The sequence below is a fragment of the Kitasatospora sp. NPDC023176 genome (genome assembly GCF_055560495.1).
In genome coordinates this window covers 57,672-114,175 of sequence record NZ_JBVHIP010000022.1, presented here as the reverse complement: position 1 = coordinate 114,175, position 56,504 = coordinate 57,672, and the positions used below count along the sequence as shown (strand labels likewise).

The window sequence follows — 56,504 nt, the reverse complement described above, 5'->3', positions numbered from 1 at the left end:
CGGGCAGGGCGATGAGGGCGGGAGCACCGCCGGCGGTGAGGTCCACGGGCCGGCCCTGGTCGGTGAGGCGCAGGCGGGTGAGGCCGTCGCTCAGCCACCAGGGGTACTCCTGGGCGAGGTGCAGCGGGCCGGTGAAGCCGCCGAGTTGGTCGCCCGGGCGGGGCAGGGCGTAGGCGTGCCAGGCACCGAGGTCGGCGAAGACGGTGATCGGGTTGTTGTCGCCGGGGTAGGCCTGGGTGGGGGTGCCGTGCAGGTCGAGGACGTCGGCGTAGCGTTCGGCGTCGATGCTCTCGTCGGCGTGGGCGGCTGCTGTGGCGGCTGGTACGGCGTCGGCGGCTGGTACGGCGAGGGCGGTGCCGGTGGCCGTCAGGGCGGAGGCGGCCAGGAAGTGGCGGCGGGTCAGCGGGTTCATGCGCGCTCCTCGGTGGCGGGCAGGCGGATGACGGCGGCGCCGAGCGGGGCGAGGGTGAGGGTGTGGCCGGTGGTGGTGCCGGTGAGCAGGTCGGTGCCGGGGCGCTCCAGCGGGATCCGGCGGTCGGCGGGGCCGTGGTTGAGCAGGAAGAGGTACGCGGTGCCGTCGGCGGCGTGGCGGCGGGTGGCCTCGACGCCCTCGGGCAGGCCGGGCAGTTCGGCGCCCGCTCCGGCCTCGGCGAGCGCCAGGTCGAGGACCCGGCCGACGTCCGGGCCGAGGTGGCAGCCGAGGTACCAGGCGCTGCCGGCGCCGTGGCGGTGGCGGGTGACGGCGGGCCGGCCGGTGAGTTCGCCGGTGGTGTAGCGGGCGAGGGTCTCGGCGCCTTCGGGTTCGATCCACTCGCTCCAGTGCTCGGCGCGCAGGTCCACGCCGTCGAGGCGTACCCCGGTGGTGTCACCGTCCGGGATCGGCCAGTGCTCGTCCACCACCACGCCGAGCAGTTCGCGCAGCGGGCCGGGGTGGCCGCCGGGGTGGATGTGGTCGTGCCGGTCGGTGATGCCGCTGAACGGGCCGCAGACCAGGTGGCCGCCGTCCCGGACGTAGCCGGTGAGGCGGTCGGCGGTGGCGGTGTCGAGCAGGTAGAGGTTGGGGGTGAGCAGCGCGCGGTAGCCGTCGTAGGCCGCGCCGGGCGGGAGGAAGTCGACGGTGACACCGCGCCGGTGGAGGGCGGCGTACCAGGGGCGGAGCAGGTCGGGCCAGCGCATCCGGGCGGAGGGGTGGTCGTCCAGTTCCAGTGCCCACCAGCTGTCCCAGTCGAGCAGGATGGCGACCCGGCCGTGGATCCGGCTGCCGGCGAGTTCGCCGAGGCGGCGCAGTTCGGCGCCGAGGGCGACGGTCCGCTGCCAGCCGCGGGCGGCGGTGCCCCGGTGCGGCAGCATCGCGCTGTGGAACTTCTCGGCGCCGGCCACCGAGGCGCGCCACTGGAAGTGCAGGAGGCCGTCGGCGCCGCGGGCCAGGGCCTGGAGCGACCAGAGGCGGTACAGCCCGGGGCGCTTGGGGACGTTCACCGGGCGCCAGCTGACGGCGGAGGGGGCCTGTTCCATCAGCAGCCAGGGCCGGCCGGCCTTGAGGGAGCGCATCAGGTCGTAGTTCATGGCGGCGTTGACGTGGGCGTGCGGGTCGGCCGGGTCGGGGTAGGCGTCGTCGGAGACGAAGTCCTCGTGCCGGCTCCACTCCCAGTAGTCGAGGGCCTTGAGCATCGACATGAAGTTGGTGGTGACCGGCACTCCGGGTGAGAGTTCGTCGAGTACGGCCTTCTCGGCGCGGTGCAGGGCGAGCAGGGCGTCCGAGCAGAACCGCCGCCAGTCCAGCTGCTGGGTGGGGTTGACCGGGCCGGGTGCGGTGCGCGGCGGCTCGACCTGGTCGAAGGAGTTGTACCGCTGGGACCAGAAGGCCGTCCCCCAGGAGCGGTTCAACTCCTCGACGGTGCCGTGCCGTCGGCGCAGCCAGCGGCGGAAGTCGGCGGCGGACTCGGCGCAGAAGCACTCCTGGACGTGGTCGCCGTACTCGTTGTGGATGTGCCACAGGGCGAGCGCGGGGTGGTCGTGGTAGCGCTCGGCGAGCATCCGGGTGAGCCGGACGGCGGCGGCGCGGTAGACCGGGGAGGACGGGCAGTAGTGCTGGCGCGAGCCGAACTCCAGCCGGACGCCGTCGGCGGTGACGGGCAGCAGCTCGGGGTGGGAGCGGACCAGCCAGGCGGGCGGGGAGGCGGTGGCGGTGGCCAGGTCGACGGCGAGGCCGTGCCGGTGCACGAGGTCGAGCAGCCGGTCCAGCCAGCCGAAGTCCCAGCTGTGGGAGTCGGGTTGGAGCCGGGCCCAGGAGAACACGCCGACGGTGACCAGGTTGACCCCGGCCTCGGCCATCAGCTTGACGTCCTCGGCCCACACCTCCTCGGGCCACTGCTCGGGGTTCCAGTCCCCGCCGTACAGCAGGCCGGGCACACGGGTGAGTCGGTCCATTCGTGCGTCATCCCTTCAGTGCTCCGCCGAGCAGGCCGGCCACGAACTGCCGCTGGAAGAGCAGGAAGAGCACCATCAGCGGGAGAGTGGCCAGGAAGGAGCCCAGCATCAGGCCGGAGTAGTCGACATGGGTCAGCCCGGTCAGCGTGTTGAGCGCGACCGGCACGGTGTACCTGTCCTGGGTGTCGAGCATCAGCAGCGGCCAGATGAAGCTGTTCCACTGGCCCATGAAGGTGAAGATGACGAGCGCCCCCAACTGCGGCCGCACGCACGGCAGGACGATCCGGTAGAAGGTGCGCAGCTCGCCCGAGCCGTCGATCCGGGCGGACTCCAGCAGTTCGTCGGGGAAGTCCAGGAAGCTCTGGCGCATCAGCAGGATGCCGAAGGAGTTGGCGAGGAAGGGCAGGATGACGGCCTGGTAGCTGTCGATCCAGCCGAGGCTGGCCATCATCTGGAACAGCGGGACGAGCAGCACCTGGAGCGGGATCATCATGGTGGCCAGGACCAGGCCGAGCAGCAGGCCGCGGCCGCGGAAGCGGTACTTGGCCAGCCCGTAGCCGCACATCGCGGACAGCAGCGAGCTGAGCAGGGTGTGGACGACGGCGATGCCGAGGCTGTTGAGCATCACCCGGCCGAAGCCGATGCTCTGCTGGAGGTGCACCAGGTTGCGCAGCAGCTCGCCGCCGGGCAGGAACGGCGGTGGGGCGTGGAAGAGTTCGGAGCTGCTGTGGGTGGCGGCGATCAGCATCCAGGCGAAGGGCAGCAGGCTGGCGACGGCGCCGAGGGTGAGCAGGGTGAGGACGGCGGCGCGGCCTAGGAGTCGTCCCCTCATCGGCGGCGTTCCCTTCCGTAGAGCCGGAACTGCAGCAGCGAGACCGCCGCGATGATCAGCACCACCACCCAGGCGATGGCGGCCGCGTAGCCGAAGTCCAGCTGCTGGAAGCCGACCTTGTACAGGTAGACCACCGGGGTGAGGGTGGCGTCGCCGGGGCCGCCGCGGGTCAGCACGTAGTTCTCGTCGAAGAGTTGGAGGGTGCCGATGGTGGAGGTGATGACGCAGAACAGCACCACCGGCCGCAGCTGCGGCAGCACCACCCCGGTGTAGGTGCGCACGGTGCCGGCGCCGTCGAGGGCGGCGGCCTCGTACTGGTCGCGGCCGATCGCCTGGAGTCCGGCGAGCAGGATGACGGCGTTGTAGCCGGTCCACCGCCAGGTGACCGAGCCGATCAGTGAAATGCGCGCCCAGGTGGGCGAGTTGAGCCAGTCGACCGGGCCGAGGCCGAGCGCCTGGAGGAGTTGGTTGGCGAGGCCGCCGTCGGTGCGCAGCAGCACCTGGAAGACGACGGCGTAGGCGACCAGGGTGGTGATCGCGGGCAGGAAGAAGACCGCCCGCCAGCCGGAGCGCAAGCGCAGCCAGGACTGGTTGAGCAGGACGGCGAGCACCAGGGCGAGGCCGATCATCACCGGCACCTGGACGGCGAGGATGAGCCCGGTGTTGACCAGGGAGTGCAGGAAGGCCGGGTCGTCCAGCAGCCGGCGGTACTGGTCGAGGCCGACGAAGACGTCCACGCCGTCGCGGCGGGCGGTGAGGCTCTGGTAGAGGCTGGCGCCCAGGGGGTAGGCGAAGAAGAGGGCGAACAGGGCGGCGGTGGGGCCGGCGAACAGCCAGACGGCGGTGCGCGGGCGGCGGCGGCCGGGGGCCCGGGCGGTGCGGGTGGCGGGCTTGCGCAGGGCGGCCGGGGCACTGCTGGTCATGGCGCCCGCCTCCTAGGAGACCGTGGGGCGGCCGGTCGCGGTGGCGATCTGGCGGGCCGCGGAGCGCAGCACGGTGCCCGGGTCGGCGCCGTTGTGGAGCACCTGGTTGACGGCGGTGGTGACGATGTCGCCGGCCTTGGCGTCGTCGGAGGTGCGCTCGACGCCGGGGATGGTGCGGGCGAGGTCGGCGAAGAGCTTCATCGCGGGCTGGCCGCCGTAGTAGGGCGAGGGCTGCTGGAAGTACGGGTCGTCCAGGGCGGGGAGGTAGGCCGGGAAGAGGCCTTCGTGCCGCATCATCGAGGCCTGGTTGGCCTTGTCGGTGAGCAGGTAGGAGAGGAAGCCCCAGGCCGTCTCCGGGTTCCCGCTCTGGGTGGTGACGCACAGGGTGGAGCCGCCGCTGTTGGAGGTGCGGCTGCCGCCGGGGGTGAAGGCGGGCAGCGGGACGACGCCGAACCTGCCGGAGAGGTCGGCCATGTCGCCGGTGAGGGTGCCGTCCCACCAGGCGGCGGTGGGGGTGGTGGCGGCCTTGCCGTCGTGGGTGCCGGAGACCAGGCCGTCCCAGCCGTCCTCGAAGTCGACCAGGCCGCGGTCGACGAGTTGCTTCAGCAGGGCGAGCGCGCGTTCGGCGGCGGGGGTGGCGACGGCCACCTTGCCGTCGGTGAACCAGGACTGGCCCTGCTGCTGGAGCAGTTGGCCGAAGAAAGTGTCCTTCTTGGCGTCCAGGATGAGCAGCTTCTTGCCGGTGGCGTTCTTCAGAGTGGTGCCGGCGGCGAGGTAGTCGTCCCAGGTGTTCAGGCCGGCGGGGTCGATGCCGGCCTGCTGGAAGTGGTCCCGGCGGTAGAACAGGGCGCACGGCCCGCTGTCCCAGGGCAGTGCGAGGACGCGGCCCTTGGCGTCGGTGACGGTGCGCCAGGTGGCGTCGGCGAACTGGGATTTGAGGCTCGCGGCCCGGCTGGTGAGGTCGACCAGGGCGTTCGGGAAGTTGCCGATGTAGCTGGGGATCCGGCTGCCCTCGACGGTGAGGATGTCGGGCAGTCCGCTGCCGGCGCCGAGCCCGACGGTGATCTTGTCGTAGGCGTTGTCGTAACCGATGTCGACGACGTCGACGGTGGTACCCGGGTGGGCCTGTTCGAAGGTCTTGCCGAGCCGCTGCATGGCCTTGGCCGCGACGTCCCAGGACCAGATGGTGATCTTCCCGCCGAGGGTGGCGCTCGGGCTGCCGCCGAGCTGCTTGGCGCTCGGGCCGCCGGCCCCACCCGTGGCGCAGCCGGCGGAGCCGGCCAACAGCAGTGCGCCGCCGGCGAGGCCTGCGCCGAGGAACCGGCGGCGGTCCAGGGCCGGGCCGAATCCGCGCTGTCCACGGGCGAGTTGAGGATTTCTGTGCCGGGTTGGTGCGGACATCTTGCCTCCCGACTGGTGAATGCCGAATGCTGTATACAGAACTCAGCATGCACAGTGCCGTCAAGGCTTCCGACCGAAATCGCGGAAGGTGACACGATGCCCGCACGCGTTCCCCGAACCCACCCGTACATCCCCAACTCCGCCCCGGCCGTACGGGATTCGATGCTGGCGGCGATCGGCGCCAAGGACGTCGAGGAGTTCTACGCCGACATCCCCGCCGACCTCCGGCTCGACCGCCCGCTGCGACTGCCCGCCCCCTTCGACTCCGAGGCTCGGCTGGTCGCCCACCTGGAGGAGCTGCTCTCCCGCAACTCCGCGGTGCCGCCCGGCCGTTCCTTCCTCGGCGCGGGCTGCTACCGGCACCACGTACCCGCCGTGGTCGACGAGATCGTCAACCGCAGCGAGTTCCTCACCGCCTACGCCGGGGAGCCGTACGAGGACCACGGACGCTTCCAGGCGCTGTGGGAGTACCAGTCGCTGATGGCCGAACTGCTGGCCGTGGACGTGGTCAACGTGCCGACCTACGACGGCTTCCAGGCCGCCGCCACCGCGCTGCGGATGGCCGGCCGGGCCACCGGGCGGCGGCGGGTGCTGCTGGTCGGCGAGACCGACCCGGACCGGGTGTCCCGGATCCACGACTACGTGCGGGGCGTACACCCGGTGGAGCCGGTCGCCGCCGAGCCGCAGGCCGTCCGGGCCGCACTCGCGGGCGGCGACGTGGCCGCCGTGTACGCGCAACTGACCGACTACAGCGGCCGGGTCGACCCAGAGCTACCGACCTACCTCGAACTCGCGCACACGGCAGGCGCGTTGGCCGTGGTGCACGCCAACCCGCTCAGCCTCGGCGTGCTCGCCCCGCCCGCCACCTACGGCGCCGACCTCACCTGCGGCGACCTCCAGCCGCTCGGCATCCACCCGAGCTACGGCGGCGGCAACGCGGGCTTCATCGGCTCGGCGGACGACCCTCGCCTGGTCGCCGAGTACCCGAGCCGGCTGTTCGGCCTCACCCCGACGGAGGTGCCCGGCGAGTACGGCTTCGGCGACGTGGCGTACGAGCGCACCTCCTTCGCTGTACGCGAGGAGGGCAAGGAGTGGGTCGGCACCGCCGCCGCCCTGCACGGCATCGCCGCCGGGGCCTACCTCGCCCTGATGGGCCCGCACGGCATGCGCGAGATCGGGGAGACGATCCTCGCCAACACCGCCTACGCCCGGCAGCGCCTCGCCCGGGTGCCCGGGGTGGACCTGGCCGACCCGGAGGCGGTGCACTTCGCCGACTTCACCGTGCGCTACCCCGACGGGCCCACCGCCGCCGAGGTCTCCGCCGCCCTGCTCGCCCGAGGCCTGCACGGCGGCACCCCGGCCGGACCGCACGAGGGCCGCTACTGCGTCACCGAGCTGCACACCCAGGCCGACATCGACCACCTCGCCGACGCGCTGGAGGAGATCGTCACATGACGGACCGTCAGAACACCGCAGCTGCGCGGATCTCCGCCAAACCCGCCCTGCGCCGCTTCCACCAGGCCCGCTGGGACGAGAAACTGGTCTTCGAACTCGGCACCCCCGGCGAGCGCGGCGTGCTGCCGCCGCTGCCCGAGCCCGGCGTCACCGCCGCCGTCGGCGACCCGGCCGACCTGCTACCCGCCGCGCTGCGCCGCACCACCCCGGCCGCCCTGCCCGAACTCGGCCAGCAACAGGTGCTCCGGCACTACCTGCGGCTCTCCCAGGAGAACCTGGGCGCCGACCTCAACGTGGACGTCGGCCAGGGCACCTGCACCATGAAGTACAGCCCCAAGGTCAACGACACCTTCGTCCGCGACCCCCGGATCGCCGCCCTGCACCCCGCCCAGGACCCTTCCACCGTCCAAGGGGTGCTCGAACTCGTCCACCGGCTGGAGCAGTTGCTCAAGGAGATCTCCGGCATGGACCGGGTCAGCCTGCAGCCCGGCGCCGGCAGTGCCGCGATCTGGACCAACGTCTCGGTGATCCGCGCCCACCACGCCGCCCGCGGCGAACTCGCCCAGCGCGACGAGATCATCACCACCGCCTTCTCCCACCCCTCCAACGCCGCCTGCGCCAGGACCGCCGGGTTCACGGTGATCACCCTCCACCCGGACGCCGACGGCTACCCCGACATCGAGGCGCTGCGCGCGGCCGTCGGCCCCCGGACGGCCGCCCTGCTCATCACCAACCCGGAGGACACCGGCATCTACAATCCGCGGATCGCCGAGTTCGTCCGGATCGTGCACCAGGCCGGCGGCCTGTGCGCCTACGACCAGGCCAACGCCAACGGCATCCTGGGCATCACCCGCGCCCGCGAGGCCGGCTTCGACCTGTGCCACTTCAACCTGCACAAGACCTTCTCCACCCCGCACGCCTGCGGCGGCCCGGCGGCCGGCGCCTGCGGCGTCACCGCCGAACTGGCGCCCTACCTGCCCGGCCCCACCGTCGAGTTCGACGGCAAGCGGTACCGACTGGACGACGACCGGCCGGAGTCGATCGGCAAGATCCGCCCCTACCTCGGTGTCGTCCCCAACCTGGTGCGCGCCTACGCCTGGATCATGTCGCTCGGCGCCGAGGGCCTGCGCACCGCGGCCGAGACCGCCGTGCTCAACAACAACTACCTGATGCACCAGGTGCGGAAGATCCGCGGCGTCTCCGTCCCGTACGCCGAGGGGCGGCCGCGGGTCGAGCAGGTCCGCTACAGCTGGCAGCGGCTCAACGAGGACACCGGCCTGCACAGCGAGGACCTCGGCTACCGCGCCGCCGACTTCGGCACCCACTACTGGACCAGCCACCACCCGTACATCGTCCCCGAGCCGATGACCCTGGAGCCCACCGAGTCCTACTCCCGCGCCGACCTCGACGAGTACGCGGCGATCCTCGCCGAGGTCGCCCGCGAGGCGTACGAGGACCCGGAGACCGTCCGCACCGCGCCGCACAACTCCACCGTGCACCGGATCCGGCACGAGCCGCTGGACGACCCGGAGGTCTGGGCCGTCACCTGGCGTGCCTACCGCCGCAAGGTCCTCGGCGAGCAGCCGTGACCGGACCGCTGGTCGGGCTGGTGGTCAACCCGGTCGCCGGACTCGGCGGCCGGGTCGGCCTCAAGGGCAGCGACGGCGCCGACGTCCAGCGCCGGGCCCTCGCACTCGGGGCCCGCCCCGAGGCCCCGCACCGGGCCGAACTGACGCTGCGTCAACTCCGGGGCGTCGAACTGCTCACCGCCGCGGGCCCGATGGGCGCGGAGGCAGCCGCCGCGGCCGGCCGCTCCGCGCGGGTGGTGCACCGGCCCGCCACCGCTGTCACCACCGCGGCCGACACCCGGGCCGCGGTGCGCGCCCTGGTCGCGGCCGGCGCCGAACTGCTGCTGTTCTGCGGCGGCGACGGCACCGCCCGGGACGTCCTGGATGCCCTCGGCCCGGACCCCGGGGTGCCCGTGCTCGGCATCCCGGCCGGCGTCAAGATGCACTCCGCCGTCTTCGCCGTCCACCCCCGCGCCGCCGCCGAGGTGGCCACCGCCTGGGCGCGCGGCAGCGCTCGCCTGGAGACCGCCGAGGTGGTGGACCGGGACGAGGCGGCGCTACGGGCGGGCCTGGTCCACACCCGCCTGTACGGCCGGCTGACCGTCCCGGTGCTGCCCACCCGCGTCCAGCAGCGCAAGACCGGCAGCTCCGGTGCCGATCCGTCGGACGTGGGCGGGATCGCCGCCGAGGTCGCCGACCGGGTCGGGCCCGACGGGCTGCTGCTGCTCGGCCCCGGCAGCACCACCCACGCCGTCGCCACCGCACTCGGCGCCCCCGAGGTCAGCCTCACCGGCGTCGACCTGCTGCGGCTGCGGCCCGACGGACCACCCCTGGTCCTGCTCCGGGACGCCCGCGCCGACCAGCTGCGCGACCTGCCCGCCACCCCCTGGACAGCCCTCTCCCCCATCGGCGGCCAGGGCTTCCTGCTCGGACGCGGCAACCAGCAGCTCACCCCCGAACTGCTGCGCGCCACCGGCCGGGAGCGCCTGCTGGTCCTCGCCACCGAGGCCAAACTCGCCGCCCTCGCGGGCCGCCCGCTGCTGCTGGACACCGGCGACCCACACCTGGACGATGCCTTCTCCGGGCACGTCCGGGTGATCACCGGCCGGCACTCCAGCGCCGTCTACCGCCTCTCCGCCTGACCCCGGACCGCCTGACCGCTCGCCCCCGGACCGCCTCACATTCTCAGGGAGCCCCCATGATCGACCTCCACGGCAAGCGCGCCCTCGTCACCGGCGCCGCCTCCGGCATCGGCCGGGCCACCGCCGCCCTGCTCGCCGAACTCGGCGCGGCCGTCGTCCTCGCCGACCTGGACGCCGAGCGCGGCGAGCAGGCGGCCAAGGAGACCGGCGGCACCTTCGTCCGCTGCGACGTCTCCCGACGCGCCGACTGCGAACAGGCCGTGCGCACCGCCGTCGCCCACCACGGCGGCGTGGACGTGCTGTTCAACAACGCGGGCATCATCCGCCGCTCCACCGTCACCGAGATCAGCGACGAGGACTGGGACGTGGTGATGGCCGTCAACGTCCGCTCGATCATGCTGCTCAGCCGCCTGGTCGTCCCGCTGATGGCCGCGAACGGCGGCGGCAGCATCATCAACACCGGCTCCGGCTGGGGCATCAAGGGCGGCGGCCGGGCGATCTCCTACTGCGCCTCCAAGGGCGCCGTGGTCAACATGACCCGGGCGATGGCCATCGACCACGGCCCGGACAACATCCGGGTCAACTGCGTCTGCCCCGGCGACACCGACACCGGCATGCTCGCCGAGGAGGCCCGTCAACTCGGCGAGAGCGCCGACGCGTTCTACGCCGACGCCGCCGACCGCCCACTCGGCCGGATCGGCCAGCCCGGGGACATCGCCCGCACCGTCGCCTTCCTGGCCAGCGACGCCGCCGCCTTCGTCAGCGGCGCCGTCATCGCCGTGGACGGCGCCGGAACCGCCTGACCGGCCGCACCGTCCGGCCCGAAGAGAGGCCCGAGGAGAGGCCTGACAGAAGGCCTGACGAGGGGTCGGACGGCGGCCGGTACTCTACGGGACGAACGAGGAAGGGAAGCCCGATGGCGATCGAGCGGCGTCCGCTGCGCGAGCAGGTGAAGGACGAACTGCTGGAGCAACTCGGCCGCGGCCGGTTCACCCCCGGCGAGTCCATCAACGAGGTCCAGCTCGCCGAGGAACTCGGCGTCAGCCGAACCCCCCTGCGCGAGGCCCTGATCAGCCTGGAACGCGAGGGCATCATCACCAGCGAGCGCGGCAAGGGCTTCCGCTTCGCCCCCACCGGCAAACAGGAGTTCCTCGACCTCACGGCCATCGTGATCGCCCTGGAGTCGCTCGCCCTGCGCACCTGCGACCCCGCCCAGCTGTCCGCGATCGCCCCCCGGCTGCTCGCCGAGGCCCGCGCCTTCTCCGCCCCGCAGGCCCCGCACGGCACCATCGAGCGCTACGACGACGCCTGGCACGCCCTGCTGCTCTCCGGCTGCACCAACACCCGGCTGCGCGAGATGATCGACTCGCTGAAACTCACCCTGCACCGCTACGAGCGGGTGGTGGTCGGCGACCACGAGATCCTGGAACGCGCCGCCGAGGAGCACGAACGCATCGCCCAGTGCCTGCTGGACGGCGACATCGACCAGGCCGTCATCGCCCTGGAGGCCAACTGGACCAGCGGGATGGAACGCATCCTGGAACGCCTGCCCCCGGTCGGCACGCGCTAGTACGGCAACGGTGGGCGGTGTCCGAGCGGACGCCGCCCACCGTAGCGGTTCAGCCGTCGCGGTTCAGCCGCAGCGGTTCAGCCGTCGCGGCGAGGCACCACCGCGGTGGTCACCCGGTGGACCAGGGCCTCCAGCGGGCCGCGGCGGAAGAAACGCCGCCACAGCACCGAGCCGGCCAGTGCCGCCACCGCGAACAGCAGGTACGGGACCAGCGATTGCGGTGCGTGGCCGAAGCCGCCGGGGCCCGTACCGAGGAAGCGGCTGGTGATCACGTCCTGGACGAAGTACCAGGTCATCGCCATCGAGCCCATCGCGGCCAGTGGCCACAGCACCCGCTGCCAGACCCGCCGGTCCGTCAGCAGGAGCAGTCCGCCCAGCAATGCGAGGGACACCCCGATCATCCAGACGATCTGCAGCGCGCTGTACTCGGCGATGCCCGGGCCCGGCTTGGACATCGCCCACAGCTCCGCCCAGGGCACCTTCGGCATCGGCGGCGGCTCGGGCAGCGCCGGCGGCACGTCCGGGAGCGCACCGTCGGCGCCCACCGGGACGGGCGGCATCGGCGGGGGCGCCATCAGCTCGCCCTGGAACCGGTCGATCGCCGCACCCAGCCCCAGCGGACCGAGCGTCAGCCAGGAGGCCAGCCAGCCGCCGACGGCGATCCCGGCGCCGGTGACCGCCATGCGCACCCGCACCGCGCGCTCGCCCAGGTCCAGCCGGCCGATCGCCAGGCCCGCCAGCAGCAGGGGCAGCGCGTAGAACGTGTCCACGTTGAACAGGTACGACTGGAACACCGCCGGCCACTCGCCGGGGTGCACGAGCACCGCCAGGCCCTGCGGCAGCTCCGGCGCGCCGGGCCCGACCGGCGGCAGGAAGCCCCAGTCCCGGCCCTGGTTCGCCCGCAGGATCTGGAACACCGGCGCGGCCACCGCGCACACCCCCGCCGCGGCGAACAGCGGGCGCGCCCGCACGCGCGTCCACGGCAGCAGGAAGAGCAGCCACCCGGTGTAGGCGGTGATGATGTTGCCCTTCCCCGACACCTGCTCAAGTGCCAGGCCCAGCAGCAACAGCACCCCGGCCCGCACGGCGATGCGCCCCCGCGCCCGCCGCATCGCCGCCCCGGCGAACGACCGGGCACCGCCGGTCATCAGCGCGACCGACACACCCGCCAGCAGGAAGAACACGCTGCGGGCGCGGGTGTCCAGGAATCCGTTCAGCCACTCCAGCACCCCGGGCCAGGCCTGCCCGGGCGGTGTCGGCTCCAGCCAGCCGGTCGGCACGAAGTGCATCCACACCATCCCGAACACCGCCAGGGCCCGCAGCACGTCGACCGCCACCAGGCGACCACGCGAGGCCCGCTTCCCCTCCACAGCACGACGCCGGACGGCCCTCGTGGTCCGTTCCGCCAACGGCTCGGTGATCACGGCAACTCCTTCGAACGACATCAAGGCGTCGCCACGCTAGGAAGCCGGTATCAGCGCGCTTCCACCGCAACATGACCGTTTCGTCACAGGCCCACCGAGCGGCCCCTCCGGGCCCACGCGGCCTACGCCGCCGACGCCTTCCCCGCGCTGCGCGCCCGGGCGGACGTCCCGGCCGACGTCGAGACGCTGGTCGGACACGTCCTGCCGTTGGAGCCCATCTGGCGGGTGCTGCCCTGAAGTCGGCCGGACGGCCCCGGACGATGGGACGACAATGCCGTACGTCGGTACACGTCGAAGTTTCATGACGGAATCCGGACGGGAGAGAGAACTACACTCCCCGGTAAAGCAGATGAGAATCCATTTCGAGGCCGCGAACGGCTTCCCCGGCCCCCGTTCACCTTTCCCATCGCCTCGGTGAACCGGGCCAAGGGCTCCGCCGAACGCATCCGGGAGGTCCACGCGCTGCCCGTCGAGGACAGCGCCCCCGCCCCGATCCGACGTGCCACCCCGTCGCCGAGGCCGACCACGGCCCCCGCACCCGCACCCGCACCCGCACCCGCACCCGCACTGGAGATCCGCGACCTCCGGTTCGGCTACCGCCCCGACGCACCCGTCCTCCAGGGGCTCTCCCTCACCGTGCCCCCGCACGCCCTCGTGGCGCTGGTCGGCCCGTCCGGGGCCGGCAAGTCGACCACCTTCGCCCTGATCAACCGGTTCTACGAGCCCTGGAGCGGCACCCTCCGGATCGACGGACGGCCAGCCGCCGACCTCGGCCTCGCCGAATGGCGCTCCCACATCGCCTGGGTCGAACAGCACTGCCTCCTCCTGCACGGCACCCTGCGGGACAACCTCTGCTACGCCGCCCCGGAGGCCACCGACGAACGGCTCTGGCAGGTCCTCGACCTCGTCAACCTCACCCGGAAGGTGGACCGCCTGCCGGAGGGCCTCGACACCGAGGTCGGCGAACGCGGCGTCCGGCTCTCCAGCGGCGAACGGCAGCGGATCGCCATCGCCCGCGCCGTCCTCGCCCGCCCCCGACTGCTGCTGCTGGACGAACCCACCGCCCACCTGGACCCGGCCAACGAGGCCGCCCTGACCGTCACCATGCACAGCCTCCGCAAGGAGTGCGCCCTCCTCGTCATCGCCCACCGGATGTCCACCATCGAGGCCGCCGACAGTGTCGTCATGCTCGCCGACGGCACCACCTCCGCCGCCGGCACCTACCCCGAACTCCTGCGCACCCACCCGGACTTCCGTCGGCTCTCCGGGCAGCGTCAGTAGGCCCACGGAGGGCGTGCCGAGGGGCTGTCCGGCCCCGGGTCGGTCGACCCCTCGGTCCCGCGACGGCCCGGGCGGGGTGTCAGGTGCTCCTCTTGGCGGTGCCGCAGCAGCGGGTCGGCTGTTGCCTCGGTGGACGAACCTGGGTGCCGGCCCCACCACTCACGGCGGGGCCGGCACCCAGGATCCTCATGAGCCGGCTAGATATTGGGGTTGATCGGGCGGTCGCTGTCGGAGTGGTGCCAGTCGAACTCCTGGGTCGCCCCCGCCCCGGCGTTGCGCCCCAGCGTCCAGAGCGCGTAGGAGGACCTCGGGCCCTGGTTACCGACGTAGGTCAGGCAGGCGCCGACGGCGTTGCACACGCTGCGGTCGGTGTTGAACGTCCACCGCTGGTTGGGGTCACCCGCGTTGCACCCCACAGCCTTGGCCCCCGGGCTGTCGGACGGGCCGCTCGGAACGTGGCCCCACAGACACCGGCCGTCGTTGGTGCTGTGGATGAGGCCATCCTCCGCGACGAACCAGAACTGGTTCCAGGCGCCGTCGCACGGGCGGAGCACGACCGGCCGGCCGTCGCCGTTGGTCTGCCGGTACTCGTCCATGCAGTAGTAGGTGCCGTTGGGGCCGCCGCCGGCCGGGCGGGCGAGCGCCGCGAGGTAGCCGTAGGCGTAGGGCTGCGGGTTCGCCGGGTCCGCCTGGGCGGCGGCGGCCGGCAACGAGACGCTCAGGCCGATCGCGAGTGCCAGGGCCGAGATGATCTTTCGGGCGGACTTCATGAGGTCCGACACCTCCCTCTCTGACGTCAGTCACATCTGCTGGGAGCCGCCATCCTGGCAATACGGGTGCGAACTTGGGCAGCATTCCGAACGATCCCGAACAAGCGAGGGTGTATGGATCCCGCCAGATGATTCACATCAGTTGACATCAACCCCCCGGCACACAGAGGCTGTTCACGCAGGCCCGGCGTAGGGAGGACGGAGTTTTGACCAGGTCACCCATGCGCACGGCGGCGATCCCGTGCACCTGCCGGGCAGCCGAAGCCGGCCCCTCGACGGCACCGACCCGTTCACACTCCCTGGACGAACTGGCCGAGTTCCTCACCCTGCTCCGGGAGGAGGCCGGCAGTCCGTCCTTCTCGACCATCGTCCGACGGATCAGCTCCGCCCGGGCGGCTCGCGGCGTCCCGGCGGAGGAGCGCACACCAGGACGGATCACGGTGTACGACTGCTTCCGCAGCGGACGCCGACGCCTGGACGTCGAACTGCTCGCGGACATCGTCCAGGCCCTCGGCGCGGACCCCGGCCCCTGGCGCGACGCCTACCGCACCGCGGCCGGCTCGCCCCCCTTCCGTCCGGCCTTCCGGCAGCCGGACCCGACCCCCGGGCCCCACCCGGCCGGCTGAGCGGCAACTGCCCGCGGTGGCGAGAGGATTCACCCCCGGCTCAGGGCGGAAGCGGAGTTCCACGGTGCCGCGGACGACGATCAGGTGGCCGTCCGGCCCGTCCCAGCGGCCGCGGGGCGCGAAGCCGAGGCGGCCGTAGAACTCCTGCGTCTCATCCAGGTCCCGGCTCGGGAGGCACCGCGGACTCGTCCATTCCGCCACCCTACCCGTCACCCGGCAGACGACTTGACGTAACGTCAGAACCCGGCGCGCAGGATTCTGACGACGTACGAGAAGAGGATGCGACATGCCCCGCCCAGCACACATCGCCATGGTGAACATCCCGGCACACGGCCACGTCAATCCCAGCCTGGACCTGATCCGGGAGCTGGTCACCCGTGGCCACCGGGTCAGTTATGTCAACGACCCGTCGTTCGCCGAGCAGATCGAGGCCACCGGAGCCCGGTTCGTACCCCATGACACGGGCCTGACGGTCCTCCAGGGAGCGGTCGCCCCCGGGACCAATGTGCACGGCATGATCTTCGGGGAGGCGCAGGCGATGCTGCCCCGTCTCCGGGAGGCGTTCCAGGACGACCGGCCCGACCTCGTCCTGTACGACTTCATGGCGTACGCGGGGCGGGTCCTGGCCGATGGCTGGGGCGTGCCGTCCCTGCTGATCTCGCCGTCCAGGGTCGCCCCGCCGAACCCCGACGCGGAGCCGTACCGGACGGTCATGAAGACCCTGGAGGCGGAGGGCGTTCCGGAGCGCTTCGCGCAGTGGCTGGCCGACAACGGGGTACCACCCCGCGACATCTTCACGTACATGCTGAAGCCGGACCGCGGGATCTCGCTGATCCCGCGGGCGCTCCAATCCCGGATCGACCAGGTCGACCCGGAGGTCTTCTCCTTCGCCGGGCCCTGCCTCGACAACCGGGAGCACCAGGGGAGTTGGACCCGGCCGCAGGACGCGGGGAAGGTGCTGCTGGTCTCCCTCGGCTCCGCCTTCACCCACCAGCCCGCCTTCTACCGCGCGTGCCTGGAGGCCTTCGGCGATCTGCCCGGCTGGCACGTCGTGCTCCAGGTCGGCAGTGCGACCGACCAGGCCGAGCTGGGCCCGACCCCGGCCAACGTCGAAGTGCACGCGTGGGTGCCCCAGTTCGCGGTGCTCCAGCAGGCCGACGCGTTCATCACCCACGCCGGGATGGGCGGGTGCAGCGAGGGCCTGTACTGCGGGCTGCCCATGGTCGCGGTGCCGCAGGCCGCCGACCAGTTCGAGAACGCCGACCGGCTGGTCGAACTCGGCGTCGCACGCCGGCTGGACACCGCCCTCGCCACCCCTGCCGCTCTTCGCTCCGCCGTGCTGGAGCTGACCACCGACCCGGCGGTGGCGGCCCGGCTGGCCGAGCTGAGCGCGGAGGTCCGCGCGGGCGCCGGCGCGCCCAGGGCCGCCGACCTGGTCGAGGCCGCGCTGGTCTGACCAGGCTCACGGTCCGAGCAGGCGTCCGCCACCGCCCGTGCTTCCGGGCGGTGGCGGACGTCATCACGTACGCGCTCTACGATCCGGCGTCGGCCTGACGACCCGGCCTCACCTCAGATGCCGGTCGTAGAACCGGCCCCCGTCCTCCTGCTCGAACCACGGAGTGCCGACGTGCCCGCCCATGTTGGCGTGCATCGTCTTCTCCGTGCTGCCGAAGGCGTCGAAGAGGTCCAGGGCCCGCTGCCGGGGGTTCCCGTCGTCGTCCCACTGCAGCAGGAACAGCAGCGGAACGGTGACCTGCCGGGCCTCCTCGCGCAGGGCGCGGGGCACGTAGCCCCCGGCGAAGAGGCCGGCGGCCGCGATGCGCGGTTCGGTCGCCGCCAGCCGGATGCCGAGGGCGGTCCACCCCGAGTACCCGACCGGACCGCCGATCCCGGGCAGTTCGAGGACGGCGTCCAGGGTGCTGAGCCACTCCGGGGCGGCGTTGTCGACCAGCGGGCCGACGAGGGACTCGAAGATCTCGTCGACCGGTTCGCCGGCCTGCATCGCCCGGCGCAGCTCGGCGCGGGTCTGGTCGGTGGCGGCGGACCGGGGGCGTTCGCCGCAGTCGGGGGCGTCGATGGTCACCACCGCGTAGCCCTGCGCCGCGGTGTACCGGGCCCGGGCGACCAGCCGGGGCTCGTGCCGGGGCAGGCCGTTGTTGTGGGCCATCAGGATCAGCGGAGCGGGGGCAGCCTCGGGCGTCCAGAGGGTGCCGGGGATCTCGCCGAGGGTGAAGTCGCGTTCGAGGACGCCGTTGTCGTGGCGCAGCTCGGAAGTGAAGTGCATGGTCGTGCCTTTCGGGAGTGCTCGTGAAGGCGCTCCCGGACGACCTATCGCCCGACCGTGACCCCGGAGGGAAGCACCCATGTCGATATCGCGTTCACGGGTACCACCTCCTTGTTCTCTCGCACGGCCTCCGGAAAGGTAGCACCGGCCGCCGGGGTCCGCCAAACGGTTTTTCGCGGCGCCCGGAGCCGGGCGTCGGGCCCTGGACGAGGTGCCAGGCCCTGGACGAGACGTCAGGCTCTGGACCAGGCGTCAGGCGCTGAAGGCGGCGAGCAGCTTGTCGGTGAGGCGGTCGAGGTAGTCGGGGGCGGTCGGGGTGTGGGTGACCGCGAGCCGCCAGTAGAGCGGGCCGGCCAGGAGGTCGAGCGCGAGCTCCCGGTCCACCTCGGCGGGGAGTTCACCGCGGCCGACCGCCCGCTCCAGCAGCTCGGCGGCCTTGCCGCGCCGGGTGTCGCGGACGGTGCTGAACAGCGCCTCGGCGAGTTCGGGGTTGCGGCCGCCCTCGGCGATCAGGTCGGGGATGATCCTGGCGGGGAGCCGCTGGTTCAGCGCGTCGGCGACCTCCGTGAGGAAGGCGAGGACGTCGCCGCGCAGGGTTCCGGTGTCGGCGTTCCCGGAGGCGTCGACGGCGACGGCGGAGACCAGGTCGACGGTCATCTCCAGCTTGGAGGTCCAGCGGCGGTAGATGGCCGCCTTGCCCGCGCCGGCCCGCTTGGCGACCGCCTCCAGGGACAGCCGGGCATAGCCGGCCGCCGCGAGTTCCTCGAAGAACGCGGCGGCGATCGCCTCGGTCACCGAGTCCTGGAGGACCGGCCCGCCGGGCAGCCTGCGCCCGGCGGTACGGCCGCGGGCGGGGGCGTGGGCGGGGGCCGGGGCGGAGGCAGAGCCGGGGGCGGGAACCGGGGGCTGGGGCGTGGAGGAGCTGGGCATGCCCCGAACCTACACGAGGCGGAACGGTTGCGTCTCGTCTAGCAGAGGTCTATCGTCGACATCGAAGGCGAGACGGAACCGTTCCGTCTCGACTAGAGATCCGGGGTGCACCATGCGATTCCTGTACGAGGACGAGTCGTTCTCCTTCGAGGCGCTGCGCGCGGCCGGCTTCGCCAACGACGGCGGCGCCGACCTGGGCGAGGTCCTGACCACCCTCCGCAAGGTCGGCGAGGGCGACGAGGAGGCCTGGCTTCGCGAGTGGAAGAACACCGCGCAGCGCGTCCACGCCATCGGCACCCGCGCCCTCACGGCCGGCCACCGGGTCAGCGCCCGCGAAGCCCTGCTGCGCGCGTCGAACTACTACCGCACCGCCGAGTTCTACCGCCGCGACGACCCCGCCCACGACCCCGAGGTCAAGACCCTCTCCGCGCTCTCCCGCGAGACCTTCGCGACCGCCGCGACACTGATGGACACCCCCGTCGAGGCCGTCCGCATCCCCTACCAGGACACCAGCCTGCCCGGCTACCTCTTCCTCGTCGACGACTCCGGCCGCCCCCGTCCGACCGTCGTCTTCACCAGCGGCTTCGACTCCACCCTGGAGGAGGCCTACTTCGTCATCGGCGCGGCCGCACTGCGCCGCGGCTACAACGTGCTGGCCTACGACGGCCCCGGCCAGGGCGCCGTCCTCCGCGAGCAGGGCCTGGCCTTCCGCCCGGACTGGGAGGCCGTGGTCACCCCCGTGATCGACTACGCGCTCACCCGCCCCGAGATCGCCCCCGACCGGCTCGCGCTGCTGGGCTACAGCCTCGGCGGCTACCTCACCGCCCGCGCCGCCGCCCACGAACACCGGCTGGCCGCCCTGATCCTGGACGACGGCCTGTACGACTACCACGACGCCCACACCCGGCTCATGCCGCCGTTCCTGCGGGAGTGGGTCGAGACCGGGCGCGACGACCTCGCCGAACCCGTCCTGGACCTGCTCATGCAGGCCAGCACCCAGCTCCGCTGGGCCCTGCGCAACGGCGTGTGGGCGTTCGGCGCCGACTCCGTCGCGGACTACCTCCGCCGCACCGTCGACTACACCCTCGACGGCGTCGCCCACCTCATCGACTGCCCCACCCTCGTCCTGGACGCCGAGGACGACCAGTTCTTCCGCGGCCAGCCCCAGCGCGTCCGGGCCGCACTGACCTGCCCCCACACCCTGATCACCCTCCCCGAGGCCGAGGGCGCGGGCGAGCACTGCCACATGGGTGCCATGGCACGGTTCCAGCAGGTCACCTTCGACTGGCTCGACACCACCCTCGACCCGGCATCCGCGCCCACCGTCTGACCCGGCGGAACCCTCCCCCACCGCCACCCCCGGTCAGCCGCCCTCGATCAACCGGCCTCGTCCTGGGCTCGCCCCCGGTCATGCCCGGTCCCTCGGACAGGCCGTCGCTCAGGGCCCTGCGTGCTGGTCCCGGTCCGCGCCGTGTGACCGGCTTCCACCGGTCCCCCCGGGGACCTCCACAAGCCGGCCGCTCCGGCAAAGGAATCTCCCCGGCTCCGCCCGCCCCCGGGCTGACCTGGCAGGATCTCCCGCCATGACGCACTACGGGACGCCCGGGCAGCAGACTCCCGGGCAGCCGCACCGCCGAAACGGCCGGGCTGGCCGGGCCGGCGATCGGCAGGGGAAGAACGACGCGCCGTGGCCGCGGCGGCCGCTGTTGACGGCGCTGTGGATCCCGGCGGCGGCCGTGCTGCTGCCGCTCGGCGGGGCGCTCGGTGCGTTCGGGCCGTGGTTCCTCGTCCCGTCGCTGGGGCTGGTCCTCGCCGGGGCGATCGGTCTGATCTACACCCTGGTGTGCCTCTGCCAGTCCGGGGTGCTGCGGGTTGTGGCGCTGGCGCTGCTGGTGGCCCCGCTGGTCGCGGTGCCGCTGCTGAGCATGAACACCACCCAGTCCACCGTGCTGTCGATGCGCGGCACGACCCACCCGGGCACCGTCGTCGCCGTCCGGGTGATCCACGGCAAGACCACCAGCTACTCGTGCGCCGTGCGCTACGACGGTGCCCCGGAACGCACGGAGTCCGTCAGCTGCGGCTCCGCCGACACGGCGGGCGAGCGGGTCAGCGTCACCGAGGACCCGGACGGCCTGGTGGACCCGGAGTTCACCGAGTCCGCCGAGAACCCCCGCTTCGACCTCGCCATGGTGGGCACCGCCGACGTCTCGCTGATCGTCATCTCCGCGGTCGCGGCCGGCGTCGGCGCCCTGCTGTACCAGCTGCGCGAGCGCCGTAATCGTGTTGCACGGGCATCGGCGTAGCGGACATCCTCCGTGGATGGAGCACAAGGTGGAGCTGATGGAGCCGATGGAGCGAGCAGAGCCGGAAATCGTCCTGGGCGAGGTGACGCTGCGCCGTTTCCGCGGCGAGGCGGACCTCCCCGAGTTCTTCCGGGTCATCGAGGAGTCGCTGGAGCACCTGCGGCCCTGGATGCCGTGGGTCGCCGAGCACAGTCTGGCGAAGACCACCGAGTTCCTGGCCAAGCGGCAGACGCTGTGGGAGAGCGGCAGGGACTTCACCTACGCGATCCTGCTGGACGGGGCGATCGTCGGCGCCTGCGGACTGTTCCGGCGCGAGGACACCCCCGAGGGCGGCCGGGAGATCGGCTACTGGCTGCACCCCGGCGCCACCGGCCGCGGCATCGCCACCCGCACCGCCCGGGCGCTCACCGAGCAGGCCTTCCGGCTCCCGGGTGTGGCCTTCGTCGAGATCATCCACGACCCGGCCAACCACGCCAGCCGCGCCATCCCGGTCCGGCTCGGCTTCACCGAGCACCTGCGCCGCCCGGCCGAGGCGATCGCCCCGGCGGAGACCGGCGAGGAGCAGGTATGGCGGCTCCAGCGCGCCTAACGAGCCCCGAGGGCCCGGCGGTCCGCTGCCGTGGGGGAACGCCTGCGGACCGCCGGGCGGCGTCGGACGGACGGGACGATCCGACCGGGCGCCGTGGGAACGAACGCGGGCCCGGAGACTCCCGTTCTCCGAGCGGAGCGCCCCATCTCGAACCCCGCGTGCCGGCCGCATACCCTCTGCCGCGGCCTTGCGCGTTCGTTCCCACGCCCAGGAGAGCGCCCGACGAGCGGCCGGATAACACTTTTCTCGCCCGCCGTTCCCCCGCCCGCCCTCGGCTCGTGATCGTCTACGCTCGGCTGCAGCCGGCCACCACCACCACGGCCCCGCCCCAGCCCCGTACGACCAGGAAGACGAGCCCGTGTCGCACGCCCCCGTGATCCGCAGTGACGTCCCCGGGTCCTTCGCCCGGGGCGTCTTCCACGAGCGCCACCCCCGGCTCGTCCGAGAGGTCCTCGACGCCCTGCCGTACGGCCCGGCCGAGCGGGCGGCGGTCGAGCGGCTGCTGACGGAGAGCATCACCGGTGTCCTGGAGCCGCTGGGCGAGGACGCTCCGGACGCCGCCCGGTGGCGGCGGTGGGGCGAGGGCCTGTGGGGCAGGCCGTGGGGCGAGGCGCCGTTCCTGTGGGCGGAGAGCTACTTCTACCGGCGGCTGCTCGACGCCACCGGGTACTTCCGGCCCGGCGCCTGGCAGGGCGTCGACCCGTTCGCGCCGTTCAAGGACGCCGAGCTGGCCGGGGCTGCCGTGGACGGCGAACTGGCCGCGCTGAGCGAACTCGACGACCTCCCGGCGGCCCGGCGGGCGGACGCGCTGCTGACCTCCGCACTGTGGGGCAACCGCGCCGACCTCAGCTTCCAGCTCACGGCGCAGCCCGGCGGCCCGGCCGCCTCCGAACTGCTCACCGACGACAGCGCACGGCTCTGGGCCGAGCTGCGACGGGCCGGGGGCGGGCGGGTCTGCGTCATCGCGGACAACGCCGGCCGGGAGCTGCTGCCGGACCTCGTGCTGATCGACCACCTCCTGACCAGCGGCCTGGCCGCCGAGGTGGCCCTCTACGTGAAGCCGCAGCCGTACTTCGTGTCGGACGCGACCACGGCCGACGTCCTCGCCTCGCTCACCCGCCTGCGCACCGCCCCCTCGCCGGTGGCAGCGGCCGTCGGCGACCGGCTCTGGCGGGCGATGGGCGGCGGCACCCTCGCCGTCCGCACCCATCCGTTCTTCTGCGCGCCGCTCCCGTACCACGACCTGCCCGCCGACCTCCGGGCCGAACTCGCGGGCGCGGCACTGACGATCCTCAAGGGCGACCTCAACTACCGCCGCCTGGTGGGCGACCGGCTCTGGCCCCCGACCACCCCGTTCCCCGACGCCGCGGGCCACTTCCCCACCGCCGTGGCGGCCCTGCGGACCCTGAAGTCCGATGTGATCGTCGGCCTGGACGCCGACACCGTGACCCGTCTCGACGCGACCGCCACCCCGTGGCGCACCAACGGCCGCCACGCCGTCATCCAGTTCCGCCCACAGCCGTAGCCGGAACACCGGGCCGTCCCTTCGGTCGCCGTCGACCACTGCCGGCGGTGCGACTCCCACACGGGACCAGCCCACCCAGCGTTCAGCAGTACGTCGGCAAGGTCCTTTGGTTCAGCCGGAGTTGTCGTCGGTACCGGCACTCCGGGCGGGTCCGCGCCGGAGCGGGGCGGGGCGGGGTCAGCTCCAGTCGAAGGTCAGGAGCGCCAGTCGTTCGACGGGCTCGAAGAAGAGCAGGATCCAGTCGGCGCCCCCGCGCCGGTAGTGGTAGCCCGGCACTGCCGCCACGAAGCGGAACCCGTGTTCGACGGCGGAGCCCGGCTCCCGCCGGGCCGTCCGGCCCCGGTACGGTGTGATCACCCGTCACCCGGTCACGCCCGCGCCCGCGGGGGTGCGGACCGGTGCAAGCGCGAAGGAGCCCACCCCCCATGGCCCAGCCGGAGACCGCGGGCCCGGGGCCCGCACAGGCGCTCGTGTCGGCCGCGCTCGACCGGGCCGGTACCGTCCGGCACCTCAACGCGTTCATCACGCTCGACGCCGAGCGGGCGCTCGCGGAGGCCGCCCGCCGGGACGAGCAGGGCGGGCCCGCACCGTGGTCGCTGGTCGTCAAGGACAACATCCATGTCGCCGGCCTGCCCAACACCGCGGGCACGCCCGCGCTCGCCGGCTTCGTCCCGGACGCCGACGCGCCCGTGGTCGCGGCGCTGCGGTCGGCCGGCGCGATCGTGCTGGGCAAGACCAACATGCACGAGCTGTCCTTGGGGGCCACCTCGTGCAACCACACCTTCGGGGCCGTCGGGAACGCCACCGACCCGGACCTGTTCGCGGGCGGCAGCAGCGGCGGGACGGCGGCCGCGGTGGCGGCGGGCGTGGCGGAGGCCGGGCTGGGCACGGACACCGGCGGTTCGGTCACCATCCCGGCCGCGCTCAACGGGGTCTACGGTCTGCGCCCCAGCGCCGGGCGCTACTCCTCGGTGGGGGTCACCCCGCTGTCGACCACCCGGGACACCCCGGGGCTGATGGCCCGCTCGCTGGAGCGCCTCACCGCGCTGGACGCCCTGGTCACCGGGGAGGCCACGGCGCTCCGGGCACCCGGGCGGCCGCTGCGGCTGGGGCTGCCCCGGCAGGTGTTCGCCGAGGACCTGGAGGGCCCGGTCCAGGCCTGCTGGGAGACGGTCGTCGAGCGGCTCGGCGCGGCGGGGGCGCAGTGGGTCCCGGTGGACACGGCGCAGCTGGCCGAGGCCGACGCCCGGATCGGATTCCCGCTCGTCTTCGGCGAGTTCGCCGCCGCCCTGGAGCACTACCTCGACGAGCACCGCGCCGGGCTCAGCGCCGCCGAGGTGATCGCCGCGGTCGGTGACCCGGACATCGCGGCGCTGCTCTGGGCCACCGCGCTGCCCACCGCCCCCGGTCACCCGGGGCCCGAGGGCCTGCGCCGGGCGCTGGACGCGCGCCGCGCCCTGCAGGACGCCTACGCCGAGCTGTTCGGCGCGCACGGGCTGGACGCGGTCCTCAGTCCCACCGTCCCGGTGTGCGCCCGGCCGCTGCGCCGGCACGAGGACAGCCTGCCGCTCAACGGCCGCGACGTGCCCACCTTCCACACCCTGATCCGCAACACCTCCCCGGCGGCCACCGCGGGCCTGCCCTCGCTGACGATTCCGCTGCCGGTCGACGGGTCCGCCCCGGTCGGGGTCCAGCTGATCGGGCCCCGGCTGGCCGACCGGGAGCTGCTGTCCGTGGCGGCGCGGATCGACGCCCTGCTGCGCCCCTGAGCGGCCGTCCGCCCGCTGCGCCGGAGCAGACGCGGCGGGCGGACGACCGTCGGGGTGTCACGTACGGGGGCGCTCAGCCCGCGTAGACGTCCTCGACGTAGCGGCCGGCCTCGACCAGGCCCTGCAGCCAGTCCTGGGCCTGCTGCTCGTCCGCGCCCGGCGTGCGCTCCCGGTAGAGCGCCCGGAAGGCCGCCCGCACGCCCGGCGCCATCCGGGCGCCGTCGCCGCACACGTACACCTCGGCCCCGGCGGCGAGCAGCGCCCAGACCTCCGCCGCCTCGGCCGCGATGCGGTCCTGGACGAAGCGCCGCCCGTCCTGCGGCCGTTCGCTGAACGCGGGCCGCATCGAGACCGCGCCGGCCAGTTCGGCCTCCTCCAGCTCGGCGCGGTGCAGGTAGTCGGCGTCCGGGGCGTCGCAGCCGAAGTACAGCAGCGCCGGGGCGAGGTCCGCGCGCCGGGTTCCCGAGGCGAGCAGCGCGCGACGGTCGGCGACGGCGCCGCGGAAGGGCGCCAGGCCGGTGCCGGCGGCGATCATGACCACGGGGGTGCGGTGGCCGATCCGGAACGCCTCCCGGCAGGGCTGGACCCTGGCCAGGACGGTGTCACCGACGGCCAGCCGGTCCAGGTAGCCGGAGCCGGTGCCCCGGTAGGTGCCCCGGCCGGAGCGGGCCGGCGCGCTGAGCACCGAGACCATCAGGTCGACCTCGCGGGTGCCGGCGCCGTCCTGCGCGCCGGCGGACGGGGACGCGGGCGAGGAGGAGATCGAGTAGTGCCGGGGCCGGATCGGCGGCAGCAGGTCCAGCAGGACGGGCCAGCTGAGCGCCTCCCGCAGGGCCGGATGGTCCTCGATCAGGTCGAGCAGGGTGCGCGGGTCGTCCGCGGGCAGTGCGCGCAGGGCGGCCTGCTCGGGCGGGCAGGGATTGAGCGCGGCGAGCGCGGCGCGCTGTTCGGCGGTCGGGCGGTCCTGCAGTTCGACCTGGTGGGTGAGCAACTCCCGTACGGTGAGCGGGCGGTCGACGGCGAGGCCGGTGCGCCGGTGGGCGACGATGCCGAGCACCGTCTCCGGGTCGGCGCCGAGCAGCTTGGCGGCGCGCTCGACCAGGGCGGGGTCGTTGGCCGGCAGCACGGTGAGGTGGTCGGCGGTCCGGTACTCGGCGCCCTCGGGCAGCGCCAGCCGGACGAGGCGCTTGACCCGGTGGTAGCCGGGGTTGGTCAGGCTGTCGACTGCGGTGACGGTCAGCTCGCTCATGCCGTGCCGGGTGGCCAGTGCGTGCAGCGGGCCGCCGACCAGCTCGGTCACCGTGTACCCGGCCTCCTCCCGGGGCCGGGTCGCGGCGTCGGCGTCGCCGTGGCGCACCAGCAGCAGGTCGGTCAGCGCCTCGGTGAACTCCCGGACGGTGCCGGCCAGATCGCCGGAGGCGTCGGCCTCGGCGCGGTCGAGCAGCCGGGTGCCGCCGAGGGCGGTGAGCCGCTCGTCGATCAGGGTGGGGATGCGCTGGTAGGTGGCGGCGTAGGTGCGGTCGCCGATGCCGAGCACGGCGTACTCGACGCCGTCGGCCGCGCCGTCCGGGGCCTCGCGCAGCCGGCGGACGAACTCGGCCGCGTCGTCGGTGGGTTGGCCGTTGTACGAGGCGGCGGTGATCACCACCAGCCGGTCGGTGGGCGGGCCGTCGGCGTACGCGTCCAGCGGGGCGGTCTCGGTGTCGCAGCCCAGTTCGGCCGCGGCGTCGGCGAGTTGGCGGCTGAAGTCGCGGCAGGCGCCGTAGTTGGAGCCGTGCAGGAGCAGCAGGCCGGTGCCCTGGCGGACCCTCCCGGCGCGCTCGGCCGGCTCGGCGGTCCCGACCGGCTGGACCGGCTTCGAGTGCTGGGCCATCGGCGCGGGGGTGCGCGGGGCGAGGGCGAGGGTGAACCCGTCGGGCTTGATGGTGAGCGTCTGCTTGAGGGTCAGCCGGTAGCCGGCGTGGTCGATCAGCCGGTACCGGTGGACCAGCATGCCCAGCAGCATGGTCGCCTCGTGCAGCGCGAACTGGCGGCCGATGCAGGCGCGTTCACCGGTGCCGAAGGGCTTGAAGGCGTGCGGCGAGCGGGCCGCCTCGCGCTCCGGGTCGAACCGGGAGGGGTCGAACAGCTCCGGGTTGTCGCCCCAGGCCGGGTCGCGGTGCAGCATCGGGGTCAGCACGAAGATCGGCGTCCCGGGGCGGACCGGGATCCGCCCGCCGAGGAGGGTCTCTGCGCGCGCCTCCCGGCTGAACTGGGGTGCCGTCGGCCACAGCCGCAGCGCCTCGTTGAGCACCTGCCGGGTGTACCGCAGCCGGCCGACGTCCTCGTACGAGGGCTCCGGGTCGGCCTCGTCGCCCCAGAGCGCGTCCACCTCCTGCTGGACCAGCCGGAGTTCGGACGGGTGCTGGGCCAGGTAGTGCAGCGCGAAGGACAGCGCGCCCGAGGTGGTCTCGTGGCCGGCGATCAGGAAGGTGATCACCTGGTTGCGGATGTTCTCCATGTCCAGCCGGCTGCCGTCGGCGGGGTGCACCGCGCCGAGCATCAGGCCGAGCAGGTCCTCGGCCGGGCCGGCCTCGGCGCCGCTCCCGGCCCGGGCGGCGATCACCTCGTCCACCACGCCGGCCAGGTAGTCGGCGTCCCGCCGGAACGCGGCGTCGCGCTCGCTGTGGTCCAGCTCGGGGTCGCGGGTGAGCTTGGTCATCGCCCACTCCAGGCAGCGCACCATCGCCTCCACGAACGGGTGGGGCTCGTCCCGTTCGAAGGAGCCGAAGTCGAAGCCGAACCCGGCCAGTCCGATGGTGTCCAGGGTCATCCTGGTCATGTCGCCGGGCACGTCCACGGTCAGTCCGGCGGCCGAGCGGCGGTCCCAGGACTCGATCACCCGGCGGGCCACCGTGAGCATCACCGGGTGGTAGGTGCGCATCGACCCGAGCGCGAAGGCGGGCATCAGGATGTCGTGCGCCCTGGCCCAGTTCGGCTCGTCGTTGTAGGCGGTGAACAGGCCGTCCCCGGTGAACTCTCGGACGTTCTCCAGCGCCGGGCCGACGGCCTTGGTGAAGCGCTCCTCGTCGGCCAGTTCCTCGACCAGCTCCAGGCTGCTGACCATCAGCACCTCGCGGCCGTGCAGGCGCTGGAGGAACACCGAGCCGTGCTCTCTGGCCAGTTCCATGGTCCGCAGCACGGGGACGCTGACGGGCGGCCGGTCGGAGAGGTCCACCAGCGGGACGCCCCACTCGGGCTCGCCGCTCAAGGTCTCGGTCTCGGTCTCGGTCTCGGTCTCGGTCTCGGCCACGCTCACGCTCACGGCCCCGCTCGGTGTCGCCGGCACGGCCTCGGTCGTGGTTTCGGTCATCGGTAGGTCCCTCCCACGGCAGGAAAGTTCTCGGTACCTCCACTCTCTGCCCTCGTCGGGCGCGCCGGGCCGCGCTCACTACATGATTGTGTAGTCCCAGCGGCATCCGGAGACTTGCCCACGACCCGTCAGCTCTGACGGGGGCGGCTGCCGCGGGAGGAGAACGAGGCATGCGACCGACCGACGGCTGCGGTCCGGCACCGGGCACCCGCCTGGACGCCGCGGTGGTCTGGCGCAACCGGGCCCTGCGCCTGCTGGACCACAACCCGCTGCCCATCGCCGTGTGCGAGTGGGGCGGCCGGATCATGATCGTCAACCGCGCGATGGCCGCCGAGTTCGGCGGGCTCCCGGGGCAGTTGCGCAACCGCCGGATCCTGGAGTACTTCACGCTGCGGGACAATGCCTCCCTGCAGACGCTCGCCGAGGCGATCCGGCTGCACCGCCGCTCGCAGTACGCGGTCGGGGTCTCCTGGACGCCCGTCGGCGGCACCGAGCGGCAGGGTGAGATGACCGTCGACCTGGTCAGCGACACCCCGGAGCAGACCCCGAACATGCTGCTCTCCCTGCGCGCCCTGGACGAACCCGCCGCCCGCCCCGTGCCGACGGTCCCGGTCCCGCGCCCCGAGGCCAGCCCGATCGAGGTCCGCATCCTGGCCGCCGCCGCCCGGGGCGCCACCACCGCCCGGATCGCCAAGGAGGTCGGCCTCACCCCGGACGGCGTCAACTACCACCTCACCCGGCTCTCCCGCCGCTGGCACCTGCCCAACCGCACGGCCCTGGTCGCCCGCGCCTACGCCCTCGGCGTCCTCGCCCCCGACACCTGGCCCCCGGAACCCGCCCACCCACTCTGACGGCCCGGGGCCCGCGAACGGACGCGCCTGACTCGCCGTCACCCCCGGCGCGTGCTCTCGTAAGGCACATGATCACTTCATCCTCGGCCCGCCTGACCCGCCTGGCCGTCCCGCTCGCCGCCACCGCCGTCCTCCTCCTCGCCGGCTCCGCCCCCGCCTGGGCGCTCCCGGCCGACGTCACCGCCGAGCAGTGCCAGGAGGCCGGTGGCACCGTGCAGGGCGGCGGCTACTGCGTGGGCGCCGTCGGCGAGGACCAGTGGGGGGCGGACATCGACGGGCAGGGCATCGCCTAGCCCCGCGTCACCGCCGCGCACCGCTACCCAACGCCGCGCACCGCCGCGCATCGCCGCGCACCGCCCGATGTCACCGTCGTGTCGGCAGAATGTCGCGGACCGGTAAAAGCACCACCCCCTGCCCCACCCCCTCGCCGACCAGCCGCTACGCTCTGGGCCGCGCCGCGCCACGGGGGCCGGCGGATCCACCACGGGGGGACCCACAGTGCGCTACCTGGTCCGCGACCGCATGTTCGCCTTCCACGAGGAGGCCTGGATCGAGACCGAACACCGGGAGAAGCTCTACCGCGTGAACCGGAAGTTCTTCCGGCTGCGCCGCACCTTCGCCCTGGAGGACACCCGCGGCGAGCACGTCGCGAGCATCGTCCGCAAGGCCTTCACGATCCACCACACCCTGCTGGTCAAGCAGGACGGCCAGCCGACCGCGAAGGTCAGCAAGAAGATGTTCACGCTGTTCGGCGACCGCTTCAAGGTCCGTCTCGGCGACGGCCGCAAGCTGAAGATCAACGGGAACCTGTGGGACCGCGAGTTCGACATACGCCACGACGGCACCACCCTGGCGCACGTCTCCCGCCGCTGGTTCACCATCCGCGACGCCTACGCCGTCGACGTCCTCGAACAGCGGGACGCCCTGCTCCTGGTCATCCTCGCGGTCTGCGTCGACCACGTGCTCCAGGACGCCAAGGGCGACCAGCTGACCAACCTCTGACGCCCCTCACACTCCGCCGAGGATCGCCCGGTCCTCGGCGAGTTCGGCCAGCAGGGCGTCCAGCTTGGCCCGGTCGACCGAGGGCATCACGAAGACGTGCACATAGCTGCGCCGGGTGGCCTCGTCGCCCGGCACCATCACCACGTCCTGGGAGGACAGCGACCACTTGGCCACCAGCTCCGGGCTCGGCTTGCGGAACCGCACGGTGACGGCGCCCGGGGTGCGGGCCGGCCAGAGCTCGACGCCCAGCTCCCGCTCCATCGCGATCAGGCGCCGCTCCAGGTAGGCGGCGAGCTCCTGGGCCTCGCGGATCCGCTGCACCTGGTCGCGGTAGGAGTACCGGGACAGGTGGTCCCAGAGGATCAGCGGGGAGAAGCCGTTGCGGGAGCCGGCGAAGGTGGTGTCCGGCGCGCCGATGTAGTCCGGCTGGGACGGCGGGGAGATCTGGTACTTGACCTTGGTCATGTAGATGCCGCACGGCCAGGGCGCGCCGGCCCACTTGTGGCCGCTCATCGCGATCGAGGAGACCATGTCGACCTCGCCGTGCGCCGCGGTGGGCAGCCGCAGCCCGAAGTCGAACTCGGGCAGCCGCGCCTCGGGCGTCCAGCCGTACGCCGGGTCCTCGGCGGCCAGCCGCAGGAACGGCGCGTACCCGGCGCCGAGCGCGCCGTCCACGTGGATCCAGAAGCCGCGGCGCACGTCCACCAGCGGCCGGCCGGTCTGCGGGCAGCTGCCGTAGACCACCTCGCGCCGCACCAGCCCGTACCGCTCGAAGATCGGCAGCAGCCGCTCGCAGACCGCGCGGACGTCGTCGTGGGCGCCCTTGAAGGTGCTGCCGAGGTTGAGGTTGACGAAGACCGGGTGGCCCTTGGCGGCGAAGAACTCGACCAGCACGGCGAGGGCGTCCACGTCTATCTCACCGGTGCCGTCCCAGGACAGCCCGGACGGGCCGGGACGGGACGGCACCTCGGTGGGCCAGCTGCGCAGGCCGGTCGCCGGGTCGACCAGCGGGCACTCGTCGGCGTACTTCTCCAGGCCGACGGCGTGGAAGGTCTCCACGCCCAGGACGGCGACGGCCTTGGCGAAGGAGTAGTGGGTGTCCTCGGAGTAGAACGCCACCGGCTGGTGGGCGTTCGGGTTCTTCCGGTCGGGGTCGGCCTTGACGGAGCGCACGGCGTCGAAGGGGGCGGCCGGCGGCTGGATCAGCGCCTTGCCGCTCAGGTAGTCCCGGGCGTTCCACAGGGCGTACATGTTGCCCTCGGTCGAGCCCATGGACAGCATGTAGCCCCAGTAGGACTCCGGGTCGGCCGGGTCGTGCGGGCGCTCGGCGTGCCAGAGCTTCGCGTAGTAGTCGAGCACGGCCCGCTCGACGACCTTGGTGTTGGGCTTGTAGCCGCCGCTCTGGAACGGGTCGCCGAGGTTGTTGATGTTGTTCGGCAGGAACCGGGCGAGGTCCAGCGCAGTGCCCTGCATGTCCTGGGTGGCCTGGTAGCCGACCAGGTGCTTGCGCTTGCGGGTCAGGTACTCGTCCACCGCGTCCAGCGCGCGCAGCCGCCGGTCGTCGTCCAGCCCGCCCTCGGGGAGGGCGAAGTCGCCGCCGTCCAGCTCCGGACCGGGGTCGACGGCGGTCGCGGCGGAGGGGAAGGCGGTCGGGCTCATGGGCGGTGCGCTCCGGGGTTGCGGGGACTGCGACGGACGGTCGTCACCGTCGGTACCGGTGACGACCGTCCGTAAGGATGGAACTTTCGAACGCCCGGGGGAAGCCCTTCCGAAGAACATTCGGCCCCCTGTCGATCAGGCTTGCGAATCTTCGGTACGGACTGGAATCCTGGCAGGCATGCCGAACAATCCGCAGGCCCGCCGGGCGCCCGTCGACGACGTCGACCGGGCGATCGTCCGTGCCCTGGCCGACAACGCCCGGCTCCCGAACAACGCCCTCGCGGCCGCCGTCGGCATCGCCCCCTCCACCTGCCTGGCCCGGGTCCGCGCCCTCCAGGACCGCGGCATCATCCGCGGCTTCCGCGCCGAACTCGACCCGGCCGCGATCGGCCTGCCGCTCCAGGCGATGATCTCGGTACGGCTGCGCGCCCACACCCGCGAGCAGAACGAGAGCTTCCGCAGCACCGCCCCCGACCTGCCCGGCGTCCTCGCCGTCTTCCACATGGCCGGCTCGGACGACTACCTGCTGCACGTCGGCGTCGCCGGCCCCGAGGCCCTGCGCGACTTCGTGGTCGACCACCTCACCACCCACCCGGCGGTGGCCCAGACCCGCACCAACCTGATCTTCGAGCAGATACCGGGCCGCCGCTACCTCTCCCCCGGCCCGGAGCACTGACGGACACGGACCGATCGACCACGAGGTCGTCGAGCGTTCATCCGGACACCGTCACACATCGCGAGGGCCGCTGCGGGGCGGACACGGCAGCGGGCTACTGCTCCGGACCGGCGCGCAGGGCCTCGATGAACCAGCCGAACACCGGCGCCAGGCTCGGCGGGACGGACCATCCGTTGATGACGGCCAGGAGGTGCCAATAGCGTTCCGTGCGCGGGTCGTTGGCGACCTCCAGGCGGGTCAGCAGCCAGCGGCGCAGGTCGGTGTCGTCAGCACGGCCGAAGACCTGGGCGTAGCGGGCGGTGAGGGCGTCGATGATGGGTGCCGCCTCGGCGGACGTGGGGGCGATGCCGACCGTGAGCGCGTGTCCGACCTGTTCGCGGACCGTCTCGGTGAGGTCGTGGTGCAGACCGGTGGTGTCGCCCCGGGTGCGTTCGGCCGCCTGGTGTTCTGCCATCCGGCGCACTGCGGTGCGGAAGTCCGGGTCCTGGGTGAGTTCGGCGAGTTCCACCCACGCCTCGACCTGGTCCGGTTCGGGGTCGTCCGGCAGGTCGGGCGTGGCCGCGCGCATCATGGCCACGAAGTCGGGGTTGGCGTCCAGGCCGCCGAAGGTGTCGTCGATGAAGTCGGTGACGAGGCGTCGGCGCTCGTCGTCGGAGAGTTTCGCGAGCTTGTGCATGAGATCCGTCTCCTCAGAGGTGGAGCCCCGCTTGGCCACCGCTCGCAGTACCGCGCGACGCAGTCGTAGCGTGCGGATCTGCACGTCCAGGGCGTCGGCATGCGCTGCCGCGACCTCGGGGACGGAGATCTCCCGGTCCAGCACCTGCCGGATGACGGCGAGGTCGATTCCCAGGTCACGCAGTGTTCGCACGAGGTCCAGACGCGCGAGCGCGCGGAGGTCATAGAGCCGGTAGCCGGCCGGGCTGCGGTCGGTCGACGGCACGATTCCGGTGTCGGAGTAGAACCGGATGGTCTTCACCGTCAGCCCGGTCCGCCGGGCCAGCGCTCCGATCGTGTAAAGCGTGTCGTCGTCCATGCCCCCACCCTCGCGTCTCCCCCTACTGGAGACTCAAGCCCATCCTCCAGGAGACCCCGGCGGGCGTGGGGACGGACCGTCCACCGCCCTGTCCACGGGTCTCGACGATGACGCCGCCCGGCACGCCCGGGGCCGGGACGGGCATCGACACCGCTCCAGCCCACAGGCCGACTCTCTGGCCAGTCCGGCAAGCCCTGACTTCTGTCACAGGCCATTCGCGAGGTGTCGTGCGAAGTGGTTGCGGCCCGCACGCCTGGCGGCCAAGGCGTCCTCGACCAGTCGGACCTGCTCGCGTACGGCCTCGACCCAGGCCTGCTCACGCACGTACGCATCGATGGTCTCGGTGTCGTCGGCGCGCCGCGGCGCCCCGAGCAGGGTCGCACGGAAGGCCCGCAGGCCCGTCTGAACGGCGATGACCTGGGCATCCAGGTGGAGCCGGACCATACGGGCCAGTTCCGACGGATTGCGGTGGAGCACCTGCTCGTGACGCCAGCGTGCCGGAGCCAGGTCGAACAGCCAGTCCTTCGCCGAGTGCTCGAACTCCGCCGATCCGGGCCGGCGGACCGAACCGGGCCATCGAATCGACGCCGGCCGCGCCCGTCTCTGAGGCGGGACCGCATCATCGATGCCGGAAACACTGCTCATGGTTGATCACCCTGATTCCTCGGGACAAGGAGCCGCTGACCCGCTCGGCGCCATCGGCCTCGGGAGCGGGCCCGAACAGGAAATCTGCCCATCGATCGCTCTTCAGTGAGCTACCGCACGGCCGGAACACTTCGGGTGCGACGAGTCTCAGCCGCGCGACCGGCCCTGTCAAGGGCCGGCCTGCCTGCGGTGCCGGCGTACCGCGCCGACCCGCCACCCGCAATCCCGTCGACCTGCCGCCCGACCGCAGCGTCGAGAGCGTTCGAAGGCCGGCCGCCGGCCGGTCCTCCACCGCCCCGGTCTGCTCGCGCCCGGCGCGACGCCCCACCCCGGGAGCGAGGCCTTCCGGACGGTCTTCGCCCCGGCGAACGTGTGGCAGGTCCGGGCCGCCTGCGGCCAACCGGCCCGGCCCTGGCGGACATTGGGCCCACAGCAGTGCGAACTGTGTGCATACGCACTTCCATGGAGTCGCGCCCCCGCCGCGCCACCAGCGGTTTCGCGACCCGCCGGTGCTCAGTGGCCGATGTCCGGCCCCGGGTAGGAGAGCCGGCGGCAGCTGCCCCCCGGGAGGCGGACCCGAAGGCGCCGCGCGTCGCCGGGCACCGCGGCGGCGGCGACCAGGTTGCCTGCCTCGTCGGTCACGACGGGTGTGCCCCCGCGCGCGGGCAGGTACAGGTCGACCGTGGTGTCCCTCGCCGCGCGCAGTTCGGCTCCGGTCAGCACGCCCTGGCGCCAGCTCAGGCCGACGGTGAGCCCGCCCCGCGCGCGCAGGCCCCTGACGTCCCCGTCCGGCCAGGACGGCGGCAGGGCGGGCAGCAGCCGCAGGCTGCCGTTGTGGCTCTGCAGCAGCGCCTCGGCGATGGCGGCGGTGATGCCGAGGTTGCCGTCGATCTGGAAGAGCCGGGGCGGGTGCAGGTCGAGGAGGTTGGGGGCGATCGAGGTGGCGAGCAGGCGCTCGACGGCGTGCCCGGTGAGCGCGCCGTCGCCCAGGCGGGCGGCGAGTGCGGCGACCCAGGCGAGGCTCCAGCCGGTGCCGCCTCCGCCGTGCTCCAGCCGGCGGTCCAGGGCGCGGCGGGCCGGGTCCAGCAGGGTGGTGTCGCCGAGCGGGTCGACGGCGCTGCCCGGGTAGAGGCCGTAGAGGTGGGAGAGGTGGCGGTGGCCGGGGTCCTCCTCGGGGAGGTCGTGCCGCCATTCCAGCAGGCGGCCGTCGGCTCCGAGGGCCGGTGGGCGCAGCCGGGCGCGGACGCCGGTCAGTTCGTCCGCCAGTTCGTGGTCGACGCCGAGCTCGCGGGCGGCCGCGACGGTGTTGTCGAGGAGTTCGGCGGCGAGCCAGTAGTCCATGGTGCAGCCGGCGTCGACGGCCTCCAGGGTGCCGTCGGCGAGCCGGAAGTGGTGCTCGGGCGAGGTGGAAGGGCAGGTCACCAGCGCGCCGTCGGCGTCCTCGACCAGGAGGTGGGTGAGGAACCGGGCGGCCTCGCGCAGGACCGGGTAGGCACGGTCGGCGAGGAAGGCGTGGTCCCCGTGGAAGAGGTGGTGGTCCCACAGGTGGGCGGCCAGCCACGGTCCGGCCATCGGCCAGTGGGCCCACACCGGGTCGCCCGACACGGGGTTGGTGGCGCGCCAGAGGTCGACGTTGTGGTGGCAGCACCAGCCCGGGGCGTCGTAGTAGGTCCGGGCGGTGGAGCGCCCGGCTTCGGCGAGGTCGGCGACGAGGTCGAACAGCGGCTCGTGGCACTCGGCCAGGCCCGTCGTCTCGGCAGGCCAGTAGTTCATCTGGAGGTTGATGTTCGACGTCCAGTCGGAGTTCCACGGCGGGGTGAGGTCGTCGTTCCAGATGCCCTGGAGGTTGGCGGGCTGGGTGCCGGGCCGCGACGAGGCGATCAGCAGGTAGCGGCCGTAGCCGAAGAGCAGGGCGGCGAGCCCGGCGTCCTCGGCGCCCGCGTTCGCGGCGGCGAGGCGTTCGTCGGTCGGGCGCTCCGCTGCCGCCCTGAACGCCCGGTCGTGGAGGCGGAGTTCGGCCGCGTCGAACAGCCGCCGGTGGTCGGCCGTATGAGCGGCACGCAGCTGGTCGAAGTCCTGTCCGCCCGCCTCGTCGAGCCACCGGTACGCCTCGGCGAGCGCCGCTTCGGGGCCGTCGGGCCGTCGGCGCCAGTCGCGGTATCCGGTGCCGACGGCGACCAGGAGCACCGCCTCGTCGGCTCCGACGACGTCCATCCCGCCGTCGACGGCGACGACGCTCCCGTTCACCGTCCGCAGGCTGACGGCGGCCGCGAACCCCATGCCCTCGTCCTCCCGGTGGACGGCGCCCCCGCCGTGCCCGGACGCGACGTGCACCGGAGCGCGCCCGTGGACCGACAGGCTGGTGGGGCGGTGCAAGGCCGCCGTGGCCGGGTGGGGTGTCGAGAGGCTCGCACGGAAGGAGAGGGCGCCGGGTGCGTCCGCGCTGAGGCGGACGGCCAGCACGCCCGCCGGGGCGGAGACGAAGCTCTCCCGCCGGTACCGGACTCCTCCCGCCGTGAACGACACGGTGTGCACGGCTTCGTCGAGGCGCAGCTCGCGCCGGTACTCGGCGAGGGCGCCTTCACCCCAGGACGGAAAGGTCAGCAGGAGGGTCGCCAGCGGCTGGTACGCCTCGATGTCGGGGCCCCGGAAGTGGGCGGCGGCGATCGCGCCGGCGCCGGCGTGGTCGCCCTCGCGCAGCACCGCCTCCCGCAGGGCGGGCAGATGGTCGGCGGCGCCCGTCCGGTCGCGGGGACCGGGGCCGCCGGACCACAGGGTGTCCGCGTTGAGCTCGATCCGCTCGGTGTGCACGCCTCCGTACGTCATGGCGCCGAGCCGGCCGTTGCCGAGGGGCAGCGCTTCCAGGAAGCCGTCGGCGGGGTGTCGGTACCAGAGGGTTTCCGTACCGGAATGCCGGGTGTCCGGCCGATCGTGGGCGGGGCGGGGCCCGTCGTGGGGCGGTACGGGTCGGGAGAAGGAACTCAGCGGGCGGTACCGGCCGCGCTGGGGCGGTCGTTGTCCAGTCGGGGGCTTCCGCATGTCAGGACTCCTCGGTCGCGGGGCGCCGCTCGTGGTTGAGCCGGCCGGAGACGAAGCCTCGGCGCCGGGGTGGTGCGGCGGCTCCTCGACGGTGGTGACGGACGGATCGATGTCGATGTCGAGCCTGCCGACTCCGGTTCGTCGAGCCAGGTCTGCGGACGCCGGCCCAACTCCCACATGTGGTGGTGCGCGTCGACTCTCACGCGCGTTCGCTCCTCGGTCGGCAGTTGACGGTCGGTCAGGGACGCGGGCGGTTCGGCTGCCGCCGGGGCGCCGCGGGGATCCGCTCACCCTCGGTCAGGTGGTCGCGCAGCCAGCGTTCGGTGGTGTTGATGTGCATCAGCGCGGCGGCCTGGGCGAGGTTCGGGTCACGGGCGACGAGGGCCTGGTAGATCGCCTCGTGCTCGGTGATGGTCCTCCCGGCCGCGTCGGCGTCGGCCTGGCCGCGCCAGACCCGGGCCCGCAGGGTGCGTCCGGAGATGTGCTCCAGCAGCGTGGCCAGGGTCTCGTTGCGGGTGGCGTGGATGACCGCCCGATGGAAGGCCGCGTCGTGCCAGGTCAGCAACTCGACGTCGGCCCGCGCTTCGCGCATCGCCGACAGGTGGCGCTCGACCTCGGCGAGGTCCTCGTCGGTGATCCGGGTGGCGGCCAGCGCGGTGGCGGCCGGCTCGAAGAGCCTTCGCACCTCGGTGAGTTCCAGGACGGTGTCCCCCTGCAGCAGTTCGACCGCGCCGCCGATCCCTTCCAGCAGTAGGCCGGGCGCCAGGCTGGTCACGTAGGTGCCGTCGCCGCGCCGGATCTCCAGGACCCGGGCGACGACGAGGGACTTGACCGCCTCGCGCATCAGGTTCCGGGACAGTCCGAGCTCGGCCGCGAGCTGCTGTTCGGGCGGCAGCTTCGATCCGGGGGGCAGCTCGCCGTCCCGGATCATCCGGCGGATGCGGGCGATGGCTCTGTCGGTCAGGGACACGGCGCCAACGTAGCAGGGGATCCCATGTCTCGAAAGAGAAGGCGATCCCCCTCCTCGCCAACCGACGGACCACGCCCGGCACTTCACTGATCGGCTTCCCCGCATCCGGGCCACCGGGAGCAGATCCATCCCATCAATCGAGGTGCCAGCCCGTCTCCTCCGAGTGTCCTTGGTCGATCACCAGGATGGGACCGACGCCGGAGACGGTCGAGAACCGGTGCGAGACGCTGACCGTGATCGCACCCGGTACGTGCCGCGCGCTCGCGGGCCCGGGCCGTCTGCCGCCTGCCGCCTGCCGCCTGCCGATCTTCTGCTCGCCCGGACGGCCGGGTCCTCCCCACCCGAACCACACGTGATCTCCGCAAAAGCCTCGCCCCGGGCCGGTGTCACGAGCGGCAAGATCTGCGTAGCCCCGCAGATCACCCGTCGCGGCGCACGGGCACCCACGGAAGACCGAATGAGCTACTGCACACTCTGCCAACGGCACCTCAACGGCGCACTCTCCTGCCCGGGCTGCGGGCGGCCGAAGGAGGCACTCGCCCAGCAGGAGCCCGAGCGCCCGGTCGCGGACCCGCCCACCGCGGCTCCCGCACCCCAGAGGGTCCGCCGGCGAGCGACCCGGGGGCGCGGCGCCTGGCTCGCGCTGGCCACGCTCGGTGTGGCGGCGGGCGGACTGACCACCGCGGTGGTGGCCGTCGGCCAGGACGACGGCGCGGCGGTCCCGCTCCCGTCGGGGAGCACAACGGCGCCCACCTCGACGGCCACGCCGGGGCCCGCGAGCGTCTCCACGACGGCGAGGGCCGCACCGAGCACAGCGAGTCCTCCGGTGCGGCCGTCGGCCACCAGCGCCCGGCCCAGCGCGTCCAGGACGAGCGCCAACCCGTCCCGCCCGGCCGCCCCGGCCGAGTCGGCCGCCCCCCAGCCCACGACGCCCGTCACGGCTCCGCCCGCGCGCCACTCCCCCAGCCCGGCGGCCCCCACCCCGACCGCGACACCTTCCTGTACGTCGTTCCTCTTCTGGTGCGTCTGACCTTCCGGTCACCGGTCCGCACCCGTCCACGGCTCAGACGCCGACCAGCTCCGTCCCGGCGGCGACGGCATCCGGAGCCGCCGCGGCGGAAGGCCTGCGCATCCCCTTGAGCAGGACGACCACCGCGGTGGTGACCGCCGTGCCCGCCACCACCGCGGTCAGGTACAGGAACGGGCTGCCGATCAGCGGGAGCACCCAGATTCCGCCGTGCGGGGCCCGCAGGGTGGAACCGAACGCCATCACCAGGCCGCCGGCGGTCATGCTGCCGGCGATGCCCGCCGGGATGACCCGCAGCGGGTCCGCGGCCGCGAACGGGATCGCGCCTTCGGTGATGAACGACGCGCCGAGCACCCAGGCGGCCTTGCCGTTCTCCCGCTCCTCGGGGGTGAACAGCCGGCGCCGGACGACGGTCGCCAGGGCCATGCCGAGCGGCGGGGTCATGCCGGCGGCCATCACCGCGGCCATCACCTTGAGGCTGCCGGCGTCCGGGGCGGTTCCCGCGGCCGTGAGCGCACCGGCCGCGAAGGTGTAGGCGACCTTGTTGAGCGGACCGCCCATGTCGAAGGCCATCATCGCGCCGAGCAGCACGCCGAGCAGGATCGCGTTGGAGCCGGAGAGGCCGTTCAGCCAGTCGGTCAGGCCGTTCATCGCCGAGGCGATCGGTGAGCCGACCACCACGAACATCAGGAAGCCGACCACCGCCACCGACAGCAGCGGGATCACCACCACCGGCATGATGCCCCTGATCGCCCGCGGCACGCTCCACCGGATCATCCACAGCACCAGGAACCCCGCGGCCAGGCCCGACACGATGCCGCCGAGGAAGCCCGCTCCGACCGCCACCGACACGGCACCGCCGGCGATGCCGGCGGCCAGCGCCGCCCGGTCCGCGACCGCGAAGGCGATGTAACCGGAGAGGACCGGGACCAGGAAGCCGAAGGAGGTCTTGCCGGTCTGGAACAGCATCGCCGCCCAGCTGTGCGAGGAGGTCCAGTCGAAGTGCCCCAGCACGGACGGGGCGGAGGCGATCCGGTAGCCGCCGATCGCGAAGGCGAGGGCGATCAGCAGGCCGCCGGCCGCGACGAACGGGATCATGTAACTGACGCCCGTCATCAGGTACTTGCGCAGCCGCTGGGCCCAGTGCTCGCCCACCTCGGCGGCCGGATCGGCACCAGCGCGCGCGCCGCTTCCGGCCCCGGTGACGAGCCCGGCGGCCTGGGAGATCAGCTCGTCGGCGCGATTGACGGCGGCCTTCACGCCCACGTCCACGGTCGGCTTGCCGGCGAAGCGGGCGCGGTCACGGACCTCGACGTCGTGGGCGAGGATCACCGCATCGGCGGCGGCGATCGCCTCGGGGGCCAGCGGCGTCGTCCCGGCGGATCCCTGGGTCTCGACCTGGATCTGCGCACCCGCCCGGGCGGCGGCCAGTTCCAGGGCCTTGGCGGCCATGTAGGTGTGGGCGATGCCGGTCGGGCAGGAGGTCACGGCGACCAGCCGCAGTCCACCACCGGCGGCGGCCGTCTCCGGACCGGCGGGCGACACCGGAACGACGGCCGGCGCCGGAGCGACGGCCGACACCGGAGCGACGGCCGGCACCTCCTCGCCGTTGATCCGGGCCGCGACGGCGCCGGGGCTCTCGGCCTCGCGCAGGGCGCCGGTGAACTCCGGGTCCATCAGCCGACGGGCCAGCGCGGCGAGGATCTGCAGGTGGGAGTCGTCCGCACCCTCCGGTGCCGCGATCATGAAGACCAGGTCCGCGGGCCGCCCGTCCGGGGCGTCGAAGTCCACGCCCCTGGCGCTGCGGCCGAAGGCCAGGCTCGGCCGCGTGACGTGGGGTGATCTGCAGTGCGGGATGCCGATCCCGTCCCCCATCCCGGTCGGGGCCTGGGCTTCGCGGGCGGCGATGTCGCCGAGGAAGCCGTCGAGGTCGGTGACCCTGCCCTCGGCGACCAGCCGCTGGGCCAGGGCGCGGAGCGCTTCGCTCTTGTCCTCGGGGGCGAGGTGGAGATCAACGAGTGCGGGTGTGATCAGTCCGCTGGTGTCGCTCATCATGTCGGTCCTTCGACTGGTGCCTGACGGTGTTCCCTTGCCCCCGGGAATGATCGCCCTTCCCGTCCCACACGGTCGGGCGTGGTGCCTCCGGCAGGAGGCCGTTCTCAACCGCGAAGCGGTCGTTCGAGCGGGATGTCCGCCGTCACGGCCACGGCGGCCGGGTCCAGATCGGCCGGGGTCGGCATGACGCTCCCCGGCAGTTTTACGGCGGCGGCGCCGTGCGCCAGGGCCACCGCGAGTGCGCCGGGGCCGCTGCCGCCGGCTCCGAGGAAGCCCGCGAGGGAGGCGTCGCCGGCTCCCACGTCGCTGCGGACGGCGGCGACGGGTGCGCTGCCGAACCAGCTGCCCTCCTCGGCGATCAGCAGCATCCCGTCCGCGCCGAGGCTGGCGAGGACCTGCTGGGCGCCGCGCTCGCGCAGTTCCCCGGCCGCGTCGACGGCGTCGCCGATGGTGACGACCGGGCGGCCCACGGCCTCCGCGAGTTCCTCCCGGTTGGGCTTGACCACGTCGGGGTGGGCCGAGAGCGCGGCGAGCAGCGCGGGGCCGGAGGTGTCCAGGGCGATCCGGGCGCCCCCCGAGTGCACCTGCGCGACCAGCTCGGCGTACCACTCCGGGGCCAGTCCGCGCGGCAGGCTGCCGCAGCAGGCCAGCCAGTCGACGCCGTTCCCGGTGCCCTGTCCGATCTTCTGGGCGTCGCGGACGAGCGCGAGCAGCGCGGCCGACTCGGCGGCGCTGAGCTCGGGGCCCACCGCGTTGACCTTCGTCAGGCTGCCGCCGTCCTCGGCGATCGAGACGTTGATCCGGGTGTCGCCCGAGATGGCGACCGCCGCGACGTCGATCCCCTGACGGCGCAGCAGATCGGAGAGCAGCTGCCCGGAGAGCCCGCCCAGCGGGAGGACGGCGGTGGTGCGGTGGCCCGCGGCCGTGAGCGCGCGGGAGACGTTGACGCCCTTGCCGCCGGGGTCGAGCCGGTCGTGCGCGGCTCGGTTGACCTCGCCCAGGGCGAGCGTTCCCAGCTCGTAGGTGCGGTCGAGGCTGGGGTTCGGGGTGATGGTGACGATCATGCGCGGATGACTTCCGGTCCGTGGTTCTCGATCTCTGCGGTCTGCTCGTCGGTCAGTCCAGTGTCCGTGACCAGCACATCGACCTGGTCCAGCGAGCCGAACCGGGCGAAGTGGCGGACTCCGTACTTGGAGGAGTCGGCGACCAGCACCACCCGGCGGGCGCCGGTGAGCATGGCGCGTTTGACGGCCGCCTCGGCGAGGTCCGGTGTGGACAGCCCGCCCTCCACCGCGAAGCCGTTGGTCGCGACGACCGCGACGTCCGCGTGGACGTCGGCCAGGTCGCGCAGCGCCCAGGCGTCGACGGCGGCCTGGGTGCGGTGGCGCAGCCGGCCGCCGACCAGGTGGAGGGCGAGCCCCGGGTGGTCGGCCAGCCGGGCCGCCACCGGGAGGGCGTTGGTGACGACGGTCAGGGCGCAGTCGGCGGGCAGCAGGCCGGCCAGCCGGGAGACGGTCGTTCCGGCGTCCAGGATGACGCTGCCCTCACTGGGCAGCAGGGCCAGGGCCGCCTTGGCGATGCGCTCCTTCTCGGCCGCGGCGGTGGAGTCCCGTTCGGCCAGGCCGGGCTCCAGGTGCAGGGCGCCAGCGGGCAGCGCGCCGCCGTGCACCCGGTGCAGCATCCCGGCCCGGTCCAGGGCGCTCAGGTCACGCCGGATGGTCTCCTGCGTGACGCCGAAGTCCTCGGCCAGCGTCGGCACGTCCACCCGGCCCCGTTCCTGGGCGAGGCGGAGGATCTGTTGCTGCCGCTCCGGTGCATACATGTGGGATCGGGTCCGTTTCATGTCCGTTTACGCCTGATGGGGCCCGACCCTACGCGCTCCGACCGAAAAAGCAAGAGCGTGTTCAGCCTCCGCCTCAGCATCCGCGGGTTTGCCCGAATGTGTTGACACCTCTCGGCATTCGGGCGTAGAACCAATCGAAACAACACGCTAACGGGCGTGAAACCACGGACCGCCCGGTCTCCGCTACCGCCCCCGTACGCGAAGACCGGGCGTGAACACGGTGGCCCGCACTTCCCCCGCGCGGGCCACCGTGCCCCACCCTCCCGCCGGCCCGGTTCCCACCCGGGCCGGCGATCACCTCCTCCAAGGACTCCCATGCACTCGATCCAGGTCATCGTCGGCTCCCGAAGCGGTCTGCACGCCCGCCCGGCGTCCCTGTTCGTCCAGGCCGCCGCCCGACAGACGGCCAAGATCACCGTCGGCCGCCCCGGTCAGACGCCGGTCGACGCCCGCAGCCTGCTGTCCGTCCTCGCCCTGGCCGCCCGCCGCGGCGACACCCTGGAGCTCACCGCCACCGGCGACGGGGCCCAGGACTCGCTCAAGGCGCTCGCCGACCTGCTCGCCTCCGACCTCGACGCAGCGGCGTGAGGGATCCGATGCGCGGAATCGGTGTCGGTACGGGCAGTGCCGCAGGCCCGGTCGCCCGGATGGCTCCCCCGCCCCCGCTGCCCGCACCGAGGGCGGTCGGCGACCCGGCGGCCGAGGCGGCCGCGATCCGAGCCGCCCTCGGCGCGGTCGTCACCGACCTGGGCGAGCGCGCCGCCCGCGCCGGCGGGCCCGGTTCCGAGGTGCTCACGGCCCAGGCCCTGATGGCGGCCGACCCGGTCCTCGCCGACCGGGCGGCAGCCCTCGCCGAGCAGGGCACCGACGGCCCCCACGCACTCGCCGCCGCCTTCGACGGCTTCCGTGCCGAACTGGTCGCCGCCGGCGGGTACTTCGCGGAACGCGCCGCCGACCTGGACGACCTGCGCGACCGCGCGGTGGCCCAGCTGCTGGGCCTGCCCGTGCCCGGCCTGCCCGACCCAGGGCACCCGTACGTCCTCGTCGCCGACGACCTGGCCCCCGCCGACACCGCGCTGCTCGACCCCCAGCGGGTGCTGGCCCTCGTCACCGTCCGCGGCGGGCCGACCAGCCACACCGCCATCCTCGCCAAGGCGCTCGGCGTACCCGCCGTGGTCGGCTGCGCCGACGCCGCGGACCTGGCGGACGGGCGACGGGTCCTGGTGCACGGCACGGACGGCGTGATCGAGCTCGACCCGGCTCCGGAGGCGGTCGAGCGGGCCGCCGACCGCGAGCGCCGTCGTCGCGAGCGGCTGACCGGGTACCAGGGGCCGGGCCGGACGGCGGACGGGCACCCGGTCGCCCTCCTGGTCAACCTCGGCTCGCCGCACGAGCTGGCCGGCGCCGCCGCCGCGGACGCCGAGGGCGTGGGCCTGTTCCGCACCGAGTTCCTCTTCCTGGACCGCGCCGAGGCTCCGAGCCTCGCCGAACAGGCCACCGCCTACCGGCAGGTGTTCGCCGCCTTCGCCGGCCGCCGCGTCATCGTGCGCACGCTGGACGCGGGGGCGGACAAACCGCTGCCCTTCGCCACCTCCGCCGACGAGGAGAACCCGGCCCTGGGCATCCGCGGCCTGCGCACCGCCGCCCGCGATCCGCAGCTCCTGGAGACCCAGCTCGCCGCGATCGCCGAGGCCGCCCGGGACAGCACCGCGCAGGTCTGGGTCATGGCTCCGATGGTGTCGATCCCGCGCGAGGCCGCCGAGTTCGCCGCCCGGGTCCGCGCGCACGGCCTGCCGCTGGCCGGGGCGATGATCGAAGTCCCGGCAGCCGCCCTGCGGGCCGACCGGCTGGCCGAGGTCTGCGACTTCTTCAGCATCGGCACCAACGACCTGGCCCAGTACACCTTCGCGGCCGACCGGACGCTCGGCAGCCTCGCCGAACTGCTCGACCCCTGGCAGCCTGCGCTGCTGACGCTGGTCGCCACCGCCGCTGGATCGGCCGCCGAACACGGCCGTCCGATCGGCGTCTGCGGCGAGGCCGCCGCCGACCCGGCGCTCGCCCTCGTCCTGGTCGGCCTCGGGGTCACCAGCCTGTCCGCCGCACCCGCCTCGCTCCCCGAGGTACGGGCGGCCCTGGCCACCCACACGCTTGCGGAGTGCCGCGAACTCGCCGCGCTGGCCCTGCTCGCCGACGACGCCACCACCGCACGCAGCAGGGTCCGGTCGAGCATGACGGCACCCTGATCCACGGCGGGTGCCGGGCCTGCCCTGGTCCGGCTCGGGCTCGGCGAGGCCTGTGCGGAGGAGCCTGCGGCGCCCGCCGGCACGGGTGTCCCCTGCGGCGCCTGGACCGTCGCCAACACGGACCAGGTCCAAGCGCACCAGCCGGAGTACGACCGGCGGGCGCCCAGCTGCCGAAGTCAGGGGGCTTCCGTGTCGGGGCAGTTGGAGGAGTCCGAAGGCGTCTTCGGACCTGCCCCCGGTCAGGTGACCATCACGCCCGCTCCGGGGCGCGCTGCAGGCGGAACGCGTCCGCGAGTACGGCTTACTGATCGTTTCAGAATGAGTTGAGCCGCAGGTCTTGCACCTAGCGATCTTGGTCGGCAAGGTGTCCGGGTGCGCGCTGATCTTGTTCCGGATGACCTGTGGGAGCGCGTGGCACCGCTTCTGCCACCCGCTCCTGAACGGCGCCGCCGCCACCCTGGGCGACTACGCGTTCCCGACCGGGCGGCACTCGCCGGGGTGATGTACGTACTGCGGACCGGTGTCGCCTGGCGCGACGTCCCGGCCGAAACGGTCGGCTGCTCCGGGGTGACGGCCTGGCGCCGCCTTCGGGACTGGACCGAGGCCGGCGTCTGGCCGCGCCTGCACGCAGCCCTGCTGAGCGAGCTGCGCCGCGCCGACCTGCTGGATCTTGAGCACTGCGCTGTTGACAGCTCGCATGTGCGGGCCCTCAAAGGGGGGATCACGTCGGCCCCTCGCCGGTCGACCGTGCCCGTCCCGGTTCCAAGCACCACCTGATAGTCGACCGGCACGGAACCCCGCTCGCCGTCACGCTCACCGGTGGCAACCGCCACGACGTCACACAGCTGCTGCCGCTGCTCGACGCGGTCCCGCCGATCCGGGGGCTGAGGGGACGGCCTCGCCGCAAGCCACGGCACCTGTATGCCGACCGGGGCTACGACTTTGACAAGTACCGCCGCCTGCTGTGGAAGCGCGGCATCAAGCCGATGATCGCCCGACGCGGCGTGGCCCACGGCTCGGGGCTCGGCAAGGTCCGTTGGGTGGTGGAGCGGGCCTTCGCCTGGCTGCACCAGTTCAAACGGCTCCGGATCCGCTACGAACGACGCGCCGACCTCCACCAGGGCCTGCTCGAACTGGCCTGCAGCCTCATCTGCCTCCGTCGCCTGCGCACTCGGTCCTGAGTAGCAGCGGTACAGCGGTTAGCGCTAAGGGATGATCTTGGATCCGGGGGCGGCTCGGCGGGAACGGGCGCGCGCTGGAGGTGTGGCTGAGGACCGGAACGCCGAGCTTGCCGCCCTTGCCCGCCAGGCCGTGGCCGCCGCGGGCGGCCTGCGGCTGCTGGTCGAGCGGATGGGCGATCTAGGCTGGCGGATGCAGGACTACAGCGACGAGGACCTGCTGAACGTCGCCTCCGCCCTGCGCGGCACCGCGATCCTGATCGCCCTCGACACCGGGGACATGAACCTGCACGAGGAGCTCACCGGGCGCCGGGTGCATGAGGTCCGCGATGCCGCTGAGTGGTTCCGGGAGCACGGCGAAGGCGACGACCGGTCATTACCCGACCGACCCGGGCCGGTTGTCCCGGCCGCCGGGGATGACCCGCAGGACGGGTTGGCTGGCGACCGAACTGTGAACCACCCTGTCCGAGCGTGATGGTGCATCCGCCGCCGCCCCCTTGCGAGACGGCGTGCCAGCAGGTCTTGAGGGTCCGCCAAGAGGACGTTGACCCTGCCGAGCGTCTGGCATACCGGACACCGGCCGATCAACTACCGGATGCTGTCGATGCGCTGCTCGGGCTCATCGGGCCGGGGCCGATGAGCCCGTCCCCCAGCGGGAGCCTCACGTGGTACGGGGCGCTCCACATGCTCGCGCAGGCGCCTGGCCCTGCGAGTGCGCTCACCGGGCATCGACCGGGTGAGGACGCCGAGTGTGAGCAGAGCGAGCGCCGGCAGCACGGCGACGATGATTCCCATCGGCAGGGCGTCGGTGGCGCCACCCGCGCCGGCCAGCGGAGCGAGTGCCCCGCCGATCATGAACTGGCTGAAGCCGAGCAGAGCGGCGGCCGACCCGGCGTGTCCGCCGTGGTCGGCCAGGGCCTGGGCCGCGGCGTTCGGCATGACGAGGCCCACGCTGGAGACCAGGACGAACAGGCCGATCAGGAGCGCGGGCAGGGGTGCCCGTGTCAGCACCGCGCCCAGGGCCGTGGTGCCACCGGCTGTCGCGCCCAGCAGACCGGCGAGCAGCAACACGCGGGCGCCGGCCCGGGCCACCAGCCGGCCGCTGATCTGGGCGGCCGCGACGAGTCCGGCGGCGTTGACGGCGAACACGGCGCTGTACTGCTGCGGTGACAGGCCGTGGATTTCCTGCAGGACGAACGGCGAGCCGGAGATGTAGGCGAACATCGCCGCGAAGACCAGGCCGTTGGCCAGGACGTACCCGGTGAAGACCCGGTCGCCGAGCAGTTGCCCGACGACAGCCGGCAGCGGCTGGCGTGCCGCGGAGGACCGGGTCTCCGGCAGTCCTGCGGCGGAGGCCGCCAGCATCACGGCGCCGAGTACGGCCAGGGCCACGAAGATTCCAGGCCAGGCCGTGACGCGCAGTAGCTGGCCGCCGAGGACCGGCGCGAACACCGGCGCCAGGCCGGTGATCAAGGTCAGTGCGGAGAAGAGACGTGCGGTGCGGGTTCCGGAGGTGCGGTCGCGGACCATGGCGTTGGCGATGACGATGCCGAACCCCCCGCCGATGCCCTGGATCAGGCGCAGGCCGACGAAGGTCCGGACGTCGGGCGCCACCGCGCAGAGCGCGCTGGCGATCGTGTAGAGGGCGAGGCCCGCCAGCAACGGACGCCGCCGGCCATAGGTGTCGCTCAGCGGCCCGGCGATCAGCTGCCCGACGGCCAGCCCGGCCAGGCATGCGGTGATGGTGAGCTGGGTGGCCGCAGCGCTAACGCGCAGGTCGCCGGCGAGGTCCGGCAGTCCGGGCAGGTAGCCGTCGATGGACAGTGGTCCCAGGGCCACGAGCGCTGCGAGCAGGACGATGAATCGGGTTTGCCGGCCGGCGGCGTCGTTGCTCATGGCTCAGTACGCCACGGTGATGCGGCGGCGGATCGCGGCGCCGCTCTCGATCGTGTCGGCCAAGGCGATCGCGTAGTCGGCGTACGAGATGCGGCTGTTGCCGTCGTCGTCGGTGAGCAGGGTGTCCCCGGCGCTGCGGTAGGCCCCGGTCCGCTCGCCCGCTCCGATGACTGCGGCGGGCGACACGTACGTCCAGTCGAGGTCGTGCACGCCGCGGTAGAGGTCGAGCGCCTCGGACTGGGCCTCGGCGTTGGCCTTCCACAGCGCGGGGAAGTCCGGGTCGTCCATGACCCGGGCGCCGGTCGGCGTGCGTAGGCTACCGGCACCGCCGATGGTGACCAGGCGGGTGACGCCGGCTCGGCGGAGTCCGTCGATCAGCGCACGGGCGGCACCGAGGATCGTGGCGCGGTCGTTCTCCTGGCCGATCCGGGGGCCGACGGCCGACAGTACGGCGTCGTGGGAGGCGGCGACGCCGGCGACCGCGGCGGCGTCGGTGACGTCACCGGTGGTCACGGTCAGGGCCTTGTGCTCGAGTCCGTCGATGTGGCCGGCTCGGGTGACCGCGGTGACGGTGTGGCCGCGACGCAGTAGTTCCTCGGTGGCGGGCCGGCCGATGTTGCCGCTGGCACCGAACAGGACGATCTTCATGCGTTGCTCCTTGTTTCTGATGGTCAGAGGACGGGCTGGCCGTCGGCGACGATGGCCGCGGTGATGCCGCGCTCGTCGGCGGCGTGCTGGAAGCGCTGCTCGATGTCGGGTTGTTCGGTGTAGAACGGCGGGTTGTGGAACAGGCCGTAGTGCATGGCGCAGACGGTGCCGGCGCCGAGTGCGACGGCGGCCTCGACGCCCTGCTCGGGGGTCATGGTCGCCGGGACGTTGGCCGCGTAGCCCTCGAAGTGGGCGATGACGCCGTTGACCGGGACGAACGCGACGTCGAACGGGCCGTGGTCGCGAGCGATCTGCCACCAGCTGCCGTGCCACTGGGTGTCGCCGCAGTGGATGACCCGCCGGCCGGCGCCTTCGACGACCCAGGCGACCTGGTCACAGTCGTTGCCGCGCCAGTCCAGCGAGGTCACCGGGGTGACGGTCAGCTCTCCGATGCGGCGTGATCGGCCCAGGTCCTGGGCGACGGGGGCGATGCCCGCCTCGCGCAGCCCGGCCGCGCTGGGGGTGTGGCAGCCGATCGTGCCGGTGGCCGCGATCCGGGCGATCAGGTCGTGGTCGTAGTGGTCGGGGTGCAGGTGGGTGATGAGGGCGTGGGTGCCGGGCGGGGTGTCGACCGGGTCGACCGGCCGGTGCGGCGGCCCCATCACCGGCGCCAGCGGAGCGACGTTCTCGAGCGGGTCGATCAGCAGGCGGGTGTCGCCGAGACGGATCTCGACGCCGGCCCAGGCCAGCCGACGCACGGAAAGGGTGGGAGTCATGGGCAGCGACGCTAGACCGACGTTGTTGAGAAAGTCAACAAGAGAGTTTTGAATCTCAACACCACGAGGTAGGGTGGTGGCATGCGGACCTACGGGCAGTACTGCGGCATCGCGAAAGCACTGGACACCATCGGCGACCGATGGACCCTGCTGATCGTCCGTGAACTGCTCGCCCTGGGTCCTTGCCGGCACACCGACCTGCGCAACGGGCTGCCCGGGATCGCCAGCAACCTGCTGGTCGACCGGCTCCGCGAACTCGAGGAAGCCGGCCTGATCCACCGCGAGGCCGCCCCGCCGCCGGTGGCCACCACCCTGTTCTCCCTCACCGAGCGTGGCCGCACGCTGGAGCCGGTGCTGCAGGAGCTGAGCCGGTGGGGCGTACCGCTGTTGCGTGAGCCGGGCGACAACGACACCTTCCGCACCCACTGGCTGGACATGCCCGCCCGGGCACTGACCGACCACCGCCCTGACCAGCCGGCGATCGCCCTGCAACTGCACGCCGACGGCAACGAGGACCTGGTCATCGAAGTCAAGGACGGCTCGGTGCACACACACGCCGGCCGGGTCGACCACCCCACCGCGTCACTGACCGGACCCCCGCACCTGCTGGCTGCGACTCTGCTCGGCGACCTCGATCTGAGCGCCGCAGTACAGCAAGGCCTGCGGCTCAGCGGCGAACGCGAGGCAGTAATGCGCATCCTGCCCCGCTGATCGACCGGCCGCTCGCGGGCCTGCGATCTCAAGCTCTACCGAGTCTGCGCCGGTCTCAAAAACGGTCCATTCCGAGAAGAAGTCCGGCTCGCGGCCCGAAGCCGCCGGTCCGGAGCAGTTTCGTTCTCAAAACCCGTTCTCACGCACTCATAGGCTCCGACCCATGAAACAGCTCTCGGAGATGGACGAGCGCGAGTACTTCGCCTGCATCGGCCAACGCCCCCTGCTCGTCGGCTGCAACTTCTTCCACCAGCTGACCGCATTCCTGACCGGCTACGACCAGCACGCGACCCGTCATGGCGGTCCCGGCCTCCTCGCCGGCTGGCACGACTGGCTCGTCGCCCGCCGAGGCCGCGACTGCAACCACGCCTGGCCCGGCCAGGTCCTGCACATCGCCATCCCGGACGGCTGGGACAACATCTCGGACCTGCCGCCCGAAGACGAGGAGCACGCGATCAAGGTCCTGTTTCAACTCCTCGACGACTTCACTGCCGAGCGCGAGGCGACGCAGGGCGCTCCGGCACCTGACGGTCCCCACCGGCACACCTCGCACTGCTGCCTGCACTTCGACCTGCCCACCATGAGTCGCGAGCCGCTCTCCCACCCCGACAACGCGACCATCGACGTTGGCAGTGAACGACACGTCCACTTTCGCCGACTCAGCGATCCAACTGTGGCCGGCACGCATCCCGGCCAGGACTGCCTCGGCGCTCAGCTCCTCGGCGAAGACCACGGTGTGAGGGATGCCGATCTGCCCCTCCAAGTGGGTGTCGCTGTTGCCCATCGCCGGCCGCCACGAGCCTGTGTGGATGTCGGCTGCGAGGCTCCGCCCCCACTCCGCGAAGGCGGCCTCGTTGTCAGCGTTCCAGGGCCGGTCCGAAGTCCACAGTCCGTTCCACACCTCCACCGCGTCGAATCCCCGGAAGGGGAACATGAAGTCGCCCGACGGATAGGGCGCGTGCGGGTGCGCGGCCACGCACAGGCCCCCTGCTCGATGGACCTGGTCCAGGCCCTGATCGATCAGCCCGTCCCTGACTTGGTGGTTCCAGTCGACGACCTCGCCGGGGTTGATGCCGAGCGCGAGCCAGTGCCCGGTCTTCGTGGTCACTTCCTCGCCGAGAACGATCAAGAAGTCATCGGCGGCCAGATGCCCCCATACATCGGGGGCCGCGGCTGAGTTGTGCTCGGTCGTCGCGATGAAGTCGAGCCCGGCGGCGCGTGCCCGAACAGCCAACTCTTCGGGGGTGAGTTCCCCGTCCGAGTGGACGGAGTGGACATGGCAGTCCCCGCGGTACCAGGCCGCCCCGCGTCCGACCGCCCGCGCTGGCGGGAAGCTCAAACTCGACAAGGTTCTCCCCCAAAGTCCTGTCGGGCCAACGCGCGGGCAGGGCAACCCGTTCCAGCCCCAACTACTGAGCGCCATCTCAGCCGAGACGTCAGACCAAGATCTCATTCTGAAACGATCAGTTAGGCCAGCAGCCGGGCTGGGCCGCGGGCCGCAGTCAGCGGCAGCACACCGCCACCCGTATCCGCCGGCGCCCTACAGCACCACCGGCTCACCATGGGGTTCTGCCGAGGGGACACCCGGGTCGCCCGCTGAACCCTGGCGGGGCCCGGTGCGCCGGGCCTCGGCAGCCGCCCCCTCGGCGGAGGGGCGGCGCGGGCGGTGCTATCGGGTGCGGCCCTTACAGCTGGTAGAAGTCGCCGTAGTGGTTGGGCGAGTACCAGACCACGCGGGTGTCGGAGTCGAGGACGATCCGGTAGGCGTCGCGGTGGCTGCCGCAACCGCGGGGGTAGACGTCGAACTCGTAGAAGGTGTCGCCGGAGGGCAGCTGCCCGTCGTTGTTGCGGAACTCACCGCCGGCAAAGCTGCACTGGCCGCTCGACCAGTTGTACCAGCCGCGCCTGGTCGGGTAACCAAGTGAGGACCAGCCCGAGTTGGCCGAGGCAGCGGCAGAACATCCGGAGACGTTGCAGGAGTTGAAGACCGCCGCGTTCGCGGCAGGGCCGGTGAGCACGGACACGCTGAACACGGACATGACGGCGGCGAGGAGCACCGCGGACCGCTTCGCCCAGGACAGCTGGGGACGTCGCTGAGTCAGCACAGGACCCTCCAAGGAATATTCAAAGTGTGGATGGACATGACACTTTGCTGGGTTTGCGTGACACCCGGATGTACTGCCGGTTGCGAGGTCGGGCCTACCGCCGGAACAGATTGTGAGCGATAACATGGATGTGAGGAAAGCTCGCCCCCTCCTCAAGCCCGCGGCCCGGCCAGAGGAAGCACCAGAGGTGGTCGGCCGTACCGTTGTCGTCCCACAGCACGACGCTCCGACTACCTGCGCCGCAACGCCGCCGACGACAAGGTGGTCATCCCCGCCGTCGGCTCCACCAGCCCGGCCGCCGACCAGGCCGACGCCACCTGGATCGTCCGCACGGGCCTGGCCGACTCCTCCTGCCTGACCTTCGAGTCCGCCGGTGCCCCCGGCCGCTTCCTGCGCCACTACGCCTTCGAGCTCTCCGTCAGCGCCGACGACGGCGGCAGCCTGTTCGCGCAGGACGCCACCTTCTGCCCCACCGCGGGCAACAGCGGGGCCGGCGTCTCCCTCCGGTCCGTCAACTACCCGACGAAGTACGTCCGCCACTACGACTACAAGGGCTACGTGGCCGCCGACGGCGGCTCCAACTCCTGGGACGCCACGGCATCATGGGCTCAGGACACCAGTTGGCTCACGGCATCCCCGTGGCGCTGACACCGATGGGGGACTGAACCCGCACCCCCACGGCCGGCCCGCCGCTCGATCCGCCCTCCCGCTGCTGCCGGCGTTCCCGGTGCCGGGTCGGCGGACCGTCGGCATGATCACGCAAGGAGCCGAACACAGCATGACGAACGACTACGTCGAGGACCGCTCCCCCGGCCGCGGGGCGCTGGCGCCGCGCGCGCGGTACACGGACTCGGACGCCAAGACCCTGTCGCTGAACGGGAACTGGCGCCTGCGGGTGTCACCGACGGCGGACGCCGAGGACGACTCCTTCGCCGAACCCGGCTTCGACGACGCGGGTTGGGCCGAGGTCACCGTCCCGGGCCACTGGGTGCTCCAGGGCGACGGTGCCTTCGGCCGGCCCGGCTACACCAATGTCAGCTACCCGTTCCCGGTCGACCCGCCGCGGGTGCCGACGGAGAACCCGACCGGCGACCACCTGCGCGCCTTCGACCTGCCGGCGGACTGGCCGGCCGACGGCGGTGCGGTGCTGCGCTTCGACGGCGTCGAGTCCTGCGCCCGCGTCTGGCTCAACGGCACGGACATCGGCGAGTTCAAGGGCTCCCGCCTGCCGCACGAGTTCGCGGTCGGGCACCTGCTCCGGCCGAGCGGCAACGTGCTCGCCGTCCGGGTCCACCAGTGGTCGGCGGGATCGTACCTGGAGGACCAGGACCAGTGGTGGCTGCCCGGCATCTTCCGCGACGTGACGCTGCTGCACCGCCCGCCGGGCAGTGTGCTCGACTTCTTCGTGCACGCCTCCTACGACCACACCACCGGCGAGGGCACCCTCTGCGTCGACTCCGAGGTGGCCGGGCGGGTGGTCGTGCCCGCTCTCGGCATCGACGCCACGACCGGGGAGTCCGTCACGGTGCCGGTGCGCCCCTGGTCGGCCGAGGTGCCGACGCTGTACGACGGCGAGTTGACCACCGAGGGCGAGCGCGTCCCGCTGCGGATCGGCTTCCGCACGGTGGAGCTCGCGGACGGCCTGATCAAGGTCAACGGCACCGCGCTGCTCCTCAAGGGCGTCAACCGCCACGAGTGGCACCCCGAGACGGGCCGAGCCCTGGACCTCGCGACCATGCGCGAGGACGTGCTGCTGATGAAGCGCCACAACATCAACGCCGTCCGCACCTCCCACTACCCGCCGCACCCGGCCTTCCTCGACCTGTGCGACGAGTACGGCCTCTGGGTCGTCGACGAGTGCGACCTGGAGACCCACGGCTTCATCGAGCAGGGCTGGCGCGACAACCCCACCGACGACGACCGCTGGACCCCGGCCCTGCTCGACCGCGCCGCCCGGATGGTGGAGCGCGACAAGAACCACCCGTCCGTGGTCATCTGGTCGCTGGGCAACGAGGCCGGCACCGGACGCGGCCTGACCGCGATGGCCGAGTGGATCCACCACCGGGACGGCTCCCGGCTCGTGCACTACGAGGGCGACGCGAACTGCCGTGACACCGACCTCTACTCGCGGATGTACGCCGGCCCGGCCGAGGTCGAGCAGATCGGCCGACAGCTCGACGGCGGCGCCCGACAGCGCCGCCGGCTCCCGTTCGTGCTGTGCGAGTACGCCCACGCCATGGGCAACGGCCCCGGCGGACTCGCCGACTACCAGCGGCTGTTCGAGACCTACGACCGGCTGCAGGGCGGCTTCGTCTGGGAGTGGATCGACCACGGTATCGGGCACCCCGAGCTGGGCTACGCCTACGGCGGCGACTTCGGCGAGGAGCTGCACGACGGCAACTTCGTCTGCGACGGCCTGGTCTTCCCCGACCGGCGGCCTTCCCCCGGGCTGATCGAGTACAAGAAGGTCGTCGAACCGGTCCGGATCGAGGGCGACGCCGCCGTCGGCACCGTCCGGATCAGCAACAGGTACGACTTCGCCGACCTGTCCGCGCTGGCCTTCGAGTGGTCGTACCAGGTGGACGGCGAGACCGTCGACACGGGCAGGCTGTCCGTGCCGTCGCTCGCCGCCGGCGAGTGGGCCGACGTGAAGCTGCCGCAGCCGCCCACCGTCCACCGGCCCGGCGAGGCCCAGTGGACGGTCCGGGCGGTCCTGGCGGCCGACTCGGCGTGGGCACCGGCCGGACACGAAGTCGCCTGGGCCCAGCTCCCGATGGCCGCGGCGCAGGTGCCGACCGTTGCCCCGACCTGCGCGCCCGTCGCACGCGACGGTGTCATCACGCTCGGCCCCGCCGCCTTCGACGCCCGCACCGGCGCGCTGCGGAGCATCGGCGCCGTCGACGTCGGCGACCTGCGTCTGGACGTGTGGCGCGCGACCACCGACAACGACCAGGGCCAGGACTGGACCACCGGCATCTGCGACGCCGCGTCCTGGCGCGAGCACGGCCTGCACCGCATGCGCCACCGGCTGGACGGCGTGGAACTCCACCAGGACGCGCTGACCGTACGGACCCGAGTGGCCCCCGCCGCCCGGGAGTTCGGCCTCAGCACGGAGTACCGCTGGACCAGCGACGGCGAACGGCTGCGGCTGACGGTGTCCGTGCGGCCCGAGGGCGACTGGCCGGTGCCGCTGCCCCGCCTGGGCGTGCGGTTCGGCCTCGCCCCGGCCGACCTGGTGCGCTGGTTCGGCGGCGGCCCTGGCGAGGCGTACCCGGACACCAAGTCGGCGGCCAGGAACGGTCGTTGGGAGTCCACCGTCGACGCCCTGCAGACGCCGTACCTGCGCCCCCAGGAGAACGGCGCGCGGGCCGACGTCCGCTGGGCCGAGATCGGCGGCCTGCGCATCGAGGGCGACCCGTGGTTCTCCCTCACCGCCCGCCGCTGGACCACCGAACAACTGGACGCGGCCACCCACCTCACCGACCTCACCCCCGGTGACACGGTGTGGGTCAACCTCGACCACGCCCAGCACGGCATCGGCACCGCCTCCTGCGGCCCCGGCACGCTGCCGCAGTACCGACTGCGGGCCGAACCCGCCGAGTTCTCCTTCGTCCTGTCCACGCTCCACTGACGGACGGACGCCTGCGGTCCACCGGGGCCGGCCGACCCGCGGGTCGGCCGGCCCAGCAGCCCTGTTCAGCTGCGCAGGTTCCACCTTCCGGTGGCCGTCGGGCATACCCCGAACACGATCGGCAGTCCGAGGGTTCCTTCTCGCGGCGAAATGTCAACGCTGACAATCCACCCTGGAGCCGCAGGAGAGCCCCTCGCGAATCAGTACCCTCCGCCGCCCCGACGCGGCCTCGCCCGTAGAATGGGGGTCACCGCAGGCCTGGCCCTCGCCGGACAATCGCCCTGGGTGACCGGCTCGGTGGCGGTCGACACCTACGACATCCGCTTCCCCACCTCGCGTGAA

50 protein-coding genes (2 of these 50 cut by a window edge) are annotated in these 56,504 nt (G+C 72.9%); 25 read left to right on the top strand and 25 right to left on the bottom strand.

Going from position 1 to position 56,504, the window contains the following annotated elements:
- The 5 genes in view from ACZ3YL_RS26925 to ACZ3YL_RS26905 are tightly spaced (at most 12 nt apart) and all read right to left on the bottom strand, a layout consistent with a single transcriptional unit that may run on beyond the window.
- Positions 1–412: the 5' end (the start) of an MGH1-like glycoside hydrolase domain-containing protein gene (locus ACZ3YL_RS26925; RefSeq protein ID WP_465660138.1), read on the bottom strand. Its footprint begins 1,766 nt before the window's first position; only the first 412 of its 2,178 coding nucleotides appear in the window; the start codon lies at positions 410–412; the stop codon falls past the left edge of the window.
- Positions 409–2,430 carry a beta-galactosidase gene (locus tag ACZ3YL_RS26920; protein ID WP_465660137.1) on the bottom strand — a complete coding sequence of 674 codons (2,022 nt, stop codon included), beginning with the start codon at positions 2,428–2,430 and terminating at the stop codon, positions 409–411. Before ACZ3YL_RS26920 ends, ACZ3YL_RS26925 begins: the two co-directional genes overlap by 4 nt.
- A 7-nt stretch (positions 2,431–2,437) precedes the next feature.
- On the bottom strand, positions 2,438–3,262 hold the full coding sequence (locus ACZ3YL_RS26915; RefSeq protein ID WP_188304250.1) for a carbohydrate ABC transporter permease: 825 nt from the start codon (positions 3,260–3,262) through the stop codon (positions 2,438–2,440).
- Complete coding sequence (locus tag ACZ3YL_RS26910) at positions 3,259–4,185, bottom strand: carbohydrate ABC transporter permease (RefSeq protein WP_465660136.1); 927 nt, start codon at positions 4,183–4,185, stop codon at positions 3,259–3,261. The genes ACZ3YL_RS26915 and ACZ3YL_RS26910 overlap by 4 nt, the downstream gene beginning before the upstream one ends.
- A gap of 12 nt (positions 4,186–4,197) precedes the next feature.
- Entirely contained in the window at positions 4,198–5,586 is a 1,389-nt protein-coding gene (locus ACZ3YL_RS26905; RefSeq protein ID WP_465660135.1) for an ABC transporter substrate-binding protein, read from the bottom strand.
- A 96-nt stretch (positions 5,587–5,682) separates the two neighbouring features.
- On the opposite strand from ACZ3YL_RS26905, the gene gcvPA reads away from it, so the two are divergent.
- The 5 genes from gcvPA to ACZ3YL_RS26880 all read left to right on the top strand — a co-directional run bounded on the left by gcvPA (position 5,683) and on the right by ACZ3YL_RS26880 (position 11,321).
- Positions 5,683–7,041, top strand: a complete 1,359-nt coding sequence (gene gcvPA / locus ACZ3YL_RS26900) for an aminomethyl-transferring glycine dehydrogenase subunit GcvPA (RefSeq protein WP_465660134.1) — start codon at positions 5,683–5,685, stop codon at positions 7,039–7,041.
- Positions 7,038–8,630, top strand: coding sequence for an aminomethyl-transferring glycine dehydrogenase subunit GcvPB (gene gcvPB, locus ACZ3YL_RS26895; RefSeq protein ID WP_465660133.1), 1,593 nt, complete (start codon positions 7,038–7,040; stop codon positions 8,628–8,630). The genes gcvPA and gcvPB overlap by 4 nt, the downstream gene beginning before the upstream one ends.
- A complete protein-coding gene (locus ACZ3YL_RS26890; RefSeq protein ID WP_465660132.1) occupies positions 8,627–9,751 on the top strand; it encodes an ATP-NAD kinase family protein in 1,125 nt (374 codons plus the stop codon). The genes gcvPB and ACZ3YL_RS26890 overlap by 4 nt, the downstream gene beginning before the upstream one ends.
- A 56-nt stretch (positions 9,752–9,807) precedes the next feature.
- Positions 9,808–10,554 (top strand): SDR family NAD(P)-dependent oxidoreductase, encoded by a 747-nt coding sequence (locus ACZ3YL_RS26885; protein ID WP_465660131.1) that lies wholly within the window; start codon positions 9,808–9,810, stop codon positions 10,552–10,554.
- Positions 10,555–10,667: 113 nt separating this feature from the next.
- A complete protein-coding gene (locus tag ACZ3YL_RS26880; RefSeq protein ID WP_188304244.1) occupies positions 10,668–11,321 on the top strand; it encodes a GntR family transcriptional regulator in 654 nt (217 codons plus the stop codon).
- A 77-nt stretch (positions 11,322–11,398) separates the two neighbouring features.
- Here ACZ3YL_RS26880 and ACZ3YL_RS26875 read toward each other — a convergent pair whose 3' ends face one another.
- The gene (locus tag ACZ3YL_RS26875) at positions 11,399–12,745 is read right to left on the bottom strand and encodes a DUF418 domain-containing protein (RefSeq protein WP_465660130.1); all 1,347 of its coding nucleotides are present in this window, start codon (positions 12,743–12,745) and stop codon (positions 11,399–11,401) included.
- A gap of 414 nt (positions 12,746–13,159) precedes the next feature.
- Between ACZ3YL_RS26875 and ACZ3YL_RS26870 the strand changes: the two genes are divergently transcribed.
- Positions 13,160–14,026: an ABC transporter ATP-binding protein gene (locus ACZ3YL_RS26870; RefSeq protein WP_465660129.1), complete on the top strand. Its 867-nt coding sequence runs from the start codon at positions 13,160–13,162 to the stop codon at positions 14,024–14,026.
- Between the two features lie 197 nt (positions 14,027–14,223).
- Here the strand turns inward: ACZ3YL_RS26870 and ACZ3YL_RS26865 are convergent, their stop codons facing one another.
- Complete coding sequence (locus tag ACZ3YL_RS26865; protein WP_465660128.1) at positions 14,224–14,796, bottom strand: RICIN domain-containing protein; 573 nt, start codon at positions 14,794–14,796, stop codon at positions 14,224–14,226.
- A 206-nt stretch (positions 14,797–15,002) separates the two neighbouring features.
- On the opposite strand from ACZ3YL_RS26865, the gene ACZ3YL_RS26860 reads away from it, so the two are divergent.
- Positions 15,003–15,422, top strand: coding sequence for a hypothetical protein (locus ACZ3YL_RS26860; protein WP_188304240.1), 420 nt, complete (start codon positions 15,003–15,005; stop codon positions 15,420–15,422).
- A gap of 286 nt (positions 15,423–15,708) precedes the next feature.
- A complete protein-coding gene (locus tag ACZ3YL_RS26855; protein WP_465660127.1) occupies positions 15,709–16,878 on the top strand; it encodes a macrolide family glycosyltransferase in 1,170 nt (389 codons plus the stop codon).
- 108 nt (positions 16,879–16,986) lie between these two features.
- On the opposite strand, the gene ACZ3YL_RS26850 is transcribed toward ACZ3YL_RS26855, so the two are convergent.
- Entirely contained in the window at positions 16,987–17,706 is a 720-nt protein-coding gene (locus ACZ3YL_RS26850; protein WP_465660126.1) for a dienelactone hydrolase family protein, read from the bottom strand.
- Positions 17,707–17,958: 252 nt separating this feature from the next.
- Complete coding sequence (locus ACZ3YL_RS26845; protein WP_188304237.1) at positions 17,959–18,636, bottom strand: TetR-like C-terminal domain-containing protein; 678 nt, start codon at positions 18,634–18,636, stop codon at positions 17,959–17,961.
- A 112-nt stretch (positions 18,637–18,748) separates the two neighbouring features.
- Here ACZ3YL_RS26845 and ACZ3YL_RS26840 point away from each other — a divergent pair, with 112 nt between their 5' ends.
- The 4 genes from ACZ3YL_RS26840 (at position 18,749) to ACZ3YL_RS26825 (ending at position 23,053) form a co-directional block, all read left to right on the top strand.
- Entirely contained in the window at positions 18,749–19,966 is a 1,218-nt protein-coding gene (locus ACZ3YL_RS26840) for an alpha/beta hydrolase family protein (RefSeq protein ID WP_465660125.1), read from the top strand.
- Between the two features lie 253 nt (positions 19,967–20,219).
- Positions 20,220–20,939 carry a hypothetical protein gene (locus ACZ3YL_RS26835; RefSeq protein ID WP_465660124.1) on the top strand — a complete coding sequence of 240 codons (720 nt, stop codon included), beginning with the start codon at positions 20,220–20,222 and terminating at the stop codon, positions 20,937–20,939.
- A 16-nt stretch (positions 20,940–20,955) separates the two neighbouring features.
- Entirely contained in the window at positions 20,956–21,528 is a 573-nt protein-coding gene (locus ACZ3YL_RS26830) for a GNAT family N-acetyltransferase (RefSeq protein ID WP_223242095.1), read from the top strand.
- Positions 21,529–21,886: 358 nt separating this feature from the next.
- Positions 21,887–23,053 carry a damage-control phosphatase ARMT1 family protein gene (locus ACZ3YL_RS26825; protein ID WP_465660123.1) on the top strand — a complete coding sequence of 389 codons (1,167 nt, stop codon included), beginning with the start codon at positions 21,887–21,889 and terminating at the stop codon, positions 23,051–23,053.
- A gap of 177 nt (positions 23,054–23,230) precedes the next feature.
- On the opposite strand, the gene ACZ3YL_RS26820 is transcribed toward ACZ3YL_RS26825, so the two are convergent.
- Positions 23,231–23,410 (bottom strand): hypothetical protein, encoded by a 180-nt coding sequence (locus ACZ3YL_RS26820; protein ID WP_188304233.1) that lies wholly within the window; start codon positions 23,408–23,410, stop codon positions 23,231–23,233.
- A 68-nt stretch (positions 23,411–23,478) separates the two neighbouring features.
- Here ACZ3YL_RS26820 and ACZ3YL_RS26815 point away from each other — a divergent pair, with 68 nt between their 5' ends.
- A complete protein-coding gene (locus ACZ3YL_RS26815) occupies positions 23,479–24,822 on the top strand; it encodes an amidase family protein (protein WP_465660122.1) in 1,344 nt (447 codons plus the stop codon).
- A gap of 73 nt (positions 24,823–24,895) precedes the next feature.
- Here the strand turns inward: ACZ3YL_RS26815 and ACZ3YL_RS26810 are convergent, their stop codons facing one another.
- Positions 24,896–28,174 carry a cytochrome P450 gene (locus ACZ3YL_RS26810; RefSeq protein ID WP_465660121.1) on the bottom strand — a complete coding sequence of 1,093 codons (3,279 nt, stop codon included), beginning with the start codon at positions 28,172–28,174 and terminating at the stop codon, positions 24,896–24,898.
- A 170-nt stretch (positions 28,175–28,344) separates the two neighbouring features.
- Between ACZ3YL_RS26810 and ACZ3YL_RS26805 the strand changes: the two genes are divergently transcribed.
- From ACZ3YL_RS26805 to ACZ3YL_RS26795, 3 genes are all read left to right on the top strand, one after another.
- Positions 28,345–29,025, top strand: coding sequence for a LuxR C-terminal-related transcriptional regulator (locus ACZ3YL_RS26805; RefSeq protein WP_465660120.1), 681 nt, complete (start codon positions 28,345–28,347; stop codon positions 29,023–29,025).
- A 68-nt stretch (positions 29,026–29,093) separates the two neighbouring features.
- Positions 29,094–29,318 carry a hypothetical protein gene (locus ACZ3YL_RS26800; protein WP_188304229.1) on the top strand — a complete coding sequence of 75 codons (225 nt, stop codon included), beginning with the start codon at positions 29,094–29,096 and terminating at the stop codon, positions 29,316–29,318.
- A gap of 205 nt (positions 29,319–29,523) precedes the next feature.
- The gene (locus ACZ3YL_RS26795) at positions 29,524–30,027 is read left to right on the top strand and encodes an LURP-one-related/scramblase family protein (protein WP_188304228.1); all 504 of its coding nucleotides are present in this window, start codon (positions 29,524–29,526) and stop codon (positions 30,025–30,027) included.
- A 6-nt stretch (positions 30,028–30,033) separates the two neighbouring features.
- Here the strand turns inward: ACZ3YL_RS26795 and ACZ3YL_RS26790 are convergent, their stop codons facing one another.
- Complete coding sequence (locus tag ACZ3YL_RS26790; RefSeq protein ID WP_465660119.1) at positions 30,034–31,686, bottom strand: PLP-dependent aminotransferase family protein; 1,653 nt, start codon at positions 31,684–31,686, stop codon at positions 30,034–30,036.
- Positions 31,687–31,864: 178 nt separating this feature from the next.
- On the opposite strand from ACZ3YL_RS26790, the gene ACZ3YL_RS26785 reads away from it, so the two are divergent.
- Positions 31,865–32,362, top strand: coding sequence for an Lrp/AsnC family transcriptional regulator (locus ACZ3YL_RS26785; RefSeq protein WP_188304226.1), 498 nt, complete (start codon positions 31,865–31,867; stop codon positions 32,360–32,362).
- A 94-nt stretch (positions 32,363–32,456) separates the two neighbouring features.
- Here ACZ3YL_RS26785 and ACZ3YL_RS26780 read toward each other — a convergent pair whose 3' ends face one another.
- The 8 genes from ACZ3YL_RS26780 to ACZ3YL_RS26745 form a co-directional block, all read right to left on the bottom strand.
- The gene (locus tag ACZ3YL_RS26780; RefSeq protein ID WP_465660118.1) at positions 32,457–33,395 is read right to left on the bottom strand and encodes a MerR family transcriptional regulator; all 939 of its coding nucleotides are present in this window, start codon (positions 33,393–33,395) and stop codon (positions 32,457–32,459) included.
- Positions 33,396–33,599: 204 nt separating this feature from the next.
- Positions 33,600–34,040 (bottom strand): hypothetical protein, encoded by a 441-nt coding sequence (locus tag ACZ3YL_RS26775; RefSeq protein WP_188304225.1) that lies wholly within the window; start codon positions 34,038–34,040, stop codon positions 33,600–33,602.
- A 513-nt stretch (positions 34,041–34,553) separates the two neighbouring features.
- The gene (locus ACZ3YL_RS26770; protein ID WP_465660117.1) at positions 34,554–37,079 is read right to left on the bottom strand and encodes a glycoside hydrolase family 95 protein; all 2,526 of its coding nucleotides are present in this window, start codon (positions 37,077–37,079) and stop codon (positions 34,554–34,556) included.
- Positions 37,080–37,317: 238 nt separating this feature from the next.
- Positions 37,318–38,049 carry a FadR/GntR family transcriptional regulator gene (locus ACZ3YL_RS26765; RefSeq protein ID WP_465660116.1) on the bottom strand — a complete coding sequence of 244 codons (732 nt, stop codon included), beginning with the start codon at positions 38,047–38,049 and terminating at the stop codon, positions 37,318–37,320.
- Between the two features lie 462 nt (positions 38,050–38,511).
- The gene (locus tag ACZ3YL_RS26760) at positions 38,512–38,988 is read right to left on the bottom strand and encodes a hypothetical protein (RefSeq protein WP_465660115.1); all 477 of its coding nucleotides are present in this window, start codon (positions 38,986–38,988) and stop codon (positions 38,512–38,514) included.
- 124 nt (positions 38,989–39,112) lie between these two features.
- The gene (locus ACZ3YL_RS26755) at positions 39,113–41,128 is read right to left on the bottom strand and encodes a PTS fructose transporter subunit IIABC (protein ID WP_465660114.1); all 2,016 of its coding nucleotides are present in this window, start codon (positions 41,126–41,128) and stop codon (positions 39,113–39,115) included.
- 107 nt (positions 41,129–41,235) lie between these two features.
- Positions 41,236–42,195: a 1-phosphofructokinase gene (pfkB, locus tag ACZ3YL_RS26750; protein WP_465660113.1), complete on the bottom strand. Its 960-nt coding sequence runs from the start codon at positions 42,193–42,195 to the stop codon at positions 41,236–41,238.
- Entirely contained in the window at positions 42,192–42,953 is a 762-nt protein-coding gene (locus tag ACZ3YL_RS26745) for a DeoR/GlpR family DNA-binding transcription regulator (protein WP_188304219.1), read from the bottom strand. Before ACZ3YL_RS26745 ends, pfkB begins: the two co-directional genes overlap by 4 nt.
- Positions 42,954–43,289: 336 nt before the next feature.
- On the opposite strand from ACZ3YL_RS26745, the gene ACZ3YL_RS26740 reads away from it, so the two are divergent.
- The 4 genes from ACZ3YL_RS26740 (at position 43,290) to ACZ3YL_RS26725 (ending at position 46,870) form a co-directional block, all read left to right on the top strand.
- Entirely contained in the window at positions 43,290–43,562 is a 273-nt protein-coding gene (locus ACZ3YL_RS26740; RefSeq protein WP_188304218.1) for an HPr family phosphocarrier protein, read from the top strand.
- A gap of 8 nt (positions 43,563–43,570) precedes the next feature.
- Positions 43,571–45,217, top strand: coding sequence for a phosphoenolpyruvate--protein phosphotransferase (gene ptsP, locus ACZ3YL_RS26735; RefSeq protein WP_465660112.1), 1,647 nt, complete (start codon positions 43,571–43,573; stop codon positions 45,215–45,217).
- 372 nt (positions 45,218–45,589) lie between these two features.
- Positions 45,590–46,398 (top strand): IS5 family transposase gene (locus tag ACZ3YL_RS26730; protein WP_465660111.1). Its coding sequence is split into 2 segments (ribosomal slippage): positions 45,590–45,929 and positions 45,929–46,398, totalling 810 coding nucleotides; the frame shifts between segments, so codons are not numbered across the junction.
- An 82-nt stretch (positions 46,399–46,480) separates the two neighbouring features.
- Positions 46,481–46,870: a hypothetical protein gene (locus ACZ3YL_RS26725; protein WP_465660110.1), complete on the top strand. Its 390-nt coding sequence runs from the start codon at positions 46,481–46,483 to the stop codon at positions 46,868–46,870.
- 113 nt (positions 46,871–46,983) lie between these two features.
- Here ACZ3YL_RS26725 and ACZ3YL_RS26720 read toward each other — a convergent pair whose 3' ends face one another.
- Genes ACZ3YL_RS26720 through ACZ3YL_RS26710 form a run of 3 tightly spaced genes read right to left on the bottom strand, consistent with a single transcriptional unit; the run spans position 46,984 to position 49,715 of the window.
- Entirely contained in the window at positions 46,984–48,291 is a 1,308-nt protein-coding gene (locus tag ACZ3YL_RS26720) for a multidrug effflux MFS transporter (RefSeq protein WP_465660109.1), read from the bottom strand.
- A 3-nt stretch (positions 48,292–48,294) separates the two neighbouring features.
- Positions 48,295–48,939, bottom strand: coding sequence for an NAD(P)-dependent oxidoreductase (locus ACZ3YL_RS26715; protein WP_188304214.1), 645 nt, complete (start codon positions 48,937–48,939; stop codon positions 48,295–48,297).
- A 23-nt stretch (positions 48,940–48,962) separates the two neighbouring features.
- The gene (locus ACZ3YL_RS26710) at positions 48,963–49,715 is read right to left on the bottom strand and encodes an MBL fold metallo-hydrolase (protein WP_188304213.1); all 753 of its coding nucleotides are present in this window, start codon (positions 49,713–49,715) and stop codon (positions 48,963–48,965) included.
- An 81-nt stretch (positions 49,716–49,796) separates the two neighbouring features.
- Here ACZ3YL_RS26710 and ACZ3YL_RS26705 point away from each other — a divergent pair, with 81 nt between their 5' ends.
- The gene (locus ACZ3YL_RS26705) at positions 49,797–50,426 is read left to right on the top strand and encodes a winged helix-turn-helix transcriptional regulator (RefSeq protein WP_188304212.1); all 630 of its coding nucleotides are present in this window, start codon (positions 49,797–49,799) and stop codon (positions 50,424–50,426) included.
- 139 nt (positions 50,427–50,565) lie between these two features.
- Here ACZ3YL_RS26705 and ACZ3YL_RS26700 read toward each other — a convergent pair whose 3' ends face one another.
- Positions 50,566–51,849: a CehA/McbA family metallohydrolase gene (locus tag ACZ3YL_RS26700; RefSeq protein WP_465660108.1), complete on the bottom strand. Its 1,284-nt coding sequence runs from the start codon at positions 51,847–51,849 to the stop codon at positions 50,566–50,568.
- Positions 51,850–52,111: 262 nt separating this feature from the next.
- Positions 52,112–52,531, bottom strand: coding sequence for a ribonuclease domain-containing protein (locus ACZ3YL_RS26695; RefSeq protein WP_465660107.1), 420 nt, complete (start codon positions 52,529–52,531; stop codon positions 52,112–52,114).
- A gap of 234 nt (positions 52,532–52,765) precedes the next feature.
- On the opposite strand from ACZ3YL_RS26695, the gene ACZ3YL_RS26690 reads away from it, so the two are divergent.
- The 3 genes from ACZ3YL_RS26690 to ACZ3YL_RS26680 all read left to right on the top strand — a co-directional run.
- Entirely contained in the window at positions 52,766–53,179 is a 414-nt protein-coding gene (locus tag ACZ3YL_RS26690) for an AbfB domain-containing protein (protein WP_465660168.1), read from the top strand.
- A 130-nt stretch (positions 53,180–53,309) separates the two neighbouring features.
- Positions 53,310–56,162, top strand: a complete 2,853-nt coding sequence (locus ACZ3YL_RS26685) for a glycoside hydrolase family 2 TIM barrel-domain containing protein (RefSeq protein WP_465660106.1) — start codon at positions 53,310–53,312, stop codon at positions 56,160–56,162.
- A gap of 240 nt (positions 56,163–56,402) precedes the next feature.
- On the top strand, positions 56,403–56,504 hold the 5' end (the start) of the coding sequence (locus tag ACZ3YL_RS26680; RefSeq protein WP_465660105.1) for an enolase C-terminal domain-like protein. 513 nt of this gene lie beyond the right edge of the window; only the first 102 of its 615 coding nucleotides appear in the window; it begins with the start codon at positions 56,403–56,405; its stop codon lies beyond the right edge, outside the window.

Coding starts and splice junctions, on each gene's coding strand:
- ACZ3YL_RS26920 (WP_465660137.1), bottom strand. CDS start 2,430: ATGGACCGACTCACCCGTGTGCCCGGCCTGCTGTACGGCGGGGACTGG.
- ACZ3YL_RS26915 (WP_188304250.1), bottom strand. CDS start 3,262: ATGAGGGGACGACTCCTAGGCCGCGCCGCCGTCCTCACCCTGCTCACC.
- ACZ3YL_RS26910 (WP_465660136.1), bottom strand. CDS start 4,185: ATGACCAGCAGTGCCCCGGCCGCCCTGCGCAAGCCCGCCACCCGCACC.
- ACZ3YL_RS26905 (WP_465660135.1), bottom strand. CDS start 5,586: ATGTCCGCACCAACCCGGCACAGAAATCCTCAACTCGCCCGTGGACAG.
- gcvPA (WP_465660134.1), top strand. CDS start 5,683: ATGCCCGCACGCGTTCCCCGAACCCACCCGTACATCCCCAACTCCGCC.
- gcvPB (WP_465660133.1), top strand. CDS start 7,038: ATGACGGACCGTCAGAACACCGCAGCTGCGCGGATCTCCGCCAAACCC.
- ACZ3YL_RS26885 (WP_465660131.1), top strand. CDS start 9,808: ATGATCGACCTCCACGGCAAGCGCGCCCTCGTCACCGGCGCCGCCTCC.
- ACZ3YL_RS26880 (WP_188304244.1), top strand. CDS start 10,668: ATGGCGATCGAGCGGCGTCCGCTGCGCGAGCAGGTGAAGGACGAACTG.
- ACZ3YL_RS26865 (WP_465660128.1), bottom strand. CDS start 14,796: ATGAAGTCCGCCCGAAAGATCATCTCGGCCCTGGCACTCGCGATCGGC.
- ACZ3YL_RS26855 (WP_465660127.1), top strand. CDS start 15,709: ATGCCCCGCCCAGCACACATCGCCATGGTGAACATCCCGGCACACGGC.
- ACZ3YL_RS26850 (WP_465660126.1), bottom strand. CDS start 17,706: ATGCACTTCACTTCCGAGCTGCGCCACGACAACGGCGTCCTCGAACGC.
- ACZ3YL_RS26845 (WP_188304237.1), bottom strand. CDS start 18,636: ATGCCCAGCTCCTCCACGCCCCAGCCCCCGGTTCCCGCCCCCGGCTCT.
- ACZ3YL_RS26840 (WP_465660125.1), top strand. CDS start 18,749: ATGCGATTCCTGTACGAGGACGAGTCGTTCTCCTTCGAGGCGCTGCGC.
- ACZ3YL_RS26835 (WP_465660124.1), top strand. CDS start 20,220: ATGACGCACTACGGGACGCCCGGGCAGCAGACTCCCGGGCAGCCGCAC.
- ACZ3YL_RS26830 (WP_223242095.1), top strand. CDS start 20,956: ATGGAGCACAAGGTGGAGCTGATGGAGCCGATGGAGCGAGCAGAGCCG.
- ACZ3YL_RS26815 (WP_465660122.1), top strand. CDS start 23,479: ATGGCCCAGCCGGAGACCGCGGGCCCGGGGCCCGCACAGGCGCTCGTG.
- ACZ3YL_RS26810 (WP_465660121.1), bottom strand. CDS start 28,174: ATGACCGAAACCACGACCGAGGCCGTGCCGGCGACACCGAGCGGGGCC.
- ACZ3YL_RS26805 (WP_465660120.1), top strand. CDS start 28,345: ATGCGACCGACCGACGGCTGCGGTCCGGCACCGGGCACCCGCCTGGAC.
- ACZ3YL_RS26800 (WP_188304229.1), top strand. CDS start 29,094: ATGATCACTTCATCCTCGGCCCGCCTGACCCGCCTGGCCGTCCCGCTC.
- ACZ3YL_RS26790 (WP_465660119.1), bottom strand. CDS start 31,686: ATGAGCCCGACCGCCTTCCCCTCCGCCGCGACCGCCGTCGACCCCGGT.
- ACZ3YL_RS26785 (WP_188304226.1), top strand. CDS start 31,865: ATGCCGAACAATCCGCAGGCCCGCCGGGCGCCCGTCGACGACGTCGAC.
- ACZ3YL_RS26780 (WP_465660118.1), bottom strand. CDS start 33,395: ATGGACGACGACACGCTTTACACGATCGGAGCGCTGGCCCGGCGGACC.
- ACZ3YL_RS26775 (WP_188304225.1), bottom strand. CDS start 34,040: ATGAGCAGTGTTTCCGGCATCGATGATGCGGTCCCGCCTCAGAGACGG.
- ACZ3YL_RS26770 (WP_465660117.1), bottom strand. CDS start 37,079: ATGCGGAAGCCCCCGACTGGACAACGACCGCCCCAGCGCGGCCGGTAC.
- ACZ3YL_RS26755 (WP_465660114.1), bottom strand. CDS start 41,128: ATGAGCGACACCAGCGGACTGATCACACCCGCACTCGTTGATCTCCAC.
- pfkB (WP_465660113.1), bottom strand. CDS start 42,195: ATGATCGTCACCATCACCCCGAACCCCAGCCTCGACCGCACCTACGAG.
- ACZ3YL_RS26745 (WP_188304219.1), bottom strand. CDS start 42,953: ATGTATGCACCGGAGCGGCAGCAACAGATCCTCCGCCTCGCCCAGGAA.
- ACZ3YL_RS26740 (WP_188304218.1), top strand. CDS start 43,290: ATGCACTCGATCCAGGTCATCGTCGGCTCCCGAAGCGGTCTGCACGCC.
- ptsP (WP_465660112.1), top strand. CDS start 43,571: ATGCGCGGAATCGGTGTCGGTACGGGCAGTGCCGCAGGCCCGGTCGCC.
- ACZ3YL_RS26720 (WP_465660109.1), bottom strand. CDS start 48,291: ATGAGCAACGACGCCGCCGGCCGGCAAACCCGATTCATCGTCCTGCTC.
- ACZ3YL_RS26715 (WP_188304214.1), bottom strand. CDS start 48,939: ATGAAGATCGTCCTGTTCGGTGCCAGCGGCAACATCGGCCGGCCCGCC.
- ACZ3YL_RS26710 (WP_188304213.1), bottom strand. CDS start 49,715: ATGACTCCCACCCTTTCCGTGCGTCGGCTGGCCTGGGCCGGCGTCGAG.
- ACZ3YL_RS26705 (WP_188304212.1), top strand. CDS start 49,797: ATGCGGACCTACGGGCAGTACTGCGGCATCGCGAAAGCACTGGACACC.
- ACZ3YL_RS26700 (WP_465660108.1), bottom strand. CDS start 51,849: ATGGCGCTCAGTAGTTGGGGCTGGAACGGGTTGCCCTGCCCGCGCGTT.
- ACZ3YL_RS26685 (WP_465660106.1), top strand. CDS start 53,310: ATGACGAACGACTACGTCGAGGACCGCTCCCCCGGCCGCGGGGCGCTG.